Here is a 57,671-nt window from a genome sequence, read left to right as displayed (position 1 = left end):
ATTTACATTCTGAAGCAGTTCGCGGGCATCTTCGACATAAAAATCAATTGGCCATTGTTTCCAGATCTGATGTGTACTCTGGAAAGCTTTGCCGCCGACTGCGATCCTGCTCTCCGGGAATTCTCTGCGGATCGCATTTACAAGGTCACGGCATACAAGAAGGTGCTGTGGCATGGTTACAGAAAGAGCGATCAGATCCGGGTGATTGCTGCGGACCGCTTCCAGCATGGCATCCTCCGGAACAGCGGCACCGAGATAGATGCTGTCCCAGCCATCATTTTCAAAAATATCAGCTACCATACGTGCACCCATCTCGTGGAGTTCTGTACCAGGGCGGGCACAGAGAAGCGTGCGGTTCCTGCATTCGCTGGAGAACAGAAGCGGGTACATCTGCGTTATTGCCATCTGTGTAACAGAAGTACAGTAATGTTCTGCATCGACAGTGATCTGGGCTGTGCGCCAGAGTTCCCCGACACGACGCATGCTCTCAGCCAGGATCTCGACGTAAATATCATTTACAGGAATACCGGCTTCCGTAAACTGCTGAACGAGGTATAATTGTACTACCTCAGATACAAAAAATACTTATTTCAAAAATCTGTGGAGCAGTTTTTCGTTGCGTGGTTTGTACGGCTGGTAGCGCATCGAAAGGTCGATCCATGTTTTCTTGTCCACGATACTCTTGTAATGGGAAAAAGTCCGGAAGCCTTCTTCGCCGTGGTATGCACCCATGCCGCTTTCGCCAAAGCCACCAAATCCCATCTCAGAAGTGGCAAGATGGATCAGCGTATCATTGATACAGCCGCCGCCGAAACTGCATTCTTCCATGAACTTTCGGGCTGTTTTACGCCGTGAAGTAAAAATATAGAGCGCGAGGGGATGTGCCATGGAATTGATTTTTGGAATAACCTCATCCATAGAATCATAAGTTATAATTGGAAGGACCGGGCCAAAGATCTCCTGCTGCATCACAGGATCCTCGAAGGACACAGAGTCGAGGATAGTCGGTTCAATGCGAAGGGTATCAGGATCGGATTTCCCGCCATAAGCGACTTTGCCGGAAGAGATCAGGTCGCAGAGCCGGTCAAAATGTTTCTCATTGATGATCTTGCCGTAATCAGGATTCTGAAGTGGTGTTTCAGAATACTGCCGCCGGATCTGTTTGATCAGATGCTTCATGAGACGGTCCTTGATCTTGCGGTCGCAGTAGATATAATCCGGGGCGACGCAGGTCTGCCCGCAGTTTAAGAATTTACCGAAGACGATCCTGCGTGCGGCGAGCTTGAGATTACATTTCCGGTCTACGATGCAGGGACTTTTGCCGCCAAGCTCCAGGGTGACCGGGGTGAGGAACTGACTTGCCTTTGCCATGACTTCCCTGCCGACATGCTGGCTTCCGGTAAAAAAGATATAGTCAAAATGCTGGTTCAAAAGGTTGGTATTTTCATCCCGACCGCCGGTGACAACAGAGACAAGTTCCGGTTTAAAACATTCCTGTACCAGAGTCTGAATGAGCGTTGTCGTGGCAGGAGAGTAGGCACTTGGCTTGAGGATCACGGTATTTCCGGCTGCAAGCGCGTCGATCAGCGGTTCGATCGAGAGGAGAAACGGATAGTTCCACGGACTCATAACAAGGACTATCCCGTAAGGAACAGGCTTCTTGTAACTGCGCGCGGCAAACTGGGACATCGGAGTATGGACATCCTGTTCTTCAGCATATTCATCGACATTTCGGATCATATGTGTCAATTCGTTCAGGATCAGACCGGCTTCACACATGTAACTTTCGAAAGAACTTTTGCCAAGGTCTTCTCCAAGGGCTTTGTTGATATCTTCTTCATGGGCTGTGACCCAGTCTTTCAGTTTTTTCAGATGTTCGATCCTGGTTTTGACAGGACGGGTCGCCCCGGTATAAAAATAACTTCGCTGAAGTTCGACTAGTTTTTTGATTTCTTCTTCTGTCATAATAATTTCCTTTTTTATTTCAAGGATAACAGTCAGAAGAAAAAATGTCAACCCATCGAAAAGTCTGAATATTTAATCGAAAATTGTTGTATAAAGACGATTCCTGTGGTAAAATAAAAAATATAATAATAAGAAAGGGAAGAGGATTTTTGTATGAATAAAGGAAGAAAAATACTCAAAAAAGCAGCCTCCGTTGCACTTGGTTCTTCTATGGTCCTGACAGGGGCAAGCATCGCATTTGCAGCAGGATCTTATCAGGAAACAGCCAAAACATCTCTTGATGCTATGGTATCTTCTGTCGCAGGTGCTGTTGATGATTATGCACAGAATATGGACAAGGCATTTGCTGGTTCCACCGGCAAGATGACACTCACCGTGGAGGATACCGGAAAGGCAATCCTCGGAACACTTCTTGGTCAGGAAGACATGAGCTGGTTTCAGGATCTGACTATGGATATGAAAGTTTCTGTCAAGGACGGAACAGAGGCAATCGCTTCCACGATCCTTTTGAATGACCAGAAACTCTGTGATCTCAATATATACGAAGATCTGTCAGAGATGAAACAATACATTCAGATCCCGGAAGTTTCTGATGCATATCTTGCACTGGATCCTGCCAGCAGTGCAGACGAGACAACGCAGGAATTTATGAAGGAATATATGAATGCTTTATCTGATATCACCAGTGTAATACCAGATGGAAAGACGGTCAGCACACTTCTTGACCGCTATGGAAATCTTGTGATCGATAATATGGAAGAGGGAACCGCGACAGAGGAGACACTTTCTGTAGAAGGAATCGGTGAGGACTGTACCGTATATGAAGGCGTTGTTACTGATGATTCCGCACGTTCCATGGTGGAAGAAATCCTCACAACTGCGAGAGATGATAAGGAGATCAAGGGACTCTTCGATCTCTGGAATCAGGGCGAAGATCAGTACGCATCTTATCAGTCTGGAATTGATGATCTGCTGAATGATATCAAATCAGCAGAATCTGAGGACAGTGAAAGTACAGAAAGTTTTTCTGAGAAACTTTGGGTAAACAGTGAGAATAAAGTTGTAGGACGTGAGATTGGAATTTCTGACGGAACAGATTCTCAGCCGGTATTTTCACTCAAGACACCATCCAGTGACGGACAGACTGCACTTCTTCTGGAATTTGGAGCAGATGACAGTTATGTGACTGTTACCGGAACAGGTTCTTCCACTGACGGACTTTGGAACGGCGATTATATCCTGGCTGTAAACCATACAGAGGCAATGGATATCGGTGTAACAGATCTGGAACTCAAACCGGAAAAAGCCGGCTATTATAATGGAACTTTTACAATTTCCTTCCCGGAGGCACAGACAGATGATGAAAATGCTGATGTCACCAGCATGCTGAATGGATTCAGTGCAGTGCTCAAGATGGATTCTGATGCCACAGCTGAAACCAGCAGTATGGAGCTTTCTGTACTGACATCCGGTGTATCACTTGGAACACTTTCTATTACAGGTGGATATGGAGAAGGTGCAGAAATCCCGGATCTTGCAAATCCTGGAACTGTTTATGCAGTGGATAATGAGGAAGAAATGACAGAATATGTCAAGAACGCAGACTGGAGTGTCATCACAGAAAACATGAAGACAGCAGGCGTTCCGGCAGACCTGGCAGATGGATTTTTACAGATCCTGGAATCTTCCGTGGAAGAAACTTCCACAGAAGATGCAGAAGGATCCACAGATGAGACAACAGCACAGGAAACATCCGCAGAAGATGCGGCAGCATAAGAAAAGCAATAATTGATAAGAACCAAAAAGGAGGCTCTCAGGCGTGAACCCTGAGAACCTCCTCTTTTTCTGCTGCTCTGGAAAGAGTGCGTTCCTCATTGACAAGGACGAGTGCGGTGCATACCGGGAGAAGTCCTGCCCATGCGCCTGCCAGATGGAATCTGGAGCAGAACAGGAAGCACACTGCAACTCCGAAATGAAAGGAAAGAAGCACTTTTCCATAGAAGATACCTCTTCGGAGTGCTTCGGAATCTCTGCTGTAAAGGTACTCTGCAAATCCTGTCGTACACTGACGGAGATTGTTGGTGGAGAAGATGCTGGAGCTGTTAAAACCATCGGCACCTTTGAAGGAACACCATTGAAATGCAGTAGCAAAAAAAATTGGATACAGAGCAACAAACGGATCCATGTCCTGTGGAAGAAATGCCAGAAGAACAAAGGCAAGACCATCGATCAGGACACTGATAAATTTCAAGGTTGTCCGTTCCATCTTATGTGAGAGGAATACGGTGGAGACCATCGCGAATATGTAGATCAGCAGTGCGGAGAAACGGAAAAAGATTTCGGCATCCGTACGTCCTACCAGATCCATCACAAAGGAGATCAGGTTTCCGGTCTGTGCAGATCCAAAAATATCACTGCGGTTAAAGATTGCATAACATCCCATAAAACCACCGATAAAAGTCACCGTCAGGTGAAGGCGGCGTTCAAGGACTGCTTTATCCATGTATATCATTCCTATCTTTCTGATTTTGAGCTTATTATAGTATCAAAATATTATATTGTAAATTCGATATTTTATCTATATAATATAAACAGAATTTATAGGTTGCTGTGAATGGAGTGAACAGTAATATTATAGGTTGAACAAATACATAAGAAGACATCACAGAAGGAGGAACCATGAATTACCAGGACATCAAGACATTTCTTACGATCGTATCCAGCTCATCTTTATCCAAAGCAGCGGAGGTGCTGTTTGTATCACAGCCGGCACTCAGCCATCGCCTGTCTGCACTGGAAGAAGAACTGGGAACAGAACTGATCATCCGTAAAAAAGGTTCTCGCACACTGGAGCTTACCGATGCAGGACAGCGTTTTGTCCCGCTTGCGCGTAAGTGGGAGCAGTTGTGGCTGGAGACAAGCAAGATCCAGTACGAGAAGCCACAGGACATTCTTCGGATCGCAAATGTAGACAGTCTGAATTTTTATTTCATGCCGCAGGTCATCGGCAGTTTCTTGGAGAAACACAAGAGATGCAGTTTTCATATTGATACCATGCGGTCAAATGTGTCCTACAAGGCGGTCGAAAACAAAGAAGTCGACATGGGACTGATCACCAATCCGCATTTTTTCAAAAAAGTGCAGACGGTGCCGCTTTTTGAAGAAAAACTGGTCCTGGTCTGCAGCAAAGATACCGCGTATGAGGATGGAATCCTGCCTTCCCGTCTGAAAAGCGAGGATGAGATCTACATTCCATGGAGTGATTCTTTTATCATGTGGCACGATTACTGGTTTGGAAATAATTCCGAAGTAAAAGTATCACTCGACAATATGGCACTTCTGCGCCAGCTCCTCGATCTCGAAAAAACATGGGCGATCATGCCGGCAACAATAGGAAAGAAACTCTCTCAGGAGGGGGAATGCCGCATTGTAGCGCTGGAGAATGGTCCGGAATACCGTACCTGCTATGCGATCATGGGAGACCGGCGGAATGCAGCTCCTCTGGTGATGGATTTCCTGCAGGAACTTCTCGACACAGTAAAAGGAATCCCGGAGATCAGAGTGCTCACGGAATATATCCGTCAGGCACCCTGAATCTCCGGGATTCCCGGGTTTTGATGAGGTTACTGCAGGCAGTATCTATTCTTCTTCATCATAACTGTAATCATAAGAATCATCTTCGTCGTAATCGCTGTAGGAATCATCATAAGAATCGTCATAGGAATCATCATAATACGAGTCATCATAGGAATCGGATCCTTCATCATAGCTGGAATCGTCGTAAGAATCCTCTGAGGAATCTTCATTGTCTTCTTCCGAAGAATCCGAACTGTCAGAAGATGACGTCGCGTCGCCGGTGATCATGGCAGTGCGCTCCTGGATCTTACTGAGGATACGTGTGGCTTCATCTCCCTCGGCAGGAGTTGGCTGATAGTTGTTATAGTCAGAATCAGAGGAGATCGAGCATGGGATGATGTTTGTTACATTGTTTGCTTTTACTCCATCCTGATCTACGGTGAAAGTCTGCTGGAAGATCATAGTATCCATATCGCTTGGATACTGGTTTCCGCCAAAGCAGAAGTTTCCGAGGCTGTAGACGATGTTTTTGCCCTTGTATTCTTCGATTCCCTGGAGAACATGCGGGTGATGGCCGCATACCAGATCCGCTCCTTCGTCGATTGCAAGGTGTGCAAGTGTAGTCTGGTTGCTGTCCGGGACTTCTTCTTTTTCATTGCCCCAGTGGAAGATCACGATCGTGATCTGCGCGCCGTCTGCTTTTACCTTGGCGATGTTCTGCTTGAGCTGTTCTTCACGGCCGAGGTGATCCTTGAGCTCGTAGATTCCTACAAGTCCGATCTTGATCCCCTTCACTTCCGTTACAACAGTCTTATCATAACCAAAATTCAGGATACCGGCATTGTCAAGTGCCTGAATGGTGTCGGTATAGCTCTGATCGCCATAATCATGACTGTGGTTGTTGGCAGTGTTGACTGCTTCGACGGAACCGGCAGTGAGGATACTGGTATACTCGGCAGGAGCTTTGAAAGCATATTCCTTGTCCTCGCGTTCATCAGAATCAGTGAGAGTTCCTTCAAAGTTGGCGATCGTCAGATCATCTGCGGAAAAAATGCTCTTCACATTGGAGAAGAAATAATCTGCTCCGTAATTCTCGTAATAAGCATTAAGACTGGTATCGTAGTCAAAGTTTTCATCTGTACCGAGCGTACAGTCACCTACGACACTGACGGTCAGGGATACCGGAGCCATGGTCGGTGTTGGTGTGAGGTCTGCATCTGAGGCAGAAGTCTCATCCTGTGATTTCGCTGAAGCGTTTGTTTTAACGGTACCATTTTTGCGTGCAGAACAGCCACGGACCAGGATGATAAGAAGCAGCAGGATAAGAACGGCACCGCAGCCTATGAGAAGACGTTCAGTGAGCTGCTGCCTTCTGCGGTAGTAGCGGGATTTTCTGTACGCACGTTTTTTGTGTTTTTTCTTTTTTGGCGGCATGGGAAACTCCTTGTTTTATGTATTTTTTTGTTTATAAAAAGTATAGGGAATTTTATACAATTCGTCAATATGTTTGCAGTTTTTGATTTTTTTTGTATAATCAAAGGATAGAAGCGGAACGGTCCGCAGATGCTAAGAAAAAAGGAGATTTTTATGAGTACAGCAAAAAGTCCATTATATATTGGAAACCACACAACTTCATCCAAAGGCTATACCAGGATGGCACGCCAGATGATCGCAAACGGGGGAAATACGTTTGCATTTTTTACCAGAAATCCAAGAGGCGGACGGGCGAAGGAGATCGATCCGGAGGATGTGCGTAAATTTCTGGAACTGACAGAAGAATATAAATTTGGGAAGATCGTAGCACACGCACCATATACACTGAATGCATGTGCGGCAAAGGAAAATATCCGGGAATTTGCCAGAGAGACGATGGCAGATGACCTGAAGCGTATGGAATGGACGCCGGGAAATTATTATAATTTTCATCCGGGAAGCCATGTAGGACAGGGAGCAGAAGCAGGAGTCCGCATGATCGCAGAAATGCTGAATGAGGTGCTGACCGAAGAACAGACCACAATGGTGCTTCTTGAAACGATGTCCGGCAAGGGGACGGAGATGGGAAGAAATTTCGAAGAACTCCGTCAGATCCTCGACCTGGTAGAAAAGAAGGACAAGATGGGAATCTGTCTGGATACCTGCCATGTCTGGGATGGAGGCTATGATATCGTAAATAATCTCGATGGTGTCCTTGAAGAATTTGACCGGATCATCGGGCTTGAGAAATTAAAAGCCATTCACTTAAATGACAGCCTGAACGACCTTGGCAGCCACAAAGACCGCCATGCAAGGATCGGCGAGGGCAGGATTGGGCTGGAAGCACTGGTAAGGGTGATCCGTCATCCGCGCCTGGAGGGAATTCCGTTTATTCTGGAAACGCCGAATGATGATGAAGGGTGGGCAGCAGAGATACGGAATCTGAGAGAAGCATACGAGAAATAAATGGACACGCGACAAGTGCTTCCATGATTGTGTGATATAGAAAATGGAAGGCGCTTTGCACCTTCCAGAAGAAATTAAACATGCACTTCGTTTCTGAGTTCCTGCCCTGTGCGAAAAGCCTCAGCATTCTCAAGTGTCGTCTCAGCGATATTGGTAAGCGCCTCCTCTGTAAAAAATCCCTGGTGGGAAGTAAGCGCAACGTTCGGGAAAGAGAGCAGTCTCTGCACGGTAGAGGTTTTGAGGATATGTTCGGACATATCTTCATAGACAAAATCAGACTCTTCTTCATAAACATCGAGCCCTACAGCGAAAAATTTGTGATCCCGGATACCTGCAATCAGGTCTTCGGTGCAGATCAGGCCGCCACGGGAGGTGTTTACGAGAATGACACCGTCTTTCATCCGGGAGATACTTTCCTTATTGATCATATGGTAAGTGTCCGGTGTGAGCGGGCAGTGAAGGCTGATCAGGTCACTGGAAGAAAGAAGTGTTTCAAGGGAAACATAGTTAAGATCTGTCTGCGTTTTGTCCGGATACAGGTCGTAGGCGAGCAGTTTCATGCCGAAGCCGCGGCAGATACGCGCCATGGCAAGCCCGATCTTGCCGGTTCCGACGATCCCGGCTGTTTTTCCATACAAGTTCACGCCCATGAGACCATTGAGGGAAAAGTTGTTTTCCCGGCATTTGATATAAGCTTTGTGGGTATGACGGTTGGCGGTGAGGACGAGAGCCATTGCAAGCTCGGCGACCGCTTCCGGAGAATAGCCGGGAACGCGGAGGACTTTGATGCCGCATTCGGCAGCAGTTTTGAGATCTACATTATTATAACCGGCACAGCGCATCAGGATCAGACGGATACCCTGATGTGCAAGTTCTTTGATCACTTCTGTTCCAAGGTCTGCGTTTACAAAAGCGCAGATCCCCTCGTAACCGGCGGCGAGGGAAGCAGTCTCTGCGTAGAGATTTGCTTCAATAAAAGTAATGTCGATATCAGGATGCTCCGGTTTCAGTTTATCAAAAAATCTCTGGTCATAATCTCTTGCACCATAAAATAATATTTTCATCGTGTACACTCCCTTAGCTTGATTTTCATTTTCCATCTCAGACTTAGAATGCCCTGAGAGAAAAAAGAGTATGCGCTGTCTGCATGAAAAAAGCAGTTTTTGTTATAGAATCGTTTTATTTGTTCAGACTGTAAAGATCATGATAGAATTCCGGATAGGAGATATTAACGCATTCTCCATTCAGGATATCCACGGTACCATCACAGATCGTTCCTGCCACAGCAAAAGACATGGCAATGCGGTGGTCGAGATAGGAGTCGATCACTGCACCGTGAAGCGGTTTGCCGCCGTGAATGATCATGCCGTCATCTGTGCCCTCGATATCAGCACCCATGCGGGTGAGATTGTCAACCATAACTGCGATACGGTCAGATTCCTTGACTTTGAGTTCCTGTGCATCGCGGATGATCGTGGTTCCCTCGGCAAAAGCAGCCATAACTGCGATCATCGGGATCTCATCGATCAGAGTCGGGATGATGCCGCCCTCAATGACAGTTCCCTTGAGAGAGCTGGTGCGGATCAGAAGATCAGCTGTCGGTTCGCCCTCAGTGCTTTCGTTCAGAAGGGTGATATCAGCGCCCATATCCATGCAGACTTTGAGGATTCCGGCACGGGTCGGGTTGATCCCTACATTCTTAAGAAGGATCTCACTTCCCGGGGTCAGAAGTCCGGCCGCGATAAAGTAAGCAGCAGAAGAGATATCACCAGGAACCTGGACTTCTCTTCCCTCAAGGACCGGTTCTGGCTTGATGGAAGCGGTCGTTCCCTCGGAGGTGATATCAGCACCGAAATAATTCAGCATGATCTCTGTATGGTTACGGGAAAGAAATGGCTCTGTTACGCTGGTGATCCCGTCCGCATACATACCGGCAAGCAGAACGCAGGATTTGACCTGTGCAGAAGCAACCGGTGAATCGTAATGGGTGGCGTGAAGCGGCTTTCCGTGGATGATAAGTGGTGCACATTCATTGTCCAGCTTACTTGTGATATCAGCGCCCATGGAAGTAAGAGGAGTCATGATACGCTTCATCGGGCGGGTGCGGATCGAATCGTCTCCGTCAAGTTCAGAAGTAAATTTCTGTCCGGCAAGGATTCCTGAGATCAGACGGGTCGTGGTTCCGCTGTTGCCGACATCAAGGATACCTGTCGGTGCACTGAGTCCGTGAAGACCTTTGCCGTGTACAAGGATCTCGTCGCCGTTCCGGTCAATATCGATCCCCATTTTGCGGAAGCAGGAGATCGTCGAGAGACAGTCAGCGCCCTCGAGAAAATGCGTGATCCTGGTGGTGCCATTGGCGAGTGAGCCAAACATGACTGCACGGTGTGAGATGGATTTATCGCCCGGAACTGTAAGAGTTCCTCTTAAATTGGTTTGTTTTTTGATTTCCATTATTTTATTCTACTGCCACTCAAAATGTGATTAAACATACTCACATTGAGATAATGCGGCTTCTCGCGAATACCGCTTACTGTTTCTTCGTGTATGTTTTTGAGTAACCTGCGTTATCTCTACTCACAGATCCTAAGTACACTCCACAGTCGTTAATTCCCGAAATAGCCTTCGGTACATACTTACGTTTGCAGGATTATGCAACTTTGTAAGTCCTTGCATCTCTCAGATTCAGTGCCGCATTGAAATCTCTGTCCTCAACATACCCACATGTGCATTTGTAGATTCTGTCTGAAAGTTTCAGGTCTTTTTTGATGCATCCACAGCAGTGGCAGGTTTTGGAAGATGGATACCACCTGTCAACTACCCGTAGTTCGATTCCATATTCTGCACATTTTGCTTTTAGTTTCGTCCGGAATTCGTAGAATTTCTGGGACGAAACTGCTTTTGAGAGATGCCGGTTCTTCATCATCCCGGATACGTTCAGATCCTCGATTGTTATGTGAGACGGCTTGGTTTTCACTATCTCAGATATTGTTTTGTTGATATGATCTGTACGGATATTTTCTATCCGGTCATAAAGTTTTTGCACCTTAAGCTTTTGCTTTTGTATATTTGCTTTTTGAGTGAACTCTCCTTTCCTTAAATTCTCATATTTGCGGGAAAGCTTTCGCTGTGCCCGTGTTAATTGTTTCTCAAGTTTTCTGATCTGTACTGTTTTATTGATATTTCTGTATACAGTTCCATTTGACACAACTGCAAAATTCTTCAGCCCTAGGTCAATTCCAATACCATCACTGAAATTCCCATCCACTTTCGGTGTTGGTACTTCGATAAGCGCAGATACATAGTATCTGCCTGCTTTCATGGAAACCGCTCCGCTTCTGACAACATATCCATCCCTGGAGGTCGGAATGTAACCTTTTTCTTTCAATCTTACCCAGCCAAGTGTTGGGATCTTGATCCTATGTCGTTCGCAAAAACAGTCTTTAGGATTATTCCTTACAAAATACATTTTCACATCAGATCTTCCTTTTTTCTTATATCTTGGGAAACCACTCTGATGATGAAAAAATCTTGAAAAAGCGGTACAGGCATTTTCAATTGCATTCTTTACTGATTTAGAACTGACTTCTCTGATCCAGGAATATTCCGGATGTTTTGGAAGATATTCATTATTCAGCCATACACTGAACGCCCTGCCGCTCATGAATTTTTCGCCGATATCATAACGTTCTTTATTATGAAACAGGTAAAAATTATAAATATATCTGCATGTACCGATTGTCTTATGTATTTTGATCTTCTGCTCTTCTGTAGGATTGATCTCTGTCTTGAAGCTCTTCAGCAATCTCCTCATCCTTTTCTATCTGCTTTTTATATTTACGAAGGCCATATAATCTACAGGAAAATGCATGCAGAATCTTTCAAACCAGTCGTATCCAAAACGCATAAATCTGTCTTTATGTGCGATTACTAAGTTTTGACCTTTTGCTCCATGATCTTATCCACGGTTATAATTAAGTCCGCTTCCATAGTCTTCAATGCACTGGCCTACAATCATTCTTTTGGTTTTACAGAACTGACGCAAAAATGCTATCTGATTTTTTAGATGTGTAATAACGCCTGTCTGTGGGGATGGTTTGTCTTTAAGATTCCCTCTCTGTCCCATCTTATGAAATGTTTTTACAGAAACACCTAATAATTCAGCAAAATCTATTGGTTTATAATTTGTGATATTGATGTGTTCATAATATGCTACTATAAGTATGTATAAACACATTTAACTTGTTATGCTAGAAAGAAACTTCAACAAGATGTGCTATCTTATATTCTAAAAGTTTTAGTTTTTCAATAACTACAGGGATTCTTTGCGGTTTTATAGGTTTTCACATAATTTATTTAAAGTAGCACAATAGGTACATTTAATATTTTTATTTAGTTACTTATATCATCTTCCTACCGTTCGTATACGATGTAATTACGTTTCTTAAGAAGGGCAGTTCCGCGCTTCATCGCATCTTCCTCATAGAATTCGATCTTCAGGACACCCTGCTCAAATTCACGGTTGTGGATGATGCCGATGTTCTTGATACTGATCCCTTCCATAGCAAGAATTGTGGCAATTGTGGCAATTCCACCAGCTTCATCAACAATATCAATATACAGGACATAAGTCTTGTTGATAAGTCCGGAAGAAGTGGTGTCGATGGAGTCGCGGTAATCTCTGGAGTTGGCGAACATATCATAGAGGGTTTCTGCCTCAAGATTGTCAACAGAGCAGCGTGCCTGGATCAGCATCTTGATGTATTCGTCCAGCACATGAGAGATGTTCTCATGGTTTTCGAGGCAGATCTGCTCCCACATGACAGGGGAGGAGGATGCGATACGTGTGATATCGCGGAAACCGCCTGCTGCGATCGTCTTCATGTATTCAGCATCGTTATCCAGCTCTCTGACGAGATTTACCAGAGTGGAAGCAATGATATGCGGAAGATGGCTGACGCCGGCTGTGATAAAATCGTGTTCCTCACAGGTAAGGACCATCGGGATCGAACCAAGAGAATCGATCAGTTCAGAAAACTCGGTGATTTTTTCAAGAGGAACCTGTCCGCCCGGAGTCAGGATATAGTAAGCATTCTCAAGCAGATGGTCGGATGAATATTCAAATCCGGAACGCTCAGAACCAGCCATAGGATGTCCACCGATAAAGCAGTATTCCATGCCGAGTTCCTCGACTGCTTTGTGGATCGGTCCTTTGACGCTTCCTGCGTCTGTAATGATACATCCTTCCTTGATAACATCCTTGAGATATCTGAGATATTCAATATTATACTCTACCGGAGCGCAGAGAAAAATATAATCACACATGGCATAACGGTCATCCCGTTCTTCCAGTGTGGCGTCAATAGCACCGCAGTTCAGTGCGGCAGCCAGAGTTTCTTTGTGTTTCGCATATGCGAGGATGTGATAATCCGGGTGAAACTTGCGGATCGTTTTGGCAATAGATCCTCCGATCAGGCCGAGCCCGATAAAACCTATGGTTTTCATGATGTCTGTGTCCTTTCCAGTTACTACTTATCTATTAGTAGACAAAACTATGGTTCTATTTTAAAAGATACGAGGAAAAATGTCAAACATAGGTACAAAATAGGTGAATTCGATGAATAATTGCAAAAACAGCTCAAAAAAAGTTGTTAAAATTATATAAAATACTTGAAAAGTTGAAAGAATTTTAGTAAAATATGGACATATCAGACAAACAGGGAGGTATTACATATGGACGTTTATAGAACTGACCGAATTCGCAATGTGGTTCTTTTGGGTCATGGGGGATCCGGCAAGACCACATTAGCAGAGGCAATGGCTTATCTGGCAGGAATGACAAGTCGTCTTGGCAGAGTAGAAGATGGAAATACCGTCAGCGATTTTGATAAGGAGGAGATCAAGAGACATTTTTCAATCTCCACATCTGTGATCCCGGTTCCGTGGGACAAGGTGAAGATCAATATCCTGGATACTCCTGGTTACTTTGACTTCGTAGGAGAAGTAGAGGAAGCGGTCAGCGCAGCAGACGCAGCCATCATCGTTGTTTCCGGTAAGGCCGGAGTTCAGGTCGGTACACAGAAAGCATGGAATCTCTGCGAGAAATATAAATTACCTCGTATGATCTTTGTAACAGATATGGACGTGGATGATGTCAGCTATCGTAAAGTAGTAGAGGATCTTACCGAACTTTATGGCAAGAAGATCGCGCCGCTGCATTTCCCGATCCGTGAAGATGGCAAGTTCGTCGGCTATGTCAATGTCGTGAAGCAGGCAGGCCGAAGATATATCGACAAAGCAGGCAAGGAGCCTTGCGATGTTCCGGAATATCTGGAAGAATACCTTGAGAAATATCATGAAACTCTGATGGAATCTGTTGCTGAGACGAGTGAAGAGTTCATGGACCGTTATTTCGAGGGAGATACCTTCTCCGTAACAGAAGTTTCCGCAGCACTTGCAACCAACGTACAGGACGCAAGCATCGTTCCGGTATGCATGGGATCACCGATCAACCTTCGAGGCGTTTCCAACCTTCTCGATGATATCTGTGGATATTTCCCGAGCCCGGACAAGCGTTCCTGCAACGGTATTTCCCAGAAGACCAATGAGATCTTTGAAGCAAACTATGACTTTGCCAAAGCGAAATCTGCATACGTATGGAAGACCATCGCAGATCCGTTCCTCGGCAAATATTCTCTGATCAAAGTTGTTTCCGGTGTTATCAAATCCGATGATACTCTGCTCAACGTAGAGAAGGGTGAGGAAGAACGACTGAACAAATTATATGTTCTTGAGGGCTCCAAACCGATCGAAGTTCCGGAACTCCACGCAGGTGATATCGGCGCGATCGCCAAACTCGCAAGCGTACAGACCGGCGACAGCCTTGCAACAAAGGCAGCTCCGGTGCTCTATCCGAAGGCTCTCATTTCCACTCCTTATACCTATAAGAGATATAAGGCAGTCAAGAAGGGCGACGAGGACAAGATCGCACAGGCTCTCGCCAAGATGATGAGTGAGGACAAGACCCTCCGTGCAGTCAATGATTCTGCCAACAGACAGACATTACTCTATGGTATGGGCGACCAGCACCTTGATATCGTAGTAAGCAAGCTCAAAGAACGCTACAAAGTAGACGTAGAACTTTCCAAACCGAAGGTAGCTTTCCGCGAGACCATCCGCAAGAACTCCGACGTAGAGGGCAAACATAAGAAACAGTCCGGTGGACACGGACAGTACGGACATGTCAAGATGCGCTTCGAGCCATCCGGCGACCTGGAGACACCTTATGTATTTGAGCAGGTAGTCGTAGGCGGTGCTGTTCCGAAGAACTACTTCCCGGCAGTTGAGAAGGGCCTTCAGGAAAGCGTTCAGAAGGGACCTCTGGCTGCTTATCCGGTAGTAGGCGTTAAGGCTACACTTTACGATGGATCTTATCATCCGGTAGACTCTTCCGAGATGGCATTCAAGATGGCAACGATCCTGGCGTTCAAGAAAGGCTTTATGGATGCATCTCCTGTACTCCTTGAGCCGATCGTAAGCATGAAGATCACTGTTCCGGACAAATACACCGGTGATGTTATGGGCGATCTCAACAAGAGACGTGGACGTGTTCTTGGAATGAACCCGGATCATGAAGGCAATACTATCATCGAGGCTGATGTACCACAGCTTGAAATCTATGGATATTCTACAACACTTCGTTCCATGACTGGTGGAAGCGGCGACTTCTCCTATGAGTTTGCACGCTATGAGCAGGCTCCGAGCGATATCCAGGCTAAGGAGATTGAGGCACGTGCAAGCAAAGTAGACAACGCAGATGCATAAATGATCAGACTCCTGTGAATTAAGAAATAAAGAAAACCGGCTGCTGAATCTGTTTTGAATAGATTCAGCAGCCGGTTTTTGCTGTGCATAAAATATGTAATTCAGAAAAACCGGATCATTCTTTGATCTTGATCTTGTTTTTCAGTACAACGCAACAGGCAAGGTCTCCAATAACATTGACGCAGGTTGCACCCATATCACACAGAGTGTTGATACTGATGTAAACACCAAGGATACCTGCCGGAAGTCCTGCCATGGTTGCCAGTGCTGCAAAAGAAGCGATCGCACCGCCAGGGATACCAGGAGTACCCACAGACAGAAGCACGTTTGCCAGAAGGATCACGATCATCAAGGAAACGCTGACATTGATTCCGCAGGCGTTGGCGAAGAACATGATCATAAAGGACATTACGATGGATACCGCGTCCATGTTGACAGTGGCACCAAGCGGGATCGCGATACTGGTGATCTGGTTGGAAACACCCATCTCTTCCTCCATACACTGTTTGCTGATCGGGATAGTAGCGGAGCTTGAACAGGTTCCGAATGCATTCAGTGCAGCAGGCATGATCGCTTTGAAGAAGCGGATCGGGCTTTCTTTGCCAAGGATCTTGACAGACAGACCATACACGAGAAAAGCAAAACCGAAAAATGCCACATAAAGGATGATGAGCTGTGTTGCCAGTGAAAGGATGGTCTCTGTTCCGTTTGCCTCAACGACCGGTACGATCGTACAGAAGACACCGATCGGGGTAAAGTACATGATCGTGCCGATGATCTTCAGACAGATCTCATTCAGTGAATCAATAAAATCAAGGAATGGTTTGCCTTTTTCTCCGATGGAGATCAGGGTAAAACCGATGATCACTGCGAATACGAGAACCTGGAGCATATTTCCCTCGGCAAAAGCCTTGACAGGGTTTGACGGGATCAGGTTTTTGATCGTATCCAGGATACTGCTCATCTCGGTTGCCTGGATATCGGCAGTTGCCATCTCAAAAGAAACACCTCTTCCAAGATGGATCAGACGCGGGATGATAAGACCGACGAGGCTGGCAAGTGCGGTGGTACTGAGAAAATATACCATGGCAGAGCCTGTGATCTTTCCGGTGGTGCGGATATTTCCGATGCTGCAGATACCGATGACGATCGAACAGAAGACCATAGGGAAGATCATCATGTTCAGGGCATTCATGTAGATGCCTCCGATCAGACTGGTGACAGTCAGAACCGGTGTATATCGTCCGGCAAGAAAAAGTCCGGTCAGGATACCAAGGACCAGTCCGGTAAAGATCGCCTGGGTGATATGCTTCTTGTACCAGGAATAAAAAGACTTCATTATATTGTTCCCTCCTCATAAAAATAATAAAAAACACGAAAAAAAATTATATCATGTCGAAAAATGTGCGTCAACAGAAATGCTTTACTTTGATAAAGTTCACCTTTTTGTTGAGAATAAGCGGATAATCGCGAAACGTTACATTGACAAAACGCTCTCCTTGAATTAAAATTAATTCTCAGATACAACAATGAATGTTGGAGGAACCATAGAGATGAAATACTTTTTTAAAAAAATTGAGCCCAAGTGGCAGGCGAAATGGGAAGAAAGCAAAGTCTTCGAAGCCAAGGACAACAGTGACAAACCGAAGTTCTATGGTCTGGTAGAGTTTCCATATCCAAGTGGTGCAGGTATGCATGTAGGACACATCAAAGCATACTCAAGCCTTGAGGTTATTTCCAGAAAACGTCGTATGGAAGGCTACAATGTACTTTTCCCGATCGGATTTGATGCATTCGGTCTTCCTACCGAGAACTATGCAGTCAAGACAGGAACACACCCACGTATCATCACAGATGAGAACATCAAGAAATTCTCCAACCAGTTAAAGAAAGTTGGATTTTCCTTTGACTGGAACCGTGTGATCGATACTACAGATGAGGATTACTACAAATGGACACAGTGGATCTTCCTCAAAATGTTTGAGAAGGGTCTCGTATTCAGAGACAGAACTCTTGTAAACTACTGCCCGCACTGCAAGGTCGTTCTTTCCAATGAGGACAGCCAGGGCGGCAAATGCGATATCTGCCACAGCGAAGTTGTGCAGAAATCCAAGGACGTATGGTATCTGAGGATCACTCAGTACGCAGACAAACTCCTGGAAGGCCTCAAGGACGTTGACTATCCGGACAATGTAAAGCAGCAGCAGATCCACTGGATCGGTAAATCCAAGGGCGCTTTTGTAGACTTCGACATCGACGGAATCGACGAGAAGCTTGAGATTTATACAACCAGACCGGATACTCTGTTTGGTGTTACTTTCATGGTAATCGCACCGGAGCATCCGATCATCGACAAATACAAAGACAAAGTCGCAAACATGGACGAGATCACTGCATACCGTAATGAATGTGCCAAGAAGACAGAGTTCGAGAGAACTCAGCTTGTCAAGGACAAGACAGGTGTGCGTATCCAGGGACTTGAGGGAATCAACCCTGTAAACGGCAAGAAGATCCCGATCTACATTGCAGACTATGTAATGATGGGTTATGGTACAGGTGCGATCATGGCAGTACCGGCTCATGACCAGCGTGACTATGATTTCGCAAAGAAATTCGGCATCGACATCATCGAAGTCATCAAGGGTGGAGACATCACCAAGGAAGCCTACACAGGTGACGGAGAGATGGTCAACTCTGAATTCCTCAACGGATACACCAAGAAGAAAGATTCTATCGAGCGTATGCTGGAAGAACTTGAGAAGAAGGGCATCGGTAAAGCAGGCGTTCAGTACAAGATGAAAGACTGGGCATTCAACCGCCAGAGATACTGGGGTGAGCCGATCCCGCTGATCCATTGCCCGAACTGCGGTGTTGTAGCTGTTCCGGAAGAAGAACTTCCGCTTCGTCTGCCGGATGTCAAGGACTTCGAGCCGGGTGAGGACGGACAGTCACCACTTGCCAAGATCGATTCCTTCGTAAACTGCACCTGCCCGAAATGTGGCGCTGCAGCGAAACGTGAGACAGATACCATGCCTCAGTGGGCAGGATCTTCCTGGTATTTCCTGAGATATACAGATCCGCACAATACACATGCACTGGCTGATATGGACAAACTGAAATACTGGATGCCGGTTGACTGGTACAATGGTGGTATGGAACACGTTACCAGACATATGATCTACTCCAGATTCTGGCATCATTTCCTGTATGACCTGGGTGTTGTCAACACACCGGAACCATATGCAAAACGTTCCATCCAGGGACTGATCCTCGGACCGGACGGAGACAAGATGAGTAAATCCAAAGGAAACGTTGTTGACCCGCTTGACATCGTAGAAGAATATGGTGCAGATACTCTTCGTACCTATGTACTGTTCATGGGTGATTACGGCGCAGCAACTCCATGGAGTGACAGCTCTGTAAAAGGCTGCAAGAAATTCCTTGACCGTGTGGCAGGTCTGACAGATCTCATTTCTGAGGAACCTGTTTCCGATGAACTGGAAATGAAGATCCACCGTACCATCAAGAAAGTTTCTTCCGATATCGAGAACCTGAAGTTCAACACAGCGATCGCCAGCCTGATGACTCTTCTTAACGAGATCACAGCAGAAGGACGCCTCAGCAAAGATGACCTGGGCATCTTTATCAAGCTCTTAAGCCCGTTTGCTCCGCATCTCTGCGAAGAAATCTGGGAGTTCCTCGGCGGAGAAGGTCTGCTTGCAGTTGCTTCCTGGCCGGTATACGATGAAGGCAAGACTGTTGCCAAGACAGTTGAGATCGGTGTACAGGTAAATGGTAAGGTAAGAGGAACTGTAGTTCTTCCAAACGGCTGTGAGAAAGAGAAGGCATTCGAGATCGCCAAAGCAGATGAGAGGATCGCTTCCTTCCTCGAAGGCAAGAACCTCATCAAAGAGATCTATGTACCGAACAAGATCATCAACTTTGTTGCAAAATAATAAATTTTTCCAACATTTTATGTTGAAAAATCACATACAATAGAGTACAATAAAATACAACAAAAGAATTCCTGGAATGTGCGATGCCCCTTTTTTTATTTGAACCTACATTTATTAATAGGGAATCCAACATCGCTGCTGTGATGTCAGGCCTCTCGTCGTGGAAGGCAGATCATCAGTTGAGGACACCCAACCTGGCGAAAGCTAGGCGTCAAATGGAAGGGAACGGCATTCCGGGGGAATTAAGAAAGAATGAGCCATTTGTATATGGCTCTTTTTTTGAAGAATGAATCGGGAGGAATTACAGCATGGTAACAGAGTGGATTTTTGGAAATTTACCTTCAGGTGAAGAATCACATATTTATCACATTGAGAATGCGGCAGGAGCTTACATAGAAGTTTCACAGTATGGTGCGATCCTGGTGAATGTCTGCGTGCCGGATAAGGATGGCAGACTGACAGACGTAGTCCTTGGATACGATGATCTTGAGAGTTATTTTGTAAATGGATGCTTTTTCGGAGCATGCATCGGCAGAAGCGGCAACCGTATCGCAGATTCCAGATTTATGCTGGATGGCACAGAGATCAAACTGACGCCAAACGAAGGCAAGAACAATCTCCACAGCGGCCCGGACGGATTTGAGAAGAAACTGTGGAATGCATCTGCAGTAGAGGGACAGAATGCAGTTACTTTTTCCAGGATCAGTCCTGATGGAGAGAATGGCTATCCGGGAGAATTCGAAGTTTCTGTTACTTATGAGCTGACAGAGGAGAATGCAGTCCGCATCGTTTACTCCGGTGTGAGCGACAAGACAACCGTTGCAAACATGACGAACCACTCCTATTTCAACCTGAACGGAGAGGGCAGCGGCACTGCAATGGACCAGTATCTTACCATTCATGCGCAGGAATACACTCCGGTCCGTGAGGATTCCATTCCGCTTGGCGAGAATGCATCTGTTGAGGGAACTCCGATGGATTTCCGTACCGCAAAGCAGATCGGCAGAGATATCGGGGCTGATTTTGAACAGCTCAAATTCACAGGAGGTTTTGACCATAACTATGTGACAGACGGATACAACAAGGCGAGCATCCGTGAGATCGCTTCTGCGTGGTCAGAGAAATCCGGTATCCAGATGGATGTTCTTACAGATTGCCCATGCGTACAGTTCTATGCGGCAAACTTCGTGGAGGATGAGCACGGTAAGAACGGACATGTTTATAATAAACGTGAGGCATTCTGCCTTGAGACACAGGTAGAGCCGAATGCAGTCAATGTAGAGAATTTCCATTCACCAGTTCTGGAAGCAGGAGAGAAATATTACTCTGAGACAGTTTACAGATTCTCTGTAAGAAAATAACAGCCATGTTTTCTGGCTTTCCTCATATAATGGATTATGAGGAAAGCCAGATTTTTTTATGTGTATTTAGTGTTGCTTGTGGTACTGCTGAATGAATTGTCTGTACATGACTGTGCAGCAGCCGGACAGACGAAAGAAAACAAAGCAGAACCCGAGATCCGGGTAGCACTTACAGATTCTGATTTTCAGTTTGTATATCATGATTCTGTGACAATTTCCTTAAATGGAGAAGAGACTGTCTATGAAGCGGAGGCACTGCGTGGAAGAAATGAGATCATCTCGATCCCGGAGCAGGAAGGAGGAATCCTGATCCCGTCGATCCACAGGCAGTGCGGGACACCTTCCTATGGCGGCAGACTTGAGATCCGGCCGTGTGAAGAGGGACTTCTGGCGATCAATATTCTTCCGCTGGAAAAATATCTGGAGGCAGTTGTCCCGAGTGAGATGCCATCCACATACGAAAAAGAAGCACTCAAAGCGCAGGCAATCTGTGCGAGAACCTACGCCTGGAAGCAGATGCAGGGCAGCAGACTCCATGAATATGGTGCAGATGTGGATGACAGCGTAAGTTATCAGGTTTACCAGAATGTTGCACCGCAGGAATCGACAACAAAAGCGGTCAGGGAAACCGAAGGAATGATCCTGTCCCAGAATGGACAGCCTGTAGAGGCGTATTATTTTTCTACCTCGGCGGGTGTGACGAGCACGGATGAGATCTGGGGAGTTAGCGAAACTGCATCTTATCTCAAAAGCGTTCCCTGTGAATTTGACGCAGAAGAGCCCTGGAGTGCATGGACGGTGCAGATCCCCTGGACTGCTCTGGAAGAGAAGGCCGTTTCCCTTCTGAACATCGCAGGAAAACTGAAAGCAGTTTCTGTTCAGAAGAAAAGCCAGAGCGGTGCAGTGACAGAACTTACCGTAACGACAGAGGGTGGAACAGGAACGGTTGACGGAGAGTATTCCATAAGGGAATTTCTTTCTCCCAGGGGCTGCAAGATCACAGAAAAAGACGGCAGCGTTACAGAAGGGGGAAAACTTCTCCCCAGTGCCTACTTCGAGATCCAGAGCCAGGATGCGGATGGAATCACCCTGAAAGGCGGGGGATACGGGCACGGCGTAGGAATGAGTCAGACTGCCGCGAATGAGATGGCAAAGGAAGGATACAGCTATGAGGAGATCCTGGAATATTTTTTTCGGGAGATTGAGTTTGTAGACATTTATGGTGTGAAATAAGTGTTTTTTTGCTCAGTAGCTGTGTGCGGAGCGAACAGTAACTCAAACTTGTCACATTGTACACGATATGGTACAATGGTCAATAGACAAATTTGCTGATACCAGGAGAAGAAATATGGAAGAGAAGAAAGCCAAAAGCACGGTACAGTTGATCCTGGGCTTTATGGACCGGACCAAAAATGACCATATCGGTGCTTACGCTGCACAGGCGGCATACTTTTTGATCATGTCGTTTATTCCCTTTGTGCTGGTTCTTACCGCACTGATCCAATATACCCCGCTGACCTATCGGATGCTTCGACAGGTTATTATCGGGTTTGTTCCGACAAACCTTCAGGATTTTGTACTCAAGATCATTGCAGAAGTATTTACCAAGAGCGCAGCGGTCGTGCCGATCTCAGGTGTTTTTGCTCTGTGGTCCTCCTGCAAGGGTATGCAGTCACTCATTACGGGACTGAATGTGATCTATCATGTCAAAGAGACCCGAAACTGGCTGATAAACAGACTGTATTCTATGCTGTATATGTTTCTGTTTGTGATCGCAATTATCATAAGCCTTCTGCTTCTTGTCATGGGAAACCGGATCCATGCGGTGCTTGTGATTCATATGCCGTTTCTGGGGAAAGTCCTTGGAAGGATATTGAGTGCCAAGACATTTCTTGTATTTGTAGTATTGTTTCTTGTATTTCTGGTGCTGTACCGTTACCTTCCGAACCGTAAAGCATCGCTCAAGAGCCAGATTCCGGGAGCTTTTATCATAGCTGTCGCGTGGTCGCTGTTTTCGTACTTTTTTTCGCTGTATTTTACATTTTTCCCGAATTTCAGCAACATGTACGGAAGTCTGTCGGCACTGATCATGGTCATGCTGTGGCTCTACTGCTGTATGAACCTTCTGCTTTACGGTGCAGAGATCAATGCTTATTTTGAGAATCAGTTCCGTCAGGCACAGATTACTTTATGGCAGATGGTCAAAAAAAATCTTGACAGATTTTTCACTATGTGGCATAGTAAGAAAAGATAAGTCAAAGGCTTTGAAGGCGTTTCAGGGAATTGTTTCCTTTCAGAGAGAGGGAGTCAGCGGCTGTAAGCCCCCTTAAGTTCAGACAGTTTCTTATTTTCCCGCCGGAGCTTCATCTTTGAACTATTTCAGTAGGAGATGACGTTGATGCGCGTTAAGCATGACTCGAGTGCCTGCTCTTTAGCAGGAAACAGGGTGGTACCGCGGATAATGACTCCGTCCCTTTTTATGTGGGACGGGGTCTTTTTTGATGCTGTAATAAATAAACAAAAAGGAGATACAAAACCATGGATATGAAGGAAAGACTTCAGGAACTGGCAGAAGCAGCCAGAAAACGGATCGAAGAATCAGACGGTCCGGATAAACTGAATGAAGTAAAAGTTGCTTACCTTGGCAAAAAAGGTGAGCTGACAGCAATCTTAAAAAGTATGAAAGATGTTGCTCCGGAAGACCGTCCGAAAGTAGGACAGATGGTTAACGAGACAAGAACCAGGATCGAGGAACATCTGGAAGCAACCAGAAAGAAACTGGAAGAAGCACTTCGCGAAGAAAAAATGAAAGCAGAAGTGATCGACGTTACACTTCCTGCAAAAAAGGCAATGATCGGACATCGTCATCCGAACAGCATCGCACTGGAAGAAGTAGAGCGTATCTTTATCGGAATGGGCTACGAAGTAGTCGAAGGTCCGGAAGTAGAATATGCAGACTACAACTTCACCAAACTGAACATTCCGGAAGACCATCCGGCAAGAGACGAGCAGGATACTTTCTTTATCAATGATTCTATCCTTCTTCGTTCCCAGACTTCCCCGGTACAGGCACGTACCATGGAAAAAGGCAAACTTCCGATCCGTATGATCGCACCGGGACGTGTATTCCGTTCTGACGAAGTAGATGCAACACATTCCCCGTCTTTCCATCAGATCGAAGGTCTGGTCATCGACAAGAATATCACATTTGCAGACCTTAAGGGAACTCTTCAGGAGTTTGCACAGGAATTGTTCGGACCAGAGACAAAGACAAAATTCAGACCACATCACTTCCCATTCACAGAGCCAAGCGCAGAGGTAGACGTTTCCTGCTTCAAGTGCGGCGGCAAAGGATGCCGTTTCTGCAAGGGTTCCGGCTGGATCGAGATCCTCGGCTGCGGTACTGTTCATCCAAACGTACTGAGAATGTGCGGCATCGACCCGGATGAATATACAGGATTCGCATTTGGTGTAGGTCTTGAGCGTATCGCACTTCTCAAATATGAGATCGACGATATGAGACTTCTGTATGAGAACGATGTACGTTTCCTTAAACAATTCTAGTGTGCTGTCTCATAAATAACGCAGAATGTTTTTTCATCGACAAGGCGACTGAACGAGGCGATGCGGTGGCATCGTTGAGCGAAGTACACTAGTTCAATTCTTGCATAGTCTATTATGAAAAATTCGAAAGGTGGATATAAAACATGAATACATCAATGTCCTGGATTAAAATGTATGTGCCGGATCTGGATGTAACAGCCCAGGAATACACAGATGCCATGACACTGTCAGGAACAAAAGTGGAAGGCTTCGAAAAACTGGATGCAGATCTCGACAAGATCGTGATCGGACAGATTGACAAAATAGAAAGACACCCTGATGCAGACAAACTCATCATCTGCCAGGTAAACATCGGAACAGAGACCATTCAGATCGTAACAGGTGCCCCGAATGTCAAAGAAGGAGACAAAGTACCGGTCGTTCTGGACGGCGGACGTGTTGCAGGCGGTCATGACGGCAAAATGACTCCTGGCGGCATCAAGATCAAAAAAGGTAAACTCAGAGGCGTAGAATCCTGCGGTATGATGTGCTCCATCGAAGAACTTGGAAGCACAAGAGAAATGTATCCGGAAGCTCCGGAATACGGTATCTACATTTTCCCGGAAGATGCAGTTGTAGGCGAGAGCGCGATCAAAGCACTCGGTCTTGATGATGTTGTTATTGAATACGAGATCACATCCAACCGTGTAGACTGCTACGGTGTACTTGGAATCGCAAGAGAAGCAGCAGCCACTTTTGACAAAAAATTCGTTCCTCCTGTAGTAAAAGAAACAGGAAACGACGAAAAAGCATCTGACTATGTCAAAGTTACCGTAGAAGATCCGGAACTTTGCCCGAGATATACAGCAAGAGTTGTCAAAAACGTCAAGATCGGACCATCCCCGAAATGGATGCAGAGATGTCTGGCTTCCAACGGAATCCGCCCGATCAACAACCTCGTTGATATCACAAACTATGTTATGGAAGAATATGGCCAGCCGATGCATGCATACGATCTGGATACCATCGAAGGCAGAGAGATCATTGTACGCCGTGCAAAGGCAGGCGAGAAATTTGTAACCCTGGATGGTCAGGAACGTGAGATGGACGACCAGGTTCTGATGATCTGCGACGGCAAGAAAGCAGTCGGCATCGCCGGAATCATGGGTGGAGAAAACTCCATGATCACAGACAATGTACACACGGTACTTTTTGAGGCAGCATGCTTCAACGGAACAAACATCCGTCTTTCTTCCAAGAGGATCGGACTTCGTACCGATGCATCCGGTAAATTCGAAAAAGGTCTTGACCCGAACAATGCCAAAGCAGCAATCGACCGTGCATGCCAGCTTATGGAAGAACTGGGAGCAGGTGAAGTCGTAGGCGGAATCGTAGATATCTGTAACGAGACAAGAGAACCTTCCAGAGTACCGTTTGAGCCGGAGCGCATCAACGCACTTCTCGGAACAGACCTTACAAAAGAAGAAATGCTTGCATACCTTGCAAAAGTAGAACTGACTCTGGACCCGGAGACAAATGAGATCGTAGCTCCGACATTCCGTCAGGATATCCACTGCATGGCAGACGTGGCAGAGGAAGTTGCAAGATTCTTCGGATATGACAAGATCCCGACCACACTTCCGACAGGAGAAGCTACCACAGGAAGACTTCCATTCAAACTCCGCATCGAGAACGTGGCAAGAGATATCGCTGAGTACTGCGGATTTTCAGAGGGAATGACCTACTCCTTCGAAAGCCCGAAAGTATTCGACAAACTTCGCATTCCGGAGGATAGCGACCTTCGCAAAGCGATCACGATCAGCAACCCGCTTGGAGAGGACTACAGCATCATGCGTACAACAACTCTGCATGGCATGCTTTCTTCTCTGGCAACAAACTACAACAGAAGAAACAAAGGCGTTCGTCTGTATGAGATCGGCAAGGTATATCTGCCAAAAGCACTGCCGCTGACAGAACTTCCGGATGAGAGAACACACTTCACTCTTGGAATGTACGGCGCAGGAGACTTCTTTGATATGAAGGGCGTTGTAGAAGAATTCTTCGAAAAATCCGGAATGAAGAAAAAAGTCCACTACACACCGGACAGCAACAAGACTTATCTGCATCCGGGCAGACAGGCAAACATCAGCTACGAAGGCAAAGTAGTCGGTTACCTCGGAGAAGTTCATCCGATCGTTGCAGATAACTATGGAATCGGTGAGAGAACTTACATCGCAGTCATCGATATCCAGAATATCCTTGAATTCTGCGGATTCAACCACAAATTTACAGGAATCGCCAAATATCCGGCAGTTACCCGTGACTTAAGTATGGTTGTTCCGAAACATGTCCTTGCAGGACAGATCGAGGATGTCCTTGAGCAGAGAGGCGGCAAGATCCTTGAATCTTACCAGCTCTTCGATATCTACGAGGGTGCACAGATCAAACCTGGATACAAGTCCATGGCTTATTCTGTGGTATTCCGTGATCATGAAAAGACTCTTGAAGAAGCTGAGATCACAACAGCAATGAAGAAGATCCTGAATGGTCTGACAGACCTTGGAATCGAGCTGAGAAGCTGATGAAACTTTATGTTGTACGGCACGGGAAAACTGTGTGGAACAAACTTCATAAGGTACAGGGAGTAGCAGATATCCCGCTTGCCGAAAATGGAATCCTTCTTGCCGAAAAGACAGGGGAAGCATTAAAAGATGTTTCTTTTGACCTCTGTATCACCAGCCCGCTCATAAGAGCCAGAAAGACAGCCGAGCTGATCCTTGAGAAACAGTCGGGAAAGGTTTCGGTGATCGAGGATGCAAGGATTCAGGAGATCAACTTCGGTGTCCTGGAAGGTGTCGTGTGCATGAACGATGCGCGTGAATATCTGGATCCGCAGATGGAGAAGTTTTTTACAGATCCATGGAACTTTGAACGTCCGAAGGATGGGGAAAACATTCAGGATATCCTCACTCGGACAAAGGACTTCTGGGAAGAACTCATCCACGATCCCGCTCTTCAGGATAAGACGATCCTGATCGCATCTCATGGATGTGCGGTAAGAGCACTTCTTCATAATGTATATAATGATCCGAAGGATTTCTGGCATGGTTTTGTTCCTCCAAACTGCAGTGTCAATGTAGTTGAGGTCACAGATGGCAAGGCCGTTCTTCTGGAAGATGACAAAGTATATGCATAAATAAAACGAAATAAGACAGCCTGGAAACTTTTTGACAGAGTTTCCGGGCTGTTTTTGTGTTATCCGGGGAAAATGTGTCCAAAGTGTGAGACTTTTGGTAAAGTGGAGAAAACAACTTGTTCACAAAAAAGTGGTATGATATGATAAGAAACAGAAATAGGAGGTAAGCTATGAGAAAAAAAGCGTTAAATGTAATACTTTTTCTGGCAGTTGTGATCGCGGCTGTCGGAATGACACTTTATGTTGGCCGCGGAGCTGCCAGCATACTGGTTTACAACTTCTGCTTTCTGGGAATTATGGTGATCGCTTATGTGGTGGGAATGTTCGGCGGAATGTTCCGCATGAATGACCTTTCCAGAGCATTCCGTGATGCGGCAGATGAGCTTAAGGATATTTTTCAGTCACCAGGCAAGATCGATACAAGCAAGCTTTCTTCCCTGAACGGCATTTTTCATCACCGTTATCTGGATGACAAGATGCAGGCATTCACCGATACGATCTCTCAGAGTCAGGAGGGAATTGGTGATATTGAGGAATATCTGAATGAGGAAGACGTGGATGAACACATTCACAAGAGGCTTCTGGAAATGGTGCCGGATATCTTTACCAGCCTTGGTATCCTTGGTACTTTCGTAGGTCTTGTATGGGGACTTAAGAACTTTGAACCAAGCAACTATGAGGCGATGACAACTTCCGTTGCGTCTCTGGTAGATGGTATCAAGGTTGCGTTCCTGACTTCTATTTATGGTATTGCGATGTCCATCGTTTACAGCTGTGGCATGAAATCAGAATATTCTTCTCTGACATCCAATCTCCAGAGCTTTCTGGATCGTTTCCATACATATGTCATGCCGACTGCTGAGAGCGAGTCCATGAACATTCTGGTTGCAAGCCAGAAGAACCAGACAGCAGCCATGGAACAGATGGCAGAGAAATTCTCTGTGCAGATGGCAGACAGCTTTGAGAAAGTCATCACTCCGACTTTCCAGAAGATGAACGATTCTCTCGATGTGCTGGTCAATTCTGTCACCAAATGTCAGGAAGATGCGATCAAGGAGATCCTGGATACGTTCCTTAAGGAAATGAATCTTTCCTTCAAGACACAGTTCGAGGATTTTGGCAGAGCACTTACACAGCTTAAGGATGCACAGACGGATAATACGAATTACACGACAAATCTCTATCAGTCCATGAGCCGTCAGTTAAGTGAGGCCTATGCGGAGCATGAGCGTATGATGAGAAGCATGCTTGAGGATACCAGCGCCGCTCAGAAGGATTATCTGGATATGGCTGGCCGCATCCTCAAGGACAACCAGGCGATCCAGAAGGAACAGCAGGCAGATTATCAGCACCTTGCGGATTATCTCAAGGAAGCAGAATCTTCTTCCGCGAAGTTCTGGGTTGCATGTAACCAGACTATGCAGAAATATGTCGAGGCGGCTGCACAGGGAATGGATAAGATCACAGCATCCGGCAAGCGAAATGCAGAACTTGCACAGGCAAATCAGCAGGTTGTTGCAGAGTTCGATGCGAGACTTCAGGAATTTATGAATTACCAGAAACTGTCTTACAAGACCATGGATCAGGTACGCCGTCTTCTTGCGGATATTTCCGCGGCAGGAAGCAGCAAGAATGTGACACTGACTGCCGGACAGATGACACAGAAGCAGTCTTTCGACAAATTAGAAGAACTTCTGGAGCAGCAGGGAGATCAGCAGCAGGCACTTCTTGAAGAACTGAACCGCAATTTACGCGAACTGACCAAGGGAGCACAGAAAGGCAAATTTGGTATATTCAGATAGAATAGGAGAATCAGATGCGCAGAAAGAAAAAATCAGAAAACAACGGCTTCAATGTCTGGCGTTCTTATTCTGATATGATGGCAGGTGTCCTTCTGCTTTTTGTGCTGATCATGTGTGTGACCCTTTTTCAAGCCCAAAAAAGCTACAACGAGAGTATCCAGGAGAGAGATGACAAAATCGCTCTTCAGGAAGAATACACACAGCAGCTTCTGGACAAGCAGACTGCCCTCGATGAGAAGGAAGGAACGATCCAGAATCAGGACGAACAGCTCAAGAGCCAGGATGAACAGCTCAAGACACAGCAGGAAAAACTGGATGAGCAGCAGCAACAGCTGACTGCACTGGCGGCCAAGCTCAAAGAACAGGAAGCAACACTCAAGAGCCAGCAGTCCGCTCTTGATACCAAAACTGCACAGCTTAAGAGCCAGCAGGAACAGATCGACCAGATCATCGGTGTCAAGGCAGAGGTTATCGAGGCACTGAAGAATGAATTTTCCAAAAATAATATCAATGTAGATATCGATGCACAGACCGGTGCGCTGACGCTGGAAGCAAGTGTCATGTTCGACTATGACCAGGCAGAACTGACCGATGCCGGTAAGCAGGCACTGGAGCAGATCCTTCCGATCTACTGTAAAGTTCTTCTGCAGGATGATTATATGAAGTATCTTGCAGAGATCATCATTGACGGTTATACCGATACAGACGGGGATTACAGCTATAACCTCCAGCTCTCCCAGCAGAGATCTCTGGCGGTGGCTCAGTATCTTCTTGATATTCAGGGGAATTTCCTGGATTCCACACAGTCAGCGAACCTTCAGAATTATCTGACAGTAAACGGGCATTCCATGGCGAATCCTGTCCTTGACGCAGATGGAAATGTCGATAAGGATGCATCCAGACGAGTGGAGATCAAGTTCCGCCTGAAGGATGAAGAGATGATCGATGAACTGAACCAGATCATGAGCAGTTCTTCAGATACTGCTTCTGCGGATACTGCTTCCTCTTCCGACAATACATCTGCGAATTAAATAAAAAACTTCTTGCAATTAAGAATCTTTTATAGTATAATCGTACATGTTGTAAAAACGATGGTCCTCTGTTACAAGATTATGTATTAAGAACATCCAGATAAGAATAGGAGAGAATAAAATGAACGACATTATCAAAAACATTGAGTCTGCTCAGTTAAAAGCAGAAGTACCGCAGTTCCGCGTTGGTGACACAGTAAGAGTACACGCTATGATCAAAGAGGGAAACCGTGAGAGAATCCAGATCTTTGAGGGAACTGTTCTTAAGAGACAGGGCGGAAGCACAAGAGAAACTTTCACAGTAAGAAAGAGCTCCAACGGTGTTGGCGTTGAGAAGACATGGCCGCTTCACTCCCCACACGTTGTTAAAGTAGAAGTTATCCGTCAGGGTAAAGTTCGCCGTGCTAAGCTGAACTACCTGAGAGATCGTGTAGGTAAAGCTGCAAAGGTTAAAGAACGCGTTAGATAATGTATTTTATCTGAAAATTTCAAAGGTTTTAAAAGCAGGGACAATAACGAACAGCTATTGTCCCTCTTTTCCATTATGGAGAGAACAGTTATGAATATAAAAAACTGGAAAGAACATCCCAAAGTCCTGGAACTGAGGGCGAAACTGGAGGACCGCAAGACCCGGGGAATCCTGAAATGGGCCTTTCAGATCACCGTGACACTTGTGTTTGCAGCAGTTGTGGCATTGATGATGTTTCAGACTGTGACAATGCAGGAGAATTCTATGGAACCGACGATCTCCGTCGGCGACCGTTTTTTTGTAAATAAAGCAGTATATAAGTTTTCTTCGCCGCAGAGAGGTGATCTGATCGTTTTTCGGACGAGTGCCAGTGATGATGCGGCTCTGCATATCCGGAGAGTGATCGGGCTTCCGGGGGAACGGATCCAGATCTCGAATGGCAAGATACTGATCGACGGCAAAGAATACGAAGAGGCAAACCAGTTTCCTGAGATCACGAATCCGGGGCTGGCTTCCACTACAGTAACGCTGGAATCCGGGGAGTATTTCGTCCTGGGAGACAAACGGAACAACAGTGAGGACAGCCGATATGCAGATATTGGAAATGTGAAGAAACGATACATTGTCGGTAAGCTGTGGTTTACCTGCTCGCCGATGAAGAAGTTTGGTTTTATGAAAGGTTAAGACAGATATGAATATACAATGGTATCCTGGTCATATGACCAAGGCAAAAAGACAGATGCAGGAAGATTTGAAACTGATCGATCTGATCATAGAGCTGGTAGATGCCAGAGTGCCGCTTTCCAGCAGGAACCCGGATATCGACCAGCTTGGACAGAACAAATCCCGTCTGATCCTTCTGAACAAGGCTGATCTCGCAGACGAGAGACAGAATGAAGCATGGAAGGAATACTTTCAGAGCAAGGGCTTTTATGTAGTCAAAGTCGATTCACGCAGCGGTTCGGGAATGAAAATGATCCAGAACGTGATCCAGGAGGCCTGCAAAGAAAAAATCGAGCGTGATCGCAGAAGAGGGATCAAGAACCGTCCGATCCGTGCGATGGTAGCCGGAATCCCGAATGTTGGTAAATCCACATTTATCAACACCTTTGCCGGAAAAGCCTGTGCCAAGACCGGAAACAAACCGGGTGTGACCAAGGGCAAACAGTGGATTCGCCTGAACAAGAACGTAGAACTTCTGGACACCCCGGGAATTCTCTGGCCGAAATTTGAAGACCAGCTTGTAGGAATCCGCCTTGCCTGTGTCGGCTCTATCAAGGATGATATCCTGAACATCGAGGAACTGGCTCTCTGGCTTCTCGAGAAACTGAAAAAGGATTATCCGGGAGCCCTTGAGAAACGTTATGGGATTTCTGAGGAGGGAACTCCACTTGAGACACTTGAGGCGATCGCCAGAGCGAGGGGCTGCCTGAAACGTGGAGAAGAACTGGACTATGTGAAGACTTCCGGGCTGATCTTCGACGATTTCCGCGGAGGCAAGATCGGACGCATTACCCTGGAATGGGCAGGACAGCAGGAGAATAATTAAATGAAAAAGATAGGCGAGATCAAAGAAGAATTTGCCGCAGCCAGTGAAGGTCAGTGGGCAGATCTGTGTGCAGGTTACGCGGAGGACCAGAGAAGCGGCGTACAGAAGATCGTTTCTCAGTATCAGAAGAAATTGGAGAATCTTGAGAAGGAAAAACTCCGCATGGAGCAGATGATGCAGTATGAGCATGAATACGAACATCTGGGATATCTCTGCGGTATTGATGAGGTTGGAAGGGGGCCGCTTGCAGGACCGGTGATTGCCTGCGCAGTGATTCTGCCGAAGGATCATGATATCCTTTATCTGAACGATTCCAAGAAACTGACAGCACACAAGAGAGAAGAACTCTATGATGTCATCATGGAGAAAGCTGTCGCGGTAGGCATCGGCATGGCAAGTCCACAGAGGATCGATGAGATCAACATTCTCCAGGCGACTTATGAGGCAATGCGGGAGGCAATCAGTAAGCTTAAAGTCACTCCGCAGCTTCTTCTCAACGATGCAGTGACGATTCCGCAGGTGACGATCCCGCAGGTTCCGATCATCAAGGGAGATGCCAAGAGCGCATCCATTGCAGCGGCCAGCATTGTTGCCAAGGTCACAAGGGACAGAATGATGGTTGAGTATGACAAGACTCTGCCGGGATACGGATTTGCTTCCAATAAGGGCTATGGCTCATCGGAGCACATTGAAGCCCTCAAGAAATATGGTCCGTCCCCGATACACAGAGCAAGTTTTATCACACACTTCGTATAAAATTTTATAAATACCAAAGATACCGACACATAAAAAAGAAAAGAGCGGGCGCGTATCAACAAACGTAAAGTAGGCAGTCGTCATGAAGAACAGGCGGCTGCCTTTCTGGAAAAACAAGGGCTTAAGATCCTTGAACACAATTTTTTCTGCCGGGGAGGCGAGATTGACCTGGTTGCGAAAGACGGAAAATATCTTGTTTTTGTAGAAGTGAAATACCGGGCGACAACAACTTCCGGAGAAGCGGCAGCAGCCGTAGACTTTAAGAAACAGCGTCGGATCAGCAGGGCGGCACAGTTTTATCTGCTCCGTTATGGATATGGGGAGCCTCCATGCAGATTTGATGTGGTGGCAATTGACGGAGATGAGATCCAGTGGATCAGAAATGCATTTGATTACTGCGGATAAAATGCAGAGAGGAGAGTACACGATGATAAAGATAAAATGGCATCAGGAAAACGAACCCAGGATGCATGTGAATACAAGAGAAGGTGTAACGTATCTTACCTATCCGGAATTTGACAGACTGCCGGGATTTGTGCATGCATTCAGCACCAGACTTGGCGGTGTCAGTGAGGGGATCTATTCTTCTATGAACTTAAGTTTTACAAGAGGTGACAAAGACGAGGCGGTAAGAGAAAATTATCGCAGACTGGCAGATGCAGTCGGTTTCAAAATGGAAGATATCGTGACTTCTGACCAGACACATACGGCAAATGTGCGCCTTGTCACAGAAGAAGACCGCGGAAACGGCATCACGAAACCAAGACCGTACACAGACGTGGATGGGATGATCACCAATGTACCGGGGCTGGTCCTTGCGACATTTTACGCGGATTGTGTGCCTCTGTACTTTATCGATCCGGTACACCGCGCGATCGGACTTTCTCATTCCGGATGGAGAGGAACGGTGGCAAAGATCGGGGAGGTCACAGTTCGAAGGATGCAGGAAGAATTCGGCTCTGACCCGTCGGAGATCTACGGCGCAGTCGGTCCATCCATCTGCCAGGACTGTTATGAAGTGAGTGAAGATGTGATCGAACAGTTCCGCGCTGCTTTCCCACAAGACAAGTGGGATGCTCTGTTTTATGGTAAGCCGGATGGCAAATACCAGCTGGATCTCTGGGAGGCAAATCACCAGATCATGCTGGGAGCAGGCTTGAAAGAAGAGCATATTTCCATGCCAAATCTGTGCACCTGCTGCAATCCGGAATTCCTTTTTTCGCACAGGGCTTCCCATGGCAGGAGAGGAAATCTGGGGGCATTTCTGGGGATCCGCTGATAAGATACAACTACAACTGCACAGGCAATAAAAAACGGGCTGCATACAGTACAAAAACTGTATACAGCCCGCAAATATACATGTAAGAGAAAAATCAGCGTTTGCTTACTTTTTCCATCAGCTCCATGATCTTTTCGTTGCTGGAACGAACTTTCTCTACAGATAAGTCATGGTTGATGATGTCCATGATACTTGCAAGGTATTTGCTCATGTTTGCTTCGACGTAATATGGTCTTGTGAGCAGTTCAGGATCACGGTAGTTCAGGTTGGTGGTGATAACCTTGTCGATCCAGCCTTTCTCATAGTATTCATCGAATTTCTTGAGACCGTCTGTGAACAGACCGTAAGTAGTACAGATGAAGACACGCTTTGCTTTACGTTCCTTGATCTGCTTGGCAACATCGAGCATACTCTCTCCGGAAGAGATCATATCGTCGATGATGACAACATCCTTGCCCTCTACGGAATCTCCGAGGAACTCATGGGCAACGATCGGGTTCTTGCCGTTGACAACGGTAGAATAATCACGACGTTTGTAGAACATACCCATATCAACACCGAGAATGTTAGAGAAATATACTGCTCGTGACATCGCACCCTCATCCGGGCTGATGATCATCAGATGATCGTTGTCAAGCTTGAAGTCCTTGACTTCTTTAACCAGTGCTTTGAGGAACTGGTAGGTCGGGAAGAAGTTATCAAATCCGTTGAGCGGGATGGAGTTCTGTACACGTGGGTCATGCGCATCAAAAGTGATAAAGTTGGAAACGCCCATATCACTTAATTCCTTGAGCATCAGTGCACAGTCAAGAGATTCTCTCTTGGTACGGCGGTGCTGACGTCCTTCGTAAAGGAACGGCATGATGACGTTGATGCGATGAGCTTTACCGGTAGCTGCGGAAATGATCCTCTTGAGATCCTGATAATGGTTGTCCGGTGACATGTGGTTCTCATGACCGCATACGGTGTAAGTTTCTGTGTAGTTGGTGATATCTACCATGATAAAGAGATCGGCACCACGAACAGATTCTTTGATGTAACCCTTGCCCTCGCCGGTACCGAAGCGGACGCATTCGCACTCGACAAGGAAAGAAGGAAGGCTGTATCCCTGTGGTACAGTGCTCGGTTTCTTCTTTGCTACAAGTTCTTTACGGAATTTTACAAGTTTCTTGTCAACCTCTTTTGCAAGATCCTGACATCCGGCAAGTGCTGCAATACGGATGGGAGCAACCGGGGTCGCTTTTTCAAGTAACTCTATATTTGGCATAATATTCCTCCTAGGTATAGTTTTTCAAACTGAGTCCTACTACATTTATAACATTTGACCTAAATCCCGTCAAGGAATTTATTGATTTTTACCCGGAGAATTGTTATCATAGTAATGATCCGGATATGGACGAAGGCATATCCGAATGACAAAAAGAAAGGAACACCATGAAAAAAAAGAAACATAAGATTTCCAAAGTTCTTCCTGGAAGCATCGGCGAGGAGCTGGAGCTGGAGCCGGGAGATGTGCTGGCAGAGATCAATCATCAGGCGGTGGAGGATGTTTTTGATTACCGTTATCTGATGAACGATGAATATATAGAACTTCTTATAGAGAAAGCCAACGGAGAGATCTGGGAGCTGGAAGTGGAGAAGGATTATGATGAGGATCTGGGAATAGAGTTTGAGAATGGCCTGATGGATGATTACCGTTCCTGCAGCAACCATTGCATGTTCTGCTTTATCGACCAGATGCCGCCGGGAATGAGGGAGACTCTCTATTTTAAGGATGATGATTCCAGGCTTTCCTTCCTGCAGGGAAACTATGTGACATTGACGAATATGAGCCAGGAGGATATTCAGAGGGTGATCAAATATCACCTGTCTCCGATCAATGTTTCTTTCCAGGCAATGAATCCGAAGCTTCGCTGCAAGATGCTCCACAATCGTTTCGCGGGGGATGCCCTCAAGAAAGTGGACCAGCTTTACGAGGCGGGGATCACCATGAACGGACAGATCGTTCTGTGCAAGGGAGTCAACGATGGTGAGGAGCTGGAGTACAGCCTGGAGAAACTTTCTGCATATGCGCCGGTCCTTCAGAGTGTATCAGTGGTCCCGGTAGGCCTGACGAAATTCCGCGACGGACTTTATCCATTGGAGAGTTTTGAGCGGGAGGATGCGATCAAAGTCCTCGAGCAGATCCATCGCTGGCAGCGTAAGATGTACAAGGAACATGGAATCCATTTCATCCACGCTTCTGATGAGTGGTATATTCTCGCAGGACTGGAACTTCCAGAGGAAGAGCGGTATGATGGTTATCTTCAGCTTGAGAACGGAGTGGGAATGCTGAGACTTCTGGATACAGAGGTCAGACTGGCTGTTGAGAAACGTACGGGAGATGAGAAACCAAGATCCATTACTGTTGCGACCGGCAAGCTGGCAGCACCTTATATCGAGAAATGTCTCGAAAAGATTTCCACGAAATATCCGAATCTTGAATATGAAGTGATCACGATCAGGAACAATTTCTTCGGCGAAAAGATCACAGTTTCCGGGCTTATCACAGGCACCGACCTGAAAGAACAGCTTTCGAACCGCAAGCTGGGTGAGAGAGTTCTGATCCCGTGCAATATGCTCAGAAGCGGTGAGAATGTTTTTCTGGATGATCTGACCGTGGATGATGTTTCAAAGGCAATTGGAAGAGAAATCGTAATCGTAGAGGAAGACGGGGAAGATCTGGTATCTTCTGTACTGGATCCCGTTCAGAATAAAAAACAGACAAGGAGACAAATGTATGAGCAAACCAGTAGTAGCAATAGTGGGCAGGCCTAATGTCGGCAAATCCACGTTGTTTAACGCCCTGGCAGGCGAAATGATATCTATTGTAAAAGATACACCGGGTGTGACCCGTGACAGAATTTATGCTGATGTGACATGGCTGGACAAATCCTTTACCATGATCGATACTGGCGGAATTGAGCCGGACAGCGGTGACATCATTCTTTCTCAGATGAGAGAGCAGGCACAGATTGCGATCGACACTGCCGATGTTATCGTATTTATCACAGATGTACAGCAGGGACTTGTGGATTCTGATGCGAAGGTTGCAGACATGCTGCGCCGTAGCCAGAAACCGGTCATTCTTGTTGTAAACAAAGTAGACAGCGTTCAGAAATATATGATGGACGTTTATGAATTCTACAATCTGGGAATCGGAGAACCAGTACCGATTTCAGCAGCCAACCGCACCGGACTTGGTGATATGCTGGATGAGATCGTCAAGGAATTTCCTGAGGATCTTGATACAGAGGAGGAAGATGATATCCCGAAGATCGCCGTTGTAGGTAAACCGAATGTCGGCAAGTCTTCTCTTATCAACCGGCTTCTCGGCGAGGATCGTGTGATCGTGTCCGATATCGCAGGAACCACAAGAGATGCTGTTGATGCCAAGGTCAAATGGCAGGGCAAGGAATACATCTTCATCGATACCGCCGGACTTCGCCGCAAAGGCAAGATCAAAGAAGAGATCGAGCGTTACAGCGTGATCCGTACTGTGACCGCAGTAGAGCGTGCACATGTTGTCGTGATCGTGATCGATGCGACAGAGGGTGTTACCGAACAGGATGCCAAGATCGCCGGAATTGCACATGAGCGCGGCAAGGGCGTTATCATTGCAGTGAATAAATGGGATGCCGTTGAGAAGGACGACAAGACTATCTACAAACACACAAACCGTATCAGAGAAGTGCTGGCATATATGCCGTACGCAGAACTTGTATTTATCTCTGCCAAGACAGGCCAGCGTCTGCCGAAGCTTTTTGAGACCATTGATGCTGTTATCGAGAATCAGACACTCCGCATCCAAACCGGTGTGCTCAATGAGATCCTCGCAGAGGCCGTTGCCATGCAGCAGCCGCCGTCTGACCGTGGTAAGCGTCTCAAGATCTTCTATATGACTCAGGTTGGAGTGCGTCCGCCGACATTCGTTATCTTTGTAAACGACAAAGAACTGATGCATTTCTCCTACACCCGTTATATTGAGAACAAGGTAAGGGATGCATTCGGTTTCCGCGGCACACCGCTGAAATTTATTATCCGTGAACGCGGGGAAAAGAGTTGAATGAAATGACTGAACGTTTGATATGCCTTCTGGTCGGTTATGTTTTTGGACTGTTTCAGACTTCTTATATTATTGGAAAGATGCATAAGACAGATATCCGTGAACATGGAAGCGGCAATGCAGGAACCACCAATGCCCTGCGTACCTTTGGCAAAAAAGCCGGCGCGATGACGCTTCTTGGCGACTGTCTCAAATGTGTGCTGGCGATCGTGGCCGTGCGATTGATCTTCCGTAACTCTGCCGCTGATGTCATGCCTCTGCTTGCGATCTATGCGGCAGCAGGTTGCGTCCTTGGACATAACTTTCCGATCAACCTTGGATTTCGCGGTGGAAAGGGGATCGCGGCATCTGTTGGATTCCTGATCGCTTTTGACTGGAGAATTTTTGTCCTCTGTGCGATCGTGTTCTTTGTGATCTTTTTCCTGACACATTATGTTTCACTGTGCTCATTAAGCTGCTATATGGTTGCACTGATCGCACTGATCGTGCGCGGCGAGCATGGTGCTTACGGGATGGACAGACCACACACCCTGGAGATGTACGGGGTGATGGTGTTTCTGACCTGCCTTGCGTTCTGGAGACACAGAGCCAATATCGTGAGGCTGGTACGCGGAGAAGAAAACAAAGTACTTGTCGGAAAATCAAAGAAAGGTTAAAAGGTAGCATATATGGCAAAAATCAGTGTATTGGGAGCAGGAAGCTGGGGAACTGCACTTTCAGTCCTTCTGAGCAATAATGGACATGAGGTTCGTCTCTGGTCCAGATTTCAGGAAGAAGTAGATGCTCTCAAAGAAACGAGAGAACTTACTTCCAAACTGCCGGGGGTACATATCCCGGAGAATATCGATCTTACTGCAGACGTGAAAAGCTGCGTGGAAACCGCAGAAGTGATCGTTCTGGCTGTGCCGTCCCCATATATCAGAAGTACATCGAAATTGATGGCACCTGATGTAAAGGAAGGACAGATCATTGTCAATGTTGCCAAGGGAATCGAAGAAAAGACCCTGATGACCATGACAGACATCATCAGCGAAGAGATCCCGGCAGCAGGCGTCTACGTGCTTTCCGGACCGAGCCACGCAGAGGAAGTGGGAAGAGGGCTTCCGACGACCTGCGTGATCAGCGGACCGAAGAGAGAGACAGCAGAGTATCTCCAGGGGATTTTTACAAGTCCTGTATTCCGCGTTTATACGACACCGGATACGCTCGGCGTAGAACTTGGAGGCTCACTCAAGAATGTGATCGCACTTGCGGCAGGAACCGCAGACGGACTTGGATATGGAGACAACACCAAGGCGGCTCTGATCACACGAGGAATTGCGGAGATCGCACGCCTTGGAACGAAGATGGGCGCCAGAGTGGAGACTTTTGGAGGGCTTTCCGGGATCGGAGATCTGATCGTAACCTGCGCGAGTGTCCACAGCCGTAACCGCAAAGCCGGCTATCTGATCGGTAAGGGATACACGATGCAGCAGGCAATGGATGAAGTTCAGATGGTCGTCGAGGGCGTTTATTCCGCCAAGGCAGCCAAGAGCCTTGCTGAGAAATACGAAGTAGAGATGCCGATCATCATGGAAGTCAACAAAGTCCTGTTTGAAGACAAACCAGCAGCCGACGCCGTAAGAGATCTGATGCTCCGCGATAAAAAAGTAGAAACACCAATGCTGCCATGGTAAAAACAGTCAAAAAAGACGATTTTTACCGGCAGATGTTCAAGCTTGCGATTCCGATCATCATTCAGAACCTGCTCAGTGCGGCAGTAAACTCATCGGATGTGATCATGCTGAATTATGTAGGACAGTCTGCGATCTCGGCAGTATCACTGGCAGCAAATTATTCTAACATTCTGTTTATGGTATATTATGGACTGGGCACAGGAGCGTCCCTTCTGTGTGCGCAGTACTTTGGTAAGAAAAACATGCAGGCGATCCACGCCGTAGAGGGAATTGCCCTTCGGTTTTCGCTTGCGATCTCAGCACTTGTGGCACTGGCTGCATTTACCATACCGCAGAGAATGTTATTGTTATTCACTTCGGATCAGGAACTGATCGCGATCGGATCTTCCTACATACGGATCATGGGAATTACTTATCTCTGCTGGGGAGTGACAGAAATCTACCTTGCGATCCTTCGAAGCATCGGTCGCGTGACGATTAGTATGGCATTGAACATGCTGGCATTCGGACTGAATATTCTGCTGAATGCAGTGTTTATTTTCGGACTGTTTGGAGCGCCGAAACTTGGAGTGACCGGTGTGGCGATCGCAACGGCATCTTCCAGACTGATACAGCTCATTGCCTGCGTGATCGTATCTTTGTTGAGCAAAGATGTGAAACTGAATCCTATTTATATGTTTATCCGAAGCAAGACACTGCTGAATGATTTCATCCACCTTTCTCTTCCGGCACTTGGAAATGACCTTTCCTGGAGCGTGGCTTTTTCCATGTATTCCGTAATTCTGGGACATCTTGGAACAGAGGCGGTGGCAGCCAATTCACTGGTGACTGTTGTTCGAAACGTTGGATCTGTTTTCTGCTTTGCGATCGCGAGTGCAGGAACGATCCTTCTCGGCAGAGTGATGGGACAGGGAGAACTCGAGAAATCCAAATCCTATGCGTCCGGAATGCTGAAGATGACAGTTGTGGCAGGAGCAGTGGGAGGCGTGATCGTACTGGCGGTTACTCCGTTTGTACTGAGATTTGCATCTCTGAATGATACGGCAATGCATTATCTGAAATATATGCTCCTGATCAACAGCTACTATATCATGGGATCTGCGGTAAACACAGCACTGATCGCCGGGGTTTTCCGCGCGGGAGGCGATACGAAATTCGGTCTGATCTGTGATACGATCGATATGTGGGTCTACGCAGTGCCGCTTGGATTCTTTGCAGCGTTCGTGGTGAAGCTTCCGGTGCTCTGGGTATATTTCCTTCTGTGCACCGATGAATTTGTAAAATGGCCATGGGTCATCCGTCATTACCGCAAGGGAGAATGGGCAAAGAATATCACAAGAGAAGATATCTTCGAATAACTGAATGTAAGGCTTAAAAAAGCCGGTCGATCATACACAAAAGGTGATCAACCGGCTTTTGACCGCGTATAATATGAAAATAATCAAAAAATAGTATCTCTCAGATCCTCCGGAACATGAGAACTGTGGTAATTCTGATTGAGCGTGTCGAGAAGATCCATGTCCTCCTGCTCAATCTCAAAATCAAAAATACGTGCATTGGCAGCAATACGCTCCGGGCGGGTGGATTTTGGAATTACGGAGATACCCTTCTGAACAGCCCAGCGTAGTCCGATCTGAGCAGGCGTATGTGCATATTTCGTACCAAGTACGCAGAGGATATCATTGTCCAGATAAGCGCCTCGCGCCAGTGGAGCATAAGCCTGTACCTGGATCCCGTTTGCCTGGCAGTATTCAATGAGCTCCCGCGGATAGCAGAGAGGATGGCATTCGATCTGGTTGACTGCAGGAATGATCCCGGATACCTTACGAAGTTCTTCAAGATGACGGATCTCAAAATTGCTGACACCGATAGAAAGAGCCCGTCCAGATTCAAGAAATTTCTCCATTTCCTTCCAGGTATTGAGATAACATCCCGGAACCGGCCAGTGGATCAGATAAAGATCGATATAATCAAGACCAAGACGGTCAAGGCTTCGCTCAAAAGCCCCGTCCACATCTCCGAGACGCTGTGCGTTATTCCAGATCTTGGTGGTGATAAAAAGATCCTTGCGCGGAACTCCGCATCGTGCAATACCACGTCCGACACTCTCTTCGTTCTTGTATGCAGAAGCAGTATCGAACAGGCGGTAGCCGTTCTTGGTTGCGGATATGATGGCATTCTCTGCCTCGTCGTCAGCGGTGGCTTTATATAGACCCAGTCCCAGAAGCGGCATGGTTCTGTCATTATTTAAGAATACAGAAGTAGTCAAAATGCTTCCTCCTTGCTTATCAATTTAAAAATTTTTATATATTATAACATAAAAATGTGAAAGAAGAACATCAAATATGTTAAATATTTAATACATGAAGTTACATAGGCATGGAAAAAAGGTGAAAATAAAGATTGTTAATATTAAAACGATGGCGTTATTTATATAACGAGAAAAATGATCGGCAGATGCGAAAAAATGCAAAAAAAGAAATAGAAACAGGAATGATTTTTGTGCGGTTTTTCTCAATATAGCCTTGATTAACTATAACAAAAGATGTATAATGAATTTAATTGATAAATTCTTGTCAGAAGTTTGTCACGTTTAAGACAGACTGACAGGGATTCGTGCAGAAAGGAGTAGACAATGCACTTAATAAAAGATGAAAACGGAAACCTTGTCCAGCATGGACACGAACATACAGAGGGACACACACACGAACACACACATGCGGATGGTGTGACTCATACACATTCTCATTCTCACGGAGACGGCGAACATGCACATACACACGACAGCAGCTGTTCCAGCCAGGAACACTGTGGATCCTGTGAGGGCGGAGACTGCAAGAAAGAGACAGTAGCACTTCTGACTTACATGCTGCAGCACAATGAGCATCACGCAGCAGAGCTTGACCAGATGGCCGATAACCTGGAGAAGATGGGACTTGCAAGTTCAGCCAAGACAATCAAGGAAGCAGTTGCAGATTTCCAGAAGGGCAACATGCGCCTGGGACTTGCACTTACACTTGTTAAGGAAGAAATGAAATAGGATCTGTTACTGTGAACGGTAATCTTGAATTTTAATATGACACAATAATATGACACAACAGAACGGCGGAGGTGAGAGTTATGTGTCTTGCAACTGTATACAAAGAAAGCGATAATTCTGTTATCTTTAAGAATGTATCCAGAATTGATGTAGATGGAAATAAACTGGTGCTCAGAGACATTATGGGAGATGAGCGTGTCGTAGAGGGACATATCCTTATGGTAGACCTGGCAAACAGCATTGTAAAGCTTTGCTGCGATGACTGATCGTCCGGGACTTACAAGAATCAAATAAAATTGCATAAGGAGGTGCAGCTATGGCATCAGTAAAATTGACTGAGCTGATGAAAGAAAGACAACTTCTTTCTTTTGAACTGTTTCCGCCCAAGACCGACAAGGGCATGGAGAATCTTCCGGGAACGATCGAGCATCTCTGTCAGTTTGATCCAGAATATATCTCTGTTACATACGGAGCCGGAGGCGGCAATGTAGGAGCGAACAGAGAAGTATGCCAGATGGTAAAGAAAGCCGGTACTGTTCCGGTAACTCATTTTACGGTTATCAAGAACACCAAAGAAGGAATCAGGGATCAGCTTGAGACATACCTGAGTGAGGGCGTTGATCATATCCTTGCTCTTCGCGGAGATTTCCCGAGAGGAGAACACTCCACAGGCGGAGATTTTAACTATGCGACAGATCTTGTCAAGTTTATCCGCCGGGAATTTGGAGACAAGTTTGAAATTGCAGTAGCAGGTTCGCCGGAAGGGCATATCGCATGCCGCAGCCTGGATGCAGATGTTTCCGTCCTTAAGATGAAACAGGACAATGGTGCTGATTATATCATGACGCAGCTCTGCTGGGATATGGAGCAGTTCGCACGCTGGCAGGACAAGATCCGCAAGGCCGGTGTCACGATGCCGATCGATGTAGGGATCATGCCGATCTTGGATCAGGCAGCTACGATCAGCATGGCTCTTTCACGTAATGGCTGTGTTATGGATCGAGAACTTTCCAGACTTATCTCTAAATACTGGATCTTCCCGAATCCGTTCGATAAAGCACCATTCGACGATAACCTTGAACAGAAGAAAGAAGATTTCAAGAAAGCCGGTATTGAGTACACGATCAGGCAGATTGACAAATACCGTGCTCTTGGCGTAGAAGGTATCCACCTGTATGCGCTGAATAAATGGAAAGACGTAAGCGAGATCATCAATGCATCTGGCATGCGTACATTAATATGAAAATAGAGTAGGAGGCACTCTTTAAGTTATGGCACATGTGATTGCTGTCGCCGGTAAAGGCGGCGTAGGTAAAACTACTTTATGTGGAATGCTGATCCAGTATCTCTGCGAACAGAACAAAGGACCGATCCTTGCAGTTGATGCAGATGCGAATTCCAACCTGAACGAAGTCCTGGGAGTAAAGGTTGACACAACTCTCGGTGATGTACGTGAGGAGATCGCACAGGCAGAGATCGCAAAGGAAAGCCCGATTCCGAAAGGAATGTCCAAGGCAGATTATGCTGAACTCAGATTTGAGGATGCACTGGTTGAGGAAGATGATTTTGATCTGCTCGTAATGGGCAGAACACAGGGAAAGGGCTGCTACTGTTATGTAAACGGCCTGCTTCAGGCTCAGCTTGCCAAGTATCAGAATCATTATCCATATATCGTAGTAGATAACGAAGCAGGTATGGAGCATATCAGCAGAGGCGTTCTTCCGTCCATGCAGACTGCGATCCTGGTGAGCGACTGCTCCCGAAGAGGAATCCAGGCTGTTGGAAGGATCGCGAAACTGATCGATGAATGCGGAATGAAACCGGACACGGTAGGACTGATCGTCAACCGTGCACCGAAGGGAGAACTGAATGACGGAATCAAAGAAGAGATCGCCAATCAGGGACTTCATCTTCTCGGCGTAGTACCGCAGGATGAAACTGTTTATGAATATGACTGTGATGGCAAACCTACAGCCAGTCTTCCGGAGGACAATCCGGTCAAGAAGGCATTAAGGGAAATTGCCGGCAAGTTAAGTTTATAATCATGATTCTCCTGCGATCACAGCAGGAGAATTTATAACAGATGCTGAACAATACAGGATTCAGCAGATTTTTTACAGGAAAATAACCCATGGGCGGGGATGGGTTCTGTCTGGAGGGTTATTATATAAAACTTTATAGAAAGGTAAAAATACATGACTCATCATGTATAATAAAAGGAGGTCTATAATGAGTGAATTCAAATTAACTACAGTGGAAGAATTTGAAGCTGCTACCAACCGACTGTTGGAAACTGGCGCAAAGGTAGGCGCAGACGCTTGGCAGTTCCGTGTAAAAAACCAGACTCCACACTGTAAGTTCGGTGAGCAGGGTATCTGCTGCCGTATCTGTTCCATGGGACCATGTCGTATTACTCCAAAGGCTCCGAGAGGAATCTGCGGATGCGATGCACACGGTATCGTAGGAAGAAACTTCCTTCGCTTCACAGCAGGCGGAGCAGCTACACATTCCGATCATGGACGTGAGATCTGTATCACCCTCGGACATGCAAAAGAAGGCGGCGACTATCAGGTAAAAGATCCTGAGAAACTGATCCGTATCGCAAAAGAATGGGGCGTTGAGACAGAAGGCAAAGACATCTACGATCTTGCTCATGAGATGTCTGACCTGGCTCAGGAAGAATACGGAAAGATCAGAGGCTTTTCCAGATGGCTTAAGAGAGCACCTCAGCATACACAGGATCTGTGGCACGAAGCAGGAATCGAGCCAAGAGCAATCGACCGTGAGGTTTCCTGTGCATTACATATGACCCATATGGGTAACACCTGCAAACCGGAGGCACTGATCCGTCAGGCACTTCGTAACGGACTTTCTGATGGATGGGGCGGTTCCATGTGTGGAACAGAGTTCTCTGACGTACTGTTCGGAACTCCGAAGCCGATCGAAACAGAAGCAAACCTTGGCGTTATGAACGCAGAAAACGTAAACATCGTAGTACACGGACATGATCCGAGCCTTTCTGAGATGATCTGTGAAGTTGCAGACAGCAAAGAAATGATCGACTACGCAAAATCCATGGGTGCAAAAGGCATCACTATTTCCGGTGTATGTTGTACATCAAACGAAGTAGCTATGCGTCGTGGTATCCCGATGGCTGGTAACTTCTTACAGCAGGAAAACGTTGTTCTGACTGGTGCATGTGAAGCGATCGTTGTTGACGTTCAGTGTATCTTCCCGGCATTAGGACCTCTGAGCAAATGTTTCCATACTAAATTCATCACAACTTCTCCGATCTGTCAGATGCCAGATTCCGAATTCATCGAATTCAGCGCAGGCACAGCAGGAGAAAAAGCACGTCAGATCGTTAAACTGGCATGTGAGAACTTCAAGAACAGAAAACCGGATCTCGTATATATCCCGGATATGAAACAGAAAGCAACTGTTGGATACTCTGTTGAAGCAATCGTTAAGACACTTGACGGTGTAACAAACTCTCAGGTAGATGAAACAGGAACAACCAAACCTCTCCTTGAGTGCATCACATCTGGTGTTATCCGTGGTGCTGTTGCAATGGTTGGATGTAACAACCCGAAGATCAGACCTGACTCCGCTCATATCGAGCTGATGAAGAAACTGCTTGCAAACGATATCGTTATCATCGCTTCCGGATGTTCAGCACAGGCAGCTGCAAAAGCAGGCCTTATGGACAAAGCTGCCAAAGATCTCTGCGGTGCAGGACTGAAACGTGTCTGTGAGCTTGCGGACATCCCGCCAGTATTACACATGGGATCCTGTGTAGATATCAGCCGTATGCTGATCCTCGCATCTGAACTTGCAAAGGATTCCGGACTTAACATTTCCCAGCTTCCAGTAGTAGGATGTGCTCCTGAGTGGATGTCTGAGAAAGCTGTTTCCATCGGAAACTACGTAGTAGCAACAGGTCTTGATACCTTCCTTGGCGTAGATCCATATGTATCCGGATCTGATCAGGTGGCAGGACTTCTTACCGAAGGTGTTCGTGACTGGGTAGAAGCTGCTTACACAGTAGAAAAAGACATTGACAAATTAGGCGATCTGATGATCGAGAGAATCGAAGAGAAGAGAGCAGCTCTCGGCATCTGATAGCAGGAAAGGCGCGATTAACTTATGAAAATAGCAGTAACCGGTAAAGGCGGAGTAGGAAAGACAACTTTTGCGGCAACACTTGCCAGATTATACGCAGACGAAGGAAAGAAGGTCCTTGCGGCAGATGTAGACCCGGATGCAAATCTCGGTCTGGCACTTGGATTTGACGAGGAAACACTGGATTCCATCGTACCGATCTCCAGAATGCGTAAGCTGGTGGAGGAGCGTACCGGAGCCAACAGTCAGAATCAGTTTTATAAACTGAACCCGAAGGTAGACGATATCCCGGATACCTACGGCAAGACCTGCAATGGCGTGAAACTGCTTGTCCTTGGTACCGTGGAAACAGGCGGGGGCGGCTGTGTCTGTCCGGAGCATGTTATGTTGAAACGGATCATTAATAATCTTGTGATTCACAGGGACGATGTGGTGATCCTTGATATGGAAGCCGGTCTGGAGCATCTGGGCCGGGGCACCACGGAAAGCATGGATGAATTTATTGTAGTGATTGAACCAGGGGCAAGAAGTGTGCAGACCTACAAAAATGTAAAACGACTTGCCAAAGATCTCGGTGTCGCACAGGTCAAAGTTGTGGCAAATAAAGTAAGGAACGAGGACGATGAAGCATTCATCCGTTCCAGAATCCCGGCAGAAGATCTTCTTGGAATGATCCACTACAACACAGAAGTTATAGACGCTGACCGTCAGGGAAAATCCCCTTACGATTTCAGCCAGACTGTAACGGCTGAAATAACAAAAATAAAAGAAAAGATTGACCAGAACTCAAGTCTTTAAAAACAGGAGGTATTAACGTGACTTTATTTGATAGAGTATTCGGCGGAAATGATGCTGTATATGGTTTAACAGAGGGCGCTATCGACGGAGCAATCGCTCAGTACGGCGAAGACAAAGCTGTCAGCTTCCCGAACACCGCTTACAGCCTTCCATGTTATTATGCTGTAACAGGAACAAAAGTTACAACATTAAAAGAATTAAAAGAAGCTCTTGGTGTTGTTAAAACACTTATGACAAGAGAAAAAAGATTAAACGATGCATTCATGTCAGGTGTTGCTACAGCACTCTGCGCAGAGTTCATCGAAGTTCTGAAATACATTGATGGTGCAACACCATACGAAGAACCATGCTACGGACATCTTGCAGATGCAGTGATCCGTGAACTTGGTGTACCGCTTGTAACAGGCGATATCCCTGGTGTAGCAGTAATCCTCGGAGCTGCTCCTACAACAGAAGAAGGTGTTGCTCTTGTTAAGAGCTATCAGGCACAGGGTATCCTCGTAACACTGGTTGGCGGAATCATCGACCAGGTTGCAGAAGCTGGAATGAAGACAGGCGCAAACGTTCGTGTTATCCCGCTTGGCAAAGACGTTACAGCAGTTATCCATGTAGTATCTGTAGCACTTCGTGCAGCTCTGATCTTCGGTAACGTAAAACCTGGAGATGCAGGCACACTGATGAAATACACAATGGACCGTGTACCGGCATTCGTAAACGCATTCAAACCTCTGGATGACGTGATCGTAGCTTGTGGTGCAGGTGCTATCGCACTTGGATTCCCGGTAGTTACAAACGAGACAGAGAATATCTTCCGCGTACCGAAGAGCCTTATCGTTCAGGAAGATGTAAGCAAATTCAATGCTACATCCCTGGAAGCACGTGACATCAAGATCAAGATCACAAACATCGATATCCCGGTTGCTTTCGCATCCGCATTCGAAGGTGAGATCATCCGTCGTAAAGACATGCAGGTTGAATTCGATGGTTCCCGTGTTGACTGTGCAGAGCTTGTACAGACCTGTGACGCTTCTGAGATCGAAGATCACAAGATCACAGTAGTTGGACCGGAAGTAGACGACATGGAACTTGGAAGCAAGAACAGCATCGCATATGTTGTTAAAGTTGCAGGCAAGAACATGCAGGCAGACTTTGAACCGGTTATCGAGCGTAAATTCCACAACTACATCAACTGTATCGAGGGTGTATACCACACAGGACAGCGTGATATGCAGCGTATCCGTATCAGCATCGAAGCATTCAACGCAGGCTTCAAGATCAAACATATCGGTGAAGTTCTTTACGCTTCTGTCAAGAACGAATTCGACGCAGTTGTTGACAAATGTGAAGTTGTTATCTATACAGATCCGGCAGAATGTACAAGAATCCGTCATGAGGTTGCTATCCCGACCTTCGACAAACGTGATGAGCGTCTTGACACTCTGACAGATGAGTCTGTAGATGTATACTACAGCTGTATCCTCTGCCAGGCATTCTCTCCAAGCCACGTATGCGTAGTAACACCAGAGAGACTTGGTCTTTGCGGTGCCGTTTCATGGCTGGATGCAAAAGCTACACATCAGCTTGATCCTAACGGACCTTGCCAGATCATCACCAAAGAGCGTCCGATCGATGAGAACCTTGGTTCTTACGAAGACGTTGATGAAGCAGTTCAGAAATTCTCACAGGGTGCTCTGGAGCACGTTACACTGTACTCCATCATGCAGGATCCTATGACTTCCTGTGGATGCTTCGAATGTATCTGTGGTATCGAGCCATTCTCCAATGGTGTAGTTATCGCTAACCGTGAGTATGCAGGCATGACACCTCTTGGAATGACCTTCCCAGAAATGGCTTCCATGACAGGCGGCGGTGTTCAGACTCCTGGATTCATGGGACATGGAAAACACTTCATCTCCTCTAAGAAATTCATGAAGGCTGAAGGCGGTATCGAACGTATCGTATGGATGCCAAAAGAACTGAAAGAATTCGTAGCAGAACGTCTGAACAAGACAGCTCAGGAACTCTACGGAATCGAAAACTTCACAGACATGATCGGTGATGAGACCGTAGCAGAAGATCCAGAAACACTGGTAGCATTCCTGACAGAAAAGGGACATCCGGCACTTGGAATGGATCCGATGATGTAATCTCCGCAAAGGGAATGAATGCTTGCATTCATTCCCTGGGAGATTAATCTTAAATTGTTTATGGAATGCATTACGTTACAATTTTTGATATTTTTTTAACATAAATAGCCAACTTCCCTTGTAACTGGCGATTTTATGTAGTATAATGCTATTTGCTATTTGAGTTATTAATAATTAAGAGGAGGCTTATGAGAAATGCCGTTTAATCAGAAACCACAGAAATTTAATGCAAAGATTAACGCTGTCACAATCGGAAGCGGAGATAAGACTGTGACAATCGGTGGAGAAAATTCTTTCCCGTTCTACACATTTGATGCACCAACAGAGAACACAGCCAAAATCGGTGTAGAGATCTCTGACCTTGGACTGGATGAATTTTCAGAAGGTGTAAAAGCTTATTATGAAGGAGCTACAACAATGGCTGAGATCGCTCAGAAAGCAGCAGCTATTGAAGGAGCTGATTTTGTTGCTCTGATCCTGGATGGTGGAGACCCGAACGGAGCAAACAAATCTATCGAAGAACTTATCGAGGTTGTTAAAGAAGTGGCTGGCGCTATCGACTGTCCACTTGTTGTAGAAGGATGCAAGAACGTAGAGAAGGATGCGGAACTTCTCCCGAAAGTTGCAGAAGTTCTTCAGGGAAGAAACGCACTTCTTCTTTCCGAAAAAGAAGAAAACTACAAAGCAATCGGTGCAGCAGCAGGTCTTGCTTACAATCAGATCGTTGGTGCTGAATCAGCCGTTGATATCAACCTTGCAAAACAGTTAAACGTTGTTACTACACAGCTTGGTGTTGATGCGAAGAAGATCGTTATGAACATCGGTAGTGCAGCAGCTGGTTACGGATATGAGTACGTAGTTTCTACTATGGACCGTATCAAAGGTGCAGCATTAGGTCAGAGCGACAATATGCTGCAGATGCCTATTATTACTCCAGTATCCGCAGAGACATGGGCAGTAAAAGAAGCTACAGCTTCTGAAGCTGATATGCCTGAATGGGGATCAGCAGACGAGCGTGGAATCGATATGGAAGTTATGACTGCAGCAGCAGACCTTGCTGCTGGTTCTGATGCCGTAATCTTAAGACATCCGGAATCTGTTAAGACAATTTCCAAACTGATCAAAGCACTTGCTTAAGGAATAATAGGAGGAACAAATAGCTATGGCACTGAATGGTATTCAGATTTTTAAATTAACACCAAAGAAAAACTGTAAGGAATGTGGATGTCCGACATGTATGGCTTTCTCTATGAAAGTTGCACAGGGCGCTATGCAGATCGAACAGTGTCCACATATGTCTGACGAAGCACTGGCTTCCCTGTCTGAGGCAACTGCTCCGCCGATGAAGACAATCAAGATCGGAACAGGCGATGCAGAGTTCACTCTCGGAGGAGAGACTGTTCTGTTCAGACATGAAAAAACATTCGTAAGCAAACCAAGATACGCTGTATCTCTTTGCACATGCATGGATGATGCAGAAGTTGATGCGAAGCTTGCAGCAATCCCACATGTAGACTATGACCGTATCGGTGAGAGAATGCATGTAGAACTTGTATACGTAAACTGCAGCGCAGATGCAGATGCTGCCAAATACACAGCACTTGTAGAAAAAGCAAAAGGCCTTGGAAGAACTCTCGTTCTTGGATGTACAGATCCTGAGATTGCTAAAGCTGCTCTTGAAGTATGCAAGGATGGCAAACCGGTTCTTAACGGAGCTAACGCTGACAACTATGAAGCAATGAACGCAGTTGCTACAGAAGCTGGCGTAGTTCTCGGAGTATCCGGAAAAGACTTAAACGAGCTCTATGATACCGTAGCAGCTCTTGAAAAACTTGGCAACAAGAACCTTGTTCTTGACACAACAGGCGCTGACATCAAAGAAACCTTTGCAAACACTGTACAGGTTCGTCGTGCAGCTCTGAAAGACCAGGATAGAACATTCGGGTATCCGTCTATCGTAAACCTGGTTAAACTTGCTAAGGGTGACTATCATTTACAGGCAGCACTTGCTTCCGTATTTACAATGAAATATGGTTCCATCATCGTTATGGAGCAGATGACATATGCAGAGGCACTTCCGCTGTTCGGTCTTCGTCAGAACGTTTACACAGACCCGCAGAAGCCGATGAAAGTAGAGCCGGGTATCTACCCACTCAACGGTGCAGACGAGAACTCCCTCGTTGTTACAACCGTAGACTTCGCTCTTACATATTTCGTAGTTTCCGGAGAGCTGGAGCGTTCCGGTGTTCCGCTTAACCTGGTTATCAACGATGCAGGCGGACTTTCCGTACTGACATCCTGGGCTGCAGGTAAATTCTCCAGCACCAGCATTTCTGAGTACATCAAAGAAGAAGTTGAGCCGAAGGTTAAATGCCGTAAGCTCGTTATCCCTGGTAAAGTAGCAGTTCTCAAGGGCGACCTTGAAGCTAAACTTCCGGGATGGGAGATCATCGTAGGACCTAGAGAAGCAGTACAGCTTGTAAAATTCTTAAAGGATATGCAGGCATAATTGCCGCATAAAAATAAAATAATGTTCAGGGAGTGAACCTCCCTGAAACATAAAAATGAAAAGGAGATTCAGGGTATGGCAAAATTTGTTACAATTGGAGAGAGACTTTCCACAACAGCACCAGCAGTAAATAAAGCATTCACAGAGAGAGATCCTGAGCCGATCCTCAAGAGAGCAAAACAGCAGCTTGACGCAGGTGCTACATATCTTGATGTAAACATCGGACCAGCTGAGAACGATGGACCGGAACTGATGAAATGGGCTGTAGAACTTCTGCAGGGCAACTTCGACAATGTTCCGCTGGCACTGGATACTTCCAACGTTGCAGCTATCGAAGCTGGTATCTCCGTATACAACCGTTCCAAAGGAAAACCGATCGTAAACTCCGCTGACGCAGCTGGAAGAATCGGATACGTTGATGTTGCAGCAGCTAACGATGCAATCGTTATCGCACTTTGCAACGGCGAAGGAATCGCAAAAGACAATGACGAACGTATGATGTACATGCAGACTCTGATGGAGAGAGGTATGGAGCATGGTATGGACGTTGAGAACGACATGTGGTTTGACCCGTTATTCCTGGTTATCAAAGGAATGCAGGACAAACAGATGGAAGTTCTTGAATTCATCAAAATGATCTCTGATATGGGAATGAAGAGCACCGGTGGTCTTTCCAATAACTCCAACGGTATGCCGAAACACATCCGTCCGATCATGGACTCCGCTATGGTAGCTATGGCTATGATGCAGGGACTTACATCCGCAATCGTTAACCCTAACGACCTGCGTCTGATGGAAACAATCAAATCCTGCGATATCATTAAGAACAACTACCTGTACGCAGATTCCTATCTGGAAATCTAATCAGTCTGACTTTTTTACGGCTGTAGACAAAAAAAGGCTGGAGGCTTCGCGGCCTCTGGCTTTTTTTATCAATTCAGCCAGGTCTGACTCCCAGTGCCACAGGTGAAAAACAAAAATTCACAAGGCGAGAAAGGTGGTTACCGCATGTTTAAGGTGACATTTGCATTTGAAGATGGCAGTAAGGTAGAAGCATTTGCCAATGCGGGGGATAATTTACTCGAAGTTGCACGTGGCGCAAACGTGGCAATCGACGCTCCATGTTCCGGAAATGGAGCCTGCGGAAAATGTCGGGTACAGTTAAAAGGCGGAGAAGTGGACTCCAAGAAGACACTTCATATTTCTGATGAGGAATTTGAAAAAGGCTGGCGTCTTGCCTGCATGAGCAAGATCAGTGCCGACGTGGAGGTACTGGTGCCGGATATCGCATCTGCATACAAGAGCAGAATGAAAGTGGCAGATTTAAGTTCCAAAGAAGAAATTGCAATTTTTGAAAAAGCAAAATCTCAGATCGAAGAAACCGGAATCCAGTTCAGAAACAGCTTGGAAGTTGTGGAACTTCAGATGGCAGAACCATCTCTGGATGATACTATGCCGGATGTTGAGAGACTGACAAGGGCACTTCGGAAATTTATGAACCTTAACCGGATCAGAGTTCCGTATGCTGTTCTCCGTAAGCTTCCGGATGTACTTCGTGCGAGCAAGTTTTCTGTCAAATGTGTTGTTCGCGTGACACCGAATGACATGTTTGTATATGACATCTTTGACAGCAAAGAAGATGTTATCATGGGCGGTCTGGCAGTGGATATCGGTACAACGACCGTTTCTGCTGTGATCATCAATATGGCGACAGGCGAGATCCTTGCCAAGAGTTCTTCCGGAAACGGACAGATCCGTTATGGCGCGGATGTCATCAACCGTATCATTGAGACGACAAAACCAGGTGGAATCAAGAAATTACAGGATGCCGTGATCAAAGAGACGATCAATCCGATGATCCATGAGATGTGCAGAAGCATCCATCTTCCGGAAAATCAGATCTATCGTATGTGCGTGGCTTCTAATACGACGATGAACCATCTGTTTGCTGGGATCAATGCAGACTATCTTCGTACAGAGCCATACATCCCGGCATTCTTTAAGACAAACTCCATGTTTGCATCTGATGTAGGCATCGAGATCAACAAAGACGCACACATCATCATGGCTCCGAATATCGGAAGCTATGTAGGTGGAGATATCACGGCAGGCGCTCTGGTAAGTATGATCTGGAACAGACCAGAATTTTCTCTGTTCATCGACCTTGGTACCAACGGAGAGCTTGTATTTGGTAACTCTGACTTCATGATGAGCTGTGCATGCTCTGCAGGTCCAGCCTTTGAAGGTGGAGATATCAGCTGTGGTATGCGTGCGACAGACGGTGCGATCGAGGCATGTACCATTGACAAGGAAACTATGGAACCTACATACAAGATCGTTGGTGAACCGGGAACCAAACCGGTCGGTCTTTGCGGTTCCGGTATCATAGATGTGATTAGTGAGCTTTATATGACAGGAATCATCAATCCGAAGGGCAAATTTGTCCGCGAAGGCAAGAGGATCCGTCATGACCATTATGGAATGGGAAGCTATGTGATCGCGTTTGAGGAAGAAGCTGGTTCTTCCAAGGATGTAGAGATCACAGAAGTCGACATTGACAACTTTATCCGTGCGAAGGGAGCAATCTTCTCAGCGATCAGAACGATGCTTTCTTCTCTGGATTTCGATGTGTCAATGATCGATGATGTTTATGTTGCAGGCGGTATCGGAAGTGGTATCAATATGCAGAATGCAGTCAATATCGGAATGTTCCCGGATGTTCCGCTGGAGAAATTCCACTACATCGGAAACTCTTCCCTGACTGGTGCATACCTGATGCTTTATTCCACAGAAGCCGAAAAGAAAACATATGATCTTGCAGCCAATATGACTTATATGGAACTTTCAACAGTTCCGACTTACATGGATGAATTCGTGGGAGCATGCTTTATCCCACATACCGATGCATCCATGTTCCCAAACGTTCATCAGAGATAGAATCGTGAAACTGCGTAACAGCGAAGCAATCCGTGGAGATGATAATACTTAAAATTTAAGAGGTGAATTATGAGTTCTGATATAAAAACAATATTTGATCCGGCAGAGATGGAATCTGTGGGAGAGAAACTGGGATATGGAAAAGACAGCAAAGAGCGTCTCCCGTGGGAACATTATCTGAGCCAGTATCAGGAGGCTGATCCGAAGGAAATCGCCGAGAGACTTGGCATTTCCTACAATGAGGAAGAGAAATCTTTTACTCTGAAATTCCTCGGAACGACGTATCAGATTTTCTGGCCGGATTTTCAGGTTAGCCACGAGGCAGACGATATGGGATTTTACCCGCTGGAAACCATGGTTTATGCCAGAACTCTGACGATTCGCTTTCTGCTGAACGGTGCCGCATCTACCGGCACAGGCAAATTCAAAACTTATCGCGAAATGCCGTGGGGAGAAGTCTACCTGAGACAGTTTGATGGAAGATGCATTAAACGACTGGCTTTTTCCTACGGAAACCGCATCAAAGATTTTCAGGCGATCATGGAACACATCCACTGTGTTCCGGTAGAGCACGGTGACATTGCTTATCAGCTTGAGATCTTTCCGGGATACCTGGTGCAGATGATCCTGTGGGAGGGAGACGATGAATTTCCACCGTCCTCACAGATCCTCTTCTCCGACAATTTCCCGGTATCCTTCCAGGCAGAAGACATGGCTGTTATGGGAGATGTGATCATCGGATCACTGAAAGCTTTTGCAAAAGCAATCTGAGATTTTTATCATGTCAAACCTCTGATACAAAAAAGGGGAAAACCCTCTAGTTATAAATAAAACTAAAATAAAACGCGGGAGGTAACATTATGGGATTCAAAAGTGACATCGAAATCGCACAGGAGTGCACAATGGAGCCGATCACCAAGATCGCAGAAAAAGCAGGCATCGACGACAAATATCTGGAGCAGTACGGTAAGTACAAAGCAAAGATCGATTACAATCTTCTGAAAGAAAGCGACAAAAAGGACGGCAAGCTGATCCTCGTAACCGCTATCAACCCGACACCGGCAGGTGAAGGAAAAACAACTACAACCGTAGGTCTTGCAGACGGTATGCAGAGACTCGGTAAGAGTGTTATGGTAGCTCTCCGTGAGCCATCCCTCGGACCGGTATTCGGTGTTAAGGGCGGCGCAGCAGGCGGCGGCTATGCACAGGTAGTTCCGATGGAGGACATCAACCTTCACTTCACAGGTGACTTCCATGCAATCGGCGCAGCGAACAACCTTCTTGCAGCAATGATCGACAACCACATTTTCCAGGGCAACGCACTGAACATCGACCCGAGAAAAATCACATGGAGAAGATGCGTGGACATGAACGACCGTCAGCTCCGTAACGTAGTAGACGGCCTCGGCGGAAGAACAAACGGAATGCCGCGTGAAGACGGATATGACATCACTGTTGCATCCGAGATCATGGCAGTTCTCTGCCTCGCAAGCGATATTTCAGACCTGAAAGAAAGACTTTCCAGGATCATCATCGGATATACCTACGGTAAAGTATCCGAGCAGAAACCGGTAACAGCAGGTGACCTCCA

At 46.3% G+C, this 57,671-nt stretch carries 48 protein-coding genes, 1 other RNA gene, 2 pseudogenes and 1 other annotated feature (1 of these 52 running past the window's edge); of the genes and pseudogenes, 38 read left to right on the top strand and 13 right to left on the bottom strand.

What is annotated here, in order from left to right; genetic code table 11:
- The 3 genes and pseudogenes from DXC01_RS09105 to DXC01_RS09100 form a co-directional block, all read right to left on the bottom strand.
- On the bottom strand, nucleotides 1–390 hold the 5' portion of the coding sequence (locus tag DXC01_RS09105) for a cobalamin B12-binding domain-containing protein (protein ID WP_264466901.1). The gene continues 60 nt to the left of window position 1, outside the view; the window shows 390 of its 450 coding nt (coding positions 1–390); its start codon is at nucleotides 388–390; its stop codon lies off the left edge, out of view.
- A gap of 15 nt (nucleotides 391–405) precedes the next feature.
- A pseudogene (locus DXC01_RS20875) lies at nucleotides 406–540 on the bottom strand (B12-binding domain-containing protein); the annotation flags it as partial.
- 45 nt (nucleotides 541–585) lie between these two features.
- Nucleotides 586–1,965, bottom strand: coding sequence for an aldehyde dehydrogenase (locus tag DXC01_RS09100; protein ID WP_118698770.1), 1,380 nt, complete (start codon nucleotides 1,963–1,965; stop codon nucleotides 586–588).
- A 153-nt stretch (nucleotides 1,966–2,118) separates the two neighbouring features.
- Between DXC01_RS09100 and DXC01_RS09095 the strand changes: the two genes are divergently transcribed.
- Nucleotides 2,119–3,741, top strand: coding sequence for a hypothetical protein (locus DXC01_RS09095; RefSeq protein WP_118698769.1), 1,623 nt, complete (start codon nucleotides 2,119–2,121; stop codon nucleotides 3,739–3,741).
- A gap of 37 nt (nucleotides 3,742–3,778) precedes the next feature.
- On the opposite strand, the gene DXC01_RS09090 is transcribed toward DXC01_RS09095, so the two are convergent.
- Entirely contained in the window at nucleotides 3,779–4,468 is a 690-nt protein-coding gene (locus DXC01_RS09090) for a YoaK family protein (protein WP_118698768.1), read from the bottom strand.
- A gap of 176 nt (nucleotides 4,469–4,644) precedes the next feature.
- On the opposite strand from DXC01_RS09090, the gene DXC01_RS09085 reads away from it, so the two are divergent.
- Nucleotides 4,645–5,559 (top strand): LysR family transcriptional regulator, encoded by a 915-nt coding sequence (locus DXC01_RS09085; RefSeq protein ID WP_118252432.1) that lies wholly within the window; start codon nucleotides 4,645–4,647, stop codon nucleotides 5,557–5,559.
- Nucleotides 5,560–5,604: 45 nt separating this feature from the next.
- Here the strand turns inward: DXC01_RS09085 and DXC01_RS09080 are convergent, their stop codons facing one another.
- On the bottom strand, nucleotides 5,605–6,975 hold the full coding sequence (locus DXC01_RS09080; RefSeq protein WP_118698767.1) for a CapA family protein: 1,371 nt from the start codon (nucleotides 6,973–6,975) through the stop codon (nucleotides 5,605–5,607).
- A gap of 153 nt (nucleotides 6,976–7,128) precedes the next feature.
- Here DXC01_RS09080 and DXC01_RS09075 point away from each other — a divergent pair, with 153 nt between their 5' ends.
- On the top strand, nucleotides 7,129–7,980 hold the full coding sequence (locus DXC01_RS09075; protein ID WP_118698766.1) for a deoxyribonuclease IV: 852 nt from the start codon (nucleotides 7,129–7,131) through the stop codon (nucleotides 7,978–7,980).
- Between the two features lie 74 nt (nucleotides 7,981–8,054).
- On the opposite strand, the gene DXC01_RS09070 is transcribed toward DXC01_RS09075, so the two are convergent.
- The 5 genes and pseudogenes from DXC01_RS09070 to DXC01_RS09050 all read right to left on the bottom strand — a co-directional run bounded on the left by DXC01_RS09070 (nucleotide 8,055) and on the right by DXC01_RS09050 (nucleotide 13,485).
- On the bottom strand, nucleotides 8,055–9,044 hold the full coding sequence (locus DXC01_RS09070) for a 2-hydroxyacid dehydrogenase (RefSeq protein WP_118698765.1): 990 nt from the start codon (nucleotides 9,042–9,044) through the stop codon (nucleotides 8,055–8,057).
- 115 nt (nucleotides 9,045–9,159) lie between these two features.
- Nucleotides 9,160–10,434, bottom strand: a complete 1,275-nt coding sequence (gene aroA / locus DXC01_RS09065) for a 3-phosphoshikimate 1-carboxyvinyltransferase (RefSeq protein ID WP_118698764.1) — start codon at nucleotides 10,432–10,434, stop codon at nucleotides 9,160–9,162.
- A gap of 196 nt (nucleotides 10,435–10,630) precedes the next feature.
- Nucleotides 10,631–11,794, bottom strand: a complete 1,164-nt coding sequence (locus DXC01_RS09060) for an RNA-guided endonuclease InsQ/TnpB family protein (protein ID WP_118698763.1) — start codon at nucleotides 11,792–11,794, stop codon at nucleotides 10,631–10,633.
- Nucleotides 11,724–12,172: pseudogene (locus DXC01_RS21450) on the bottom strand (IS607 family transposase). Before DXC01_RS21450 ends, DXC01_RS09060 begins: the two are co-directional and overlap by 71 nt.
- Nucleotides 12,173–12,393: 221 nt before the next feature.
- Nucleotides 12,394–13,485: a prephenate dehydrogenase gene (locus DXC01_RS09050; RefSeq protein WP_022215294.1), complete on the bottom strand. Its 1,092-nt coding sequence runs from the start codon at nucleotides 13,483–13,485 to the stop codon at nucleotides 12,394–12,396.
- Between the two features lie 228 nt (nucleotides 13,486–13,713).
- Here DXC01_RS09050 and DXC01_RS09045 point away from each other — a divergent pair, with 228 nt between their 5' ends.
- A complete protein-coding gene (locus DXC01_RS09045; RefSeq protein WP_118698762.1) occupies nucleotides 13,714–15,804 on the top strand; it encodes an elongation factor G in 2,091 nt (696 codons plus the stop codon).
- A gap of 115 nt (nucleotides 15,805–15,919) precedes the next feature.
- Here DXC01_RS09045 and DXC01_RS09040 read toward each other — a convergent pair whose 3' ends face one another.
- Nucleotides 15,920–17,143, bottom strand: a complete 1,224-nt coding sequence (locus DXC01_RS09040; protein ID WP_022215296.1) for a dicarboxylate/amino acid:cation symporter — start codon at nucleotides 17,141–17,143, stop codon at nucleotides 15,920–15,922.
- A gap of 214 nt (nucleotides 17,144–17,357) precedes the next feature.
- Between DXC01_RS09040 and leuS the strand changes: the two genes are divergently transcribed.
- The 16 genes from leuS (at nucleotide 17,358) to pgeF (ending at nucleotide 34,746) form a co-directional block, all read left to right on the top strand.
- Nucleotides 17,358–19,760, top strand: coding sequence for a leucine--tRNA ligase (gene leuS / locus DXC01_RS09035; RefSeq protein WP_118698761.1), 2,403 nt, complete (start codon nucleotides 17,358–17,360; stop codon nucleotides 19,758–19,760).
- A 65-nt stretch (nucleotides 19,761–19,825) separates the two neighbouring features.
- Nucleotides 19,826–20,004: non-coding RNA, 6S RNA (gene ssrS, locus DXC01_RS09030), on the top strand.
- A gap of 64 nt (nucleotides 20,005–20,068) precedes the next feature.
- Nucleotides 20,069–21,121 carry an aldose epimerase family protein gene (locus DXC01_RS09025; RefSeq protein WP_118698760.1) on the top strand — a complete coding sequence of 351 codons (1,053 nt, stop codon included), beginning with the start codon at nucleotides 20,069–20,071 and terminating at the stop codon, nucleotides 21,119–21,121.
- A 60-nt stretch (nucleotides 21,122–21,181) separates the two neighbouring features.
- Nucleotides 21,182–22,354 (top strand): SpoIID/LytB domain-containing protein, encoded by a 1,173-nt coding sequence (locus tag DXC01_RS09020; RefSeq protein ID WP_243111583.1) that lies wholly within the window; start codon nucleotides 21,182–21,184, stop codon nucleotides 22,352–22,354.
- Between the two features lie 115 nt (nucleotides 22,355–22,469).
- On the top strand, nucleotides 22,470–23,375 hold the full coding sequence (locus tag DXC01_RS09015) for a YihY/virulence factor BrkB family protein (protein WP_022215301.1): 906 nt from the start codon (nucleotides 22,470–22,472) through the stop codon (nucleotides 23,373–23,375).
- A 1-nt stretch (nucleotide 23,376) separates the two neighbouring features.
- Nucleotides 23,377–23,599, top strand: a binding site (T-box leader).
- Between the two features lie 66 nt (nucleotides 23,600–23,665).
- Nucleotides 23,666–24,685 carry a phenylalanine--tRNA ligase subunit alpha gene (pheS, locus tag DXC01_RS09010; protein ID WP_118698789.1) on the top strand — a complete coding sequence of 340 codons (1,020 nt, stop codon included), beginning with the start codon at nucleotides 23,666–23,668 and terminating at the stop codon, nucleotides 24,683–24,685.
- A 143-nt stretch (nucleotides 24,686–24,828) separates the two neighbouring features.
- Nucleotides 24,829–27,246: a phenylalanine--tRNA ligase subunit beta gene (gene pheT, locus DXC01_RS09005; protein WP_118252441.1), complete on the top strand. Its 2,418-nt coding sequence runs from the start codon at nucleotides 24,829–24,831 to the stop codon at nucleotides 27,244–27,246.
- Nucleotides 27,246–27,860, top strand: coding sequence for a histidine phosphatase family protein (locus tag DXC01_RS09000; protein WP_118698758.1), 615 nt, complete (start codon nucleotides 27,246–27,248; stop codon nucleotides 27,858–27,860). Before pheT ends, DXC01_RS09000 begins: the two co-directional genes overlap by 1 nt.
- Before the next feature lie 170 nt (nucleotides 27,861–28,030).
- The gene (locus DXC01_RS08995; protein WP_118698757.1) at nucleotides 28,031–29,662 is read left to right on the top strand and encodes a MotA/TolQ/ExbB proton channel family protein; all 1,632 of its coding nucleotides are present in this window, start codon (nucleotides 28,031–28,033) and stop codon (nucleotides 29,660–29,662) included.
- Between the two features lie 14 nt (nucleotides 29,663–29,676).
- Entirely contained in the window at nucleotides 29,677–30,693 is a 1,017-nt protein-coding gene (locus DXC01_RS08990; protein WP_118698756.1) for an OmpA family protein, read from the top strand.
- A gap of 121 nt (nucleotides 30,694–30,814) precedes the next feature.
- Complete coding sequence (gene rplS, locus DXC01_RS08985; RefSeq protein ID WP_022215307.1) at nucleotides 30,815–31,162, top strand: 50S ribosomal protein L19; 348 nt, start codon at nucleotides 30,815–30,817, stop codon at nucleotides 31,160–31,162.
- Between the two features lie 90 nt (nucleotides 31,163–31,252).
- Nucleotides 31,253–31,846, top strand: coding sequence for a signal peptidase I (lepB, locus tag DXC01_RS08980; protein ID WP_118698755.1), 594 nt, complete (start codon nucleotides 31,253–31,255; stop codon nucleotides 31,844–31,846).
- 7 nt (nucleotides 31,847–31,853) lie between these two features.
- Nucleotides 31,854–32,711, top strand: coding sequence for a ribosome biogenesis GTPase YlqF (gene ylqF / locus DXC01_RS08975; protein ID WP_022215309.1), 858 nt, complete (start codon nucleotides 31,854–31,856; stop codon nucleotides 32,709–32,711).
- On the top strand, nucleotides 32,712–33,467 hold the full coding sequence (locus DXC01_RS08970; RefSeq protein WP_118698754.1) for a ribonuclease HII: 756 nt from the start codon (nucleotides 32,712–32,714) through the stop codon (nucleotides 33,465–33,467). It abuts the gene before it with no gap.
- Between the two features lie 54 nt (nucleotides 33,468–33,521).
- Nucleotides 33,522–33,872, top strand: a complete 351-nt coding sequence (locus DXC01_RS08965; RefSeq protein ID WP_118252447.1) for a YraN family protein — start codon at nucleotides 33,522–33,524, stop codon at nucleotides 33,870–33,872.
- 22 nt (nucleotides 33,873–33,894) lie between these two features.
- Nucleotides 33,895–34,746, top strand: a complete 852-nt coding sequence (gene pgeF / locus DXC01_RS08960; protein WP_022215311.1) for a peptidoglycan editing factor PgeF — start codon at nucleotides 33,895–33,897, stop codon at nucleotides 34,744–34,746.
- Nucleotides 34,747–34,840: 94 nt separating this feature from the next.
- On the opposite strand, the gene DXC01_RS08955 is transcribed toward pgeF, so the two are convergent.
- Nucleotides 34,841–36,013 carry a ribose-phosphate pyrophosphokinase gene (locus DXC01_RS08955; RefSeq protein WP_022215312.1) on the bottom strand — a complete coding sequence of 391 codons (1,173 nt, stop codon included), beginning with the start codon at nucleotides 36,011–36,013 and terminating at the stop codon, nucleotides 34,841–34,843.
- Nucleotides 36,014–36,180: 167 nt separating this feature from the next.
- Here DXC01_RS08955 and DXC01_RS08950 point away from each other — a divergent pair, with 167 nt between their 5' ends.
- The 5 genes from DXC01_RS08950 to DXC01_RS08930 are packed head-to-tail and all read left to right on the top strand — an operon-like array spanning nucleotide 36,181 to nucleotide 41,885.
- Nucleotides 36,181–37,563 carry a DUF512 domain-containing protein gene (locus DXC01_RS08950; protein ID WP_022215313.1) on the top strand — a complete coding sequence of 461 codons (1,383 nt, stop codon included), beginning with the start codon at nucleotides 36,181–36,183 and terminating at the stop codon, nucleotides 37,561–37,563.
- Nucleotides 37,526–38,851, top strand: a complete 1,326-nt coding sequence (der, locus tag DXC01_RS08945; RefSeq protein WP_118698753.1) for a ribosome biogenesis GTPase Der — start codon at nucleotides 37,526–37,528, stop codon at nucleotides 38,849–38,851. The genes DXC01_RS08950 and der overlap by 38 nt, the downstream gene beginning before the upstream one ends.
- Nucleotides 38,852–38,856: 5 nt before the next feature.
- Entirely contained in the window at nucleotides 38,857–39,507 is a 651-nt protein-coding gene (plsY, locus tag DXC01_RS08940) for a glycerol-3-phosphate 1-O-acyltransferase PlsY (RefSeq protein WP_118698752.1), read from the top strand.
- A gap of 12 nt (nucleotides 39,508–39,519) precedes the next feature.
- Entirely contained in the window at nucleotides 39,520–40,527 is a 1,008-nt protein-coding gene (locus DXC01_RS08935; protein WP_118698751.1) for an NAD(P)H-dependent glycerol-3-phosphate dehydrogenase, read from the top strand.
- The gene (locus DXC01_RS08930) at nucleotides 40,521–41,885 is read left to right on the top strand and encodes an MATE family efflux transporter (protein WP_118698750.1); all 1,365 of its coding nucleotides are present in this window, start codon (nucleotides 40,521–40,523) and stop codon (nucleotides 41,883–41,885) included. Before DXC01_RS08935 ends, DXC01_RS08930 begins: the two co-directional genes overlap by 7 nt.
- 83 nt (nucleotides 41,886–41,968) lie before the next feature.
- Here DXC01_RS08930 and DXC01_RS08925 read toward each other — a convergent pair whose 3' ends face one another.
- On the bottom strand, nucleotides 41,969–42,796 hold the full coding sequence (locus tag DXC01_RS08925) for an aldo/keto reductase (RefSeq protein WP_227222449.1): 828 nt from the start codon (nucleotides 42,794–42,796) through the stop codon (nucleotides 41,969–41,971).
- A gap of 366 nt (nucleotides 42,797–43,162) precedes the next feature.
- Between DXC01_RS08925 and DXC01_RS08920 the strand changes: the two genes are divergently transcribed.
- From DXC01_RS08920 to DXC01_RS08860, 13 genes are all read left to right on the top strand, one after another.
- Nucleotides 43,163–43,567, top strand: a complete 405-nt coding sequence (locus DXC01_RS08920; RefSeq protein ID WP_022213879.1) for a hypothetical protein — start codon at nucleotides 43,163–43,165, stop codon at nucleotides 43,565–43,567.
- Nucleotides 43,568–43,647: 80 nt separating this feature from the next.
- Nucleotides 43,648–43,833: a CooT family nickel-binding protein gene (locus DXC01_RS08915; protein ID WP_022213880.1), complete on the top strand. Its 186-nt coding sequence runs from the start codon at nucleotides 43,648–43,650 to the stop codon at nucleotides 43,831–43,833.
- Nucleotides 43,834–43,883: 50 nt separating this feature from the next.
- Nucleotides 43,884–44,810: a methylenetetrahydrofolate reductase gene (locus tag DXC01_RS08910; protein WP_118698749.1), complete on the top strand. Its 927-nt coding sequence runs from the start codon at nucleotides 43,884–43,886 to the stop codon at nucleotides 44,808–44,810.
- Between the two features lie 28 nt (nucleotides 44,811–44,838).
- Nucleotides 44,839–45,609: an ATP-binding protein gene (locus DXC01_RS08905; RefSeq protein ID WP_118698748.1), complete on the top strand. Its 771-nt coding sequence runs from the start codon at nucleotides 44,839–44,841 to the stop codon at nucleotides 45,607–45,609.
- A gap of 187 nt (nucleotides 45,610–45,796) precedes the next feature.
- Entirely contained in the window at nucleotides 45,797–47,689 is a 1,893-nt protein-coding gene (gene cooS / locus DXC01_RS08900; protein ID WP_118698747.1) for an anaerobic carbon-monoxide dehydrogenase catalytic subunit, read from the top strand.
- 24 nt (nucleotides 47,690–47,713) lie between these two features.
- Complete coding sequence (locus DXC01_RS08895; protein ID WP_022213884.1) at nucleotides 47,714–48,487, top strand: ATP-binding protein; 774 nt, start codon at nucleotides 47,714–47,716, stop codon at nucleotides 48,485–48,487.
- Nucleotides 48,488–48,504: 17 nt separating this feature from the next.
- A complete protein-coding gene (gene acsB / locus DXC01_RS08890; protein WP_022213885.1) occupies nucleotides 48,505–50,634 on the top strand; it encodes an acetyl-CoA decarbonylase/synthase complex subunit alpha/beta in 2,130 nt (709 codons plus the stop codon).
- A gap of 195 nt (nucleotides 50,635–50,829) precedes the next feature.
- On the top strand, nucleotides 50,830–51,771 hold the full coding sequence (gene acsD / locus DXC01_RS08885) for an acetyl-CoA decarbonylase/synthase complex subunit delta (protein ID WP_022213886.1): 942 nt from the start codon (nucleotides 50,830–50,832) through the stop codon (nucleotides 51,769–51,771).
- A gap of 25 nt (nucleotides 51,772–51,796) precedes the next feature.
- Nucleotides 51,797–53,143, top strand: coding sequence for an acetyl-CoA decarbonylase/synthase complex subunit gamma (acsC, locus tag DXC01_RS08880; protein WP_022213887.1), 1,347 nt, complete (start codon nucleotides 51,797–51,799; stop codon nucleotides 53,141–53,143).
- Between the two features lie 75 nt (nucleotides 53,144–53,218).
- A complete protein-coding gene (gene acsE / locus DXC01_RS08875) occupies nucleotides 53,219–54,007 on the top strand; it encodes a carbon monoxide dehydrogenase/acetyl-CoA synthase methytransferase subunit (protein WP_022213888.1) in 789 nt (262 codons plus the stop codon).
- A gap of 144 nt (nucleotides 54,008–54,151) precedes the next feature.
- Nucleotides 54,152–56,080 (top strand): corrinoid activation/regeneration protein AcsV, encoded by a 1,929-nt coding sequence (acsV, locus tag DXC01_RS08870; protein ID WP_022213889.1) that lies wholly within the window; start codon nucleotides 54,152–54,154, stop codon nucleotides 56,078–56,080.
- Between the two features lie 69 nt (nucleotides 56,081–56,149).
- Nucleotides 56,150–56,851 carry a DUF3786 domain-containing protein gene (locus DXC01_RS08865; RefSeq protein WP_199704993.1) on the top strand — a complete coding sequence of 234 codons (702 nt, stop codon included), beginning with the start codon at nucleotides 56,150–56,152 and terminating at the stop codon, nucleotides 56,849–56,851.
- Nucleotides 56,852–56,940: 89 nt separating this feature from the next.
- Nucleotides 56,941–57,671 (top strand): formate--tetrahydrofolate ligase (locus tag DXC01_RS08860; protein ID WP_118698746.1); only part of this gene is annotated, 731 nt, incomplete at its 3' end.

It is taken from the genome of Blautia sp. OM07-19 (assembly GCF_003481595.1).
In the GTDB taxonomy this organism is placed as follows: domain Bacteria; phylum Bacillota; class Clostridia; order Lachnospirales; family Lachnospiraceae; genus Blautia_A; species Blautia_A intestinihominis.
Note: the sequence above shows the minus strand (reverse complement) of the source record. Positions and strands in the feature narration are given on the sequence as shown.

Coding starts and splice junctions, on each gene's coding strand:
- DXC01_RS09100 (WP_118698770.1), bottom strand. CDS start 1,965: ATGACAGAAGAAGAAATCAAAAAACTAGTCGAACTTCAGCGAAGTTAT.
- DXC01_RS09095 (WP_118698769.1), top strand. CDS start 2,119: ATGAATAAAGGAAGAAAAATACTCAAAAAAGCAGCCTCCGTTGCACTT.
- DXC01_RS09090 (WP_118698768.1), bottom strand. CDS start 4,468: ATGGATAAAGCAGTCCTTGAACGCCGCCTTCACCTGACGGTGACTTTT.
- DXC01_RS09085 (WP_118252432.1), top strand. CDS start 4,645: ATGAATTACCAGGACATCAAGACATTTCTTACGATCGTATCCAGCTCA.
- DXC01_RS09080 (WP_118698767.1), bottom strand. CDS start 6,975: ATGCCGCCAAAAAAGAAAAAACACAAAAAACGTGCGTACAGAAAATCC.
- DXC01_RS09075 (WP_118698766.1), top strand. CDS start 7,129: ATGAGTACAGCAAAAAGTCCATTATATATTGGAAACCACACAACTTCA.
- DXC01_RS09070 (WP_118698765.1), bottom strand. CDS start 9,044: ATGAAAATATTATTTTATGGTGCAAGAGATTATGACCAGAGATTTTTT.
- aroA (WP_118698764.1), bottom strand. CDS start 10,434: ATGGAAATCAAAAAACAAACCAATTTAAGAGGAACTCTTACAGTTCCG.
- DXC01_RS09060 (WP_118698763.1), bottom strand. CDS start 11,794: ATGAGGAGATTGCTGAAGAGCTTCAAGACAGAGATCAATCCTACAGAA.
- DXC01_RS09050 (WP_022215294.1), bottom strand. CDS start 13,485: ATGAAAACCATAGGTTTTATCGGGCTCGGCCTGATCGGAGGATCTATT.
- DXC01_RS09045 (WP_118698762.1), top strand. CDS start 13,714: ATGGACGTTTATAGAACTGACCGAATTCGCAATGTGGTTCTTTTGGGT.
- DXC01_RS09040 (WP_022215296.1), bottom strand. CDS start 17,143: ATGAAGTCTTTTTATTCCTGGTACAAGAAGCATATCACCCAGGCGATC.
- leuS (WP_118698761.1), top strand. CDS start 17,358: ATGAAATACTTTTTTAAAAAAATTGAGCCCAAGTGGCAGGCGAAATGG.
- DXC01_RS09025 (WP_118698760.1), top strand. CDS start 20,069: ATGGTAACAGAGTGGATTTTTGGAAATTTACCTTCAGGTGAAGAATCA.
- DXC01_RS09015 (WP_022215301.1), top strand. CDS start 22,470: ATGGAAGAGAAGAAAGCCAAAAGCACGGTACAGTTGATCCTGGGCTTT.
- pheS (WP_118698789.1), top strand. CDS start 23,666: ATGAAGGAAAGACTTCAGGAACTGGCAGAAGCAGCCAGAAAACGGATC.
- pheT (WP_118252441.1), top strand. CDS start 24,829: ATGAATACATCAATGTCCTGGATTAAAATGTATGTGCCGGATCTGGAT.
- DXC01_RS09000 (WP_118698758.1), top strand. CDS start 27,246: ATGAAACTTTATGTTGTACGGCACGGGAAAACTGTGTGGAACAAACTT.
- DXC01_RS08995 (WP_118698757.1), top strand. CDS start 28,031: ATGAGAAAAAAAGCGTTAAATGTAATACTTTTTCTGGCAGTTGTGATC.
- DXC01_RS08990 (WP_118698756.1), top strand. CDS start 29,677: ATGCGCAGAAAGAAAAAATCAGAAAACAACGGCTTCAATGTCTGGCGT.
- rplS (WP_022215307.1), top strand. CDS start 30,815: ATGAACGACATTATCAAAAACATTGAGTCTGCTCAGTTAAAAGCAGAA.
- lepB (WP_118698755.1), top strand. CDS start 31,253: ATGAATATAAAAAACTGGAAAGAACATCCCAAAGTCCTGGAACTGAGG.
- ylqF (WP_022215309.1), top strand. CDS start 31,854: ATGAATATACAATGGTATCCTGGTCATATGACCAAGGCAAAAAGACAG.
- DXC01_RS08970 (WP_118698754.1), top strand. CDS start 32,712: ATGAAAAAGATAGGCGAGATCAAAGAAGAATTTGCCGCAGCCAGTGAA.
- pgeF (WP_022215311.1), top strand. CDS start 33,895: ATGATAAAGATAAAATGGCATCAGGAAAACGAACCCAGGATGCATGTG.
- DXC01_RS08955 (WP_022215312.1), bottom strand. CDS start 36,013: ATGCCAAATATAGAGTTACTTGAAAAAGCGACCCCGGTTGCTCCCATC.
- DXC01_RS08950 (WP_022215313.1), top strand. CDS start 36,181: ATGAAAAAAAAGAAACATAAGATTTCCAAAGTTCTTCCTGGAAGCATC.
- der (WP_118698753.1), top strand. CDS start 37,526: ATGAGCAAACCAGTAGTAGCAATAGTGGGCAGGCCTAATGTCGGCAAA.
- plsY (WP_118698752.1), top strand. CDS start 38,857: ATGACTGAACGTTTGATATGCCTTCTGGTCGGTTATGTTTTTGGACTG.
- DXC01_RS08935 (WP_118698751.1), top strand. CDS start 39,520: ATGGCAAAAATCAGTGTATTGGGAGCAGGAAGCTGGGGAACTGCACTT.
- DXC01_RS08930 (WP_118698750.1), top strand. CDS start 40,521: ATGGTAAAAACAGTCAAAAAAGACGATTTTTACCGGCAGATGTTCAAG.
- DXC01_RS08920 (WP_022213879.1), top strand. CDS start 43,163: ATGCACTTAATAAAAGATGAAAACGGAAACCTTGTCCAGCATGGACAC.
- DXC01_RS08915 (WP_022213880.1), top strand. CDS start 43,648: ATGTGTCTTGCAACTGTATACAAAGAAAGCGATAATTCTGTTATCTTT.
- DXC01_RS08910 (WP_118698749.1), top strand. CDS start 43,884: ATGGCATCAGTAAAATTGACTGAGCTGATGAAAGAAAGACAACTTCTT.
- DXC01_RS08905 (WP_118698748.1), top strand. CDS start 44,839: ATGGCACATGTGATTGCTGTCGCCGGTAAAGGCGGCGTAGGTAAAACT.
- cooS (WP_118698747.1), top strand. CDS start 45,797: ATGAGTGAATTCAAATTAACTACAGTGGAAGAATTTGAAGCTGCTACC.
- DXC01_RS08895 (WP_022213884.1), top strand. CDS start 47,714: ATGAAAATAGCAGTAACCGGTAAAGGCGGAGTAGGAAAGACAACTTTT.
- acsD (WP_022213886.1), top strand. CDS start 50,830: ATGCCGTTTAATCAGAAACCACAGAAATTTAATGCAAAGATTAACGCT.
- acsC (WP_022213887.1), top strand. CDS start 51,797: ATGGCACTGAATGGTATTCAGATTTTTAAATTAACACCAAAGAAAAAC.
- acsE (WP_022213888.1), top strand. CDS start 53,219: ATGGCAAAATTTGTTACAATTGGAGAGAGACTTTCCACAACAGCACCA.
- acsV (WP_022213889.1), top strand. CDS start 54,152: ATGTTTAAGGTGACATTTGCATTTGAAGATGGCAGTAAGGTAGAAGCA.
- DXC01_RS08865 (WP_199704993.1), top strand. CDS start 56,150: ATGAGTTCTGATATAAAAACAATATTTGATCCGGCAGAGATGGAATCT.